This is a genomic window from Winogradskyella arenosi (assembly GCF_003337305.1).
Taxonomy (GTDB): domain Bacteria; phylum Bacteroidota; class Bacteroidia; order Flavobacteriales; family Flavobacteriaceae; genus Winogradskyella; species Winogradskyella arenosi.
Window position 1 is genome coordinate 57672 of the sequence record NZ_QPJO01000005.1, and the last position, 57671, is coordinate 115342.

58 protein-coding genes (1 of these 58 only partly in view) are annotated in these 57671 nt (G+C 35.9%); 37 read left to right on the forward strand and 21 right to left on the reverse strand.

Annotated features, from left to right (window positions below):
* The 6 genes in view from DFQ08_RS13495 to DFQ08_RS13520 are tightly spaced (at most 50 nt apart) and all read left to right on the forward strand, a layout consistent with a single transcriptional unit that may run on beyond the window.
* On the forward strand, positions 1-274 hold the 3' end of the coding sequence (locus DFQ08_RS13495) for a glycosyltransferase (protein WP_114310569.1). Its footprint begins 839 nt before the window's first position; the window shows 274 of its 1113 coding nt (coding positions 840-1113); its start codon lies beyond the left edge, outside the window; it ends in the stop codon at positions 272-274.
* Complete coding sequence (locus DFQ08_RS13500; RefSeq protein ID WP_114310570.1) at positions 265-810, forward strand: RNA polymerase sigma factor; 546 nt, start codon at positions 265-267, stop codon at positions 808-810. Before DFQ08_RS13495 ends, DFQ08_RS13500 begins: the two co-directional genes overlap by 10 nt.
* Entirely contained in the window at positions 810-2054 is a 1245-nt protein-coding gene (locus tag DFQ08_RS13505) for an NRAMP family divalent metal transporter (RefSeq protein ID WP_245935440.1), read from the forward strand. Before DFQ08_RS13500 ends, DFQ08_RS13505 begins: the two co-directional genes overlap by 1 nt.
* 50 nt (positions 2055-2104) lie before the next feature.
* Entirely contained in the window at positions 2105-2977 is an 873-nt protein-coding gene (gene lipA, locus DFQ08_RS13510; protein WP_114310571.1) for a lipoyl synthase, read from the forward strand.
* On the forward strand, positions 2977-3981 hold the full coding sequence (gene gap / locus DFQ08_RS13515) for a type I glyceraldehyde-3-phosphate dehydrogenase (protein ID WP_114310572.1): 1005 nt from the start codon (positions 2977-2979) through the stop codon (positions 3979-3981). Before lipA ends, gap begins: the two co-directional genes overlap by 1 nt.
* A gap of 41 nt (positions 3982-4022) precedes the next feature.
* Entirely contained in the window at positions 4023-6263 is a 2241-nt protein-coding gene (locus DFQ08_RS13520) for an ATP-binding protein (RefSeq protein ID WP_245935441.1), read from the forward strand.
* On the opposite strand, the gene lpxK is transcribed toward DFQ08_RS13520, so the two are convergent.
* Positions 6256-7254 carry a tetraacyldisaccharide 4'-kinase gene (lpxK, locus tag DFQ08_RS13525; protein ID WP_114310573.1) on the reverse strand — a complete coding sequence of 333 codons (999 nt, stop codon included), beginning with the start codon at positions 7252-7254 and terminating at the stop codon, positions 6256-6258. The genes DFQ08_RS13520 and lpxK overlap by 8 nt on opposite strands.
* 126 nt (positions 7255-7380) lie before the next feature.
* Between lpxK and DFQ08_RS13530 the strand changes: the two genes are divergently transcribed.
* The 3 genes from DFQ08_RS13530 to msrA all read left to right on the forward strand — a co-directional run bounded on the left by DFQ08_RS13530 (position 7381) and on the right by msrA (position 10073).
* On the forward strand, positions 7381-8475 hold the full coding sequence (locus tag DFQ08_RS13530; RefSeq protein WP_114310574.1) for a Nif3-like dinuclear metal center hexameric protein: 1095 nt from the start codon (positions 7381-7383) through the stop codon (positions 8473-8475).
* A gap of 2 nt (positions 8476-8477) precedes the next feature.
* Complete coding sequence (locus DFQ08_RS13535) at positions 8478-9263, forward strand: zinc ribbon domain-containing protein (protein ID WP_114310575.1); 786 nt, start codon at positions 8478-8480, stop codon at positions 9261-9263.
* A 147-nt stretch (positions 9264-9410) separates the two neighbouring features.
* A complete protein-coding gene (msrA, locus tag DFQ08_RS13540) occupies positions 9411-10073 on the forward strand; it encodes a peptide-methionine (S)-S-oxide reductase MsrA (protein WP_114310576.1) in 663 nt (220 codons plus the stop codon).
* Positions 10074-10133: 60 nt separating this feature from the next.
* On the opposite strand, the gene DFQ08_RS13545 is transcribed toward msrA, so the two are convergent.
* Positions 10134-10931 carry a class I SAM-dependent methyltransferase gene (locus DFQ08_RS13545; protein ID WP_114310577.1) on the reverse strand — a complete coding sequence of 266 codons (798 nt, stop codon included), beginning with the start codon at positions 10929-10931 and terminating at the stop codon, positions 10134-10136.
* A gap of 42 nt (positions 10932-10973) precedes the next feature.
* Here DFQ08_RS13545 and DFQ08_RS13550 point away from each other — a divergent pair, with 42 nt between their 5' ends.
* A complete protein-coding gene (locus DFQ08_RS13550) occupies positions 10974-11666 on the forward strand; it encodes a hypothetical protein (RefSeq protein ID WP_114310794.1) in 693 nt (230 codons plus the stop codon).
* 109 nt (positions 11667-11775) lie between these two features.
* Here the strand turns inward: DFQ08_RS13550 and DFQ08_RS13555 are convergent, their stop codons facing one another.
* The gene (locus DFQ08_RS13555) at positions 11776-13179 is read right to left on the reverse strand and encodes a sensor histidine kinase (protein WP_114310578.1); all 1404 of its coding nucleotides are present in this window, start codon (positions 13177-13179) and stop codon (positions 11776-11778) included.
* A gap of 152 nt (positions 13180-13331) precedes the next feature.
* Between DFQ08_RS13555 and kynU the strand changes: the two genes are divergently transcribed.
* The 12 genes from kynU (at position 13332) to DFQ08_RS13615 (ending at position 23851) form a co-directional block, all read left to right on the forward strand.
* On the forward strand, positions 13332-14597 hold the full coding sequence (gene kynU, locus DFQ08_RS13560) for a kynureninase (protein ID WP_114310579.1): 1266 nt from the start codon (positions 13332-13334) through the stop codon (positions 14595-14597).
* Positions 14594-14968, forward strand: coding sequence for a hypothetical protein (locus tag DFQ08_RS13565; RefSeq protein ID WP_114310580.1), 375 nt, complete (start codon positions 14594-14596; stop codon positions 14966-14968). Before kynU ends, DFQ08_RS13565 begins: the two co-directional genes overlap by 4 nt.
* 32 nt (positions 14969-15000) lie before the next feature.
* Positions 15001-16416 carry an FAD-dependent oxidoreductase gene (locus DFQ08_RS13570; protein WP_114310581.1) on the forward strand — a complete coding sequence of 472 codons (1416 nt, stop codon included), beginning with the start codon at positions 15001-15003 and terminating at the stop codon, positions 16414-16416.
* A gap of 356 nt (positions 16417-16772) precedes the next feature.
* Positions 16773-17207 carry a RidA family protein gene (locus tag DFQ08_RS13575; protein ID WP_114310582.1) on the forward strand — a complete coding sequence of 145 codons (435 nt, stop codon included), beginning with the start codon at positions 16773-16775 and terminating at the stop codon, positions 17205-17207.
* The gene (locus DFQ08_RS13580; protein ID WP_114310583.1) at positions 17208-17846 is read left to right on the forward strand and encodes a hypothetical protein; all 639 of its coding nucleotides are present in this window, start codon (positions 17208-17210) and stop codon (positions 17844-17846) included. It abuts the gene before it with no gap.
* Position 17847: 1 nt separating this feature from the next.
* On the forward strand, positions 17848-19290 hold the full coding sequence (locus tag DFQ08_RS13585; RefSeq protein WP_114310584.1) for an aldehyde dehydrogenase: 1443 nt from the start codon (positions 17848-17850) through the stop codon (positions 19288-19290).
* An 82-nt stretch (positions 19291-19372) separates the two neighbouring features.
* Positions 19373-20155, forward strand: coding sequence for an SDR family oxidoreductase (locus tag DFQ08_RS13590; protein WP_114310585.1), 783 nt, complete (start codon positions 19373-19375; stop codon positions 20153-20155).
* A 94-nt stretch (positions 20156-20249) separates the two neighbouring features.
* Entirely contained in the window at positions 20250-20783 is a 534-nt protein-coding gene (locus tag DFQ08_RS13595; RefSeq protein ID WP_114310586.1) for a 3-hydroxyanthranilate 3,4-dioxygenase, read from the forward strand.
* Between the two features lie 93 nt (positions 20784-20876).
* Positions 20877-21965, forward strand: a complete 1089-nt coding sequence (locus DFQ08_RS13600) for an amidohydrolase family protein (RefSeq protein ID WP_114310587.1) — start codon at positions 20877-20879, stop codon at positions 21963-21965.
* A gap of 79 nt (positions 21966-22044) precedes the next feature.
* Complete coding sequence (locus DFQ08_RS13605) at positions 22045-22686, forward strand: O-methyltransferase (RefSeq protein WP_114310588.1); 642 nt, start codon at positions 22045-22047, stop codon at positions 22684-22686.
* Positions 22687-22692: 6 nt separating this feature from the next.
* Positions 22693-23472: a HipA family kinase gene (locus tag DFQ08_RS13610; protein ID WP_114310589.1), complete on the forward strand. Its 780-nt coding sequence runs from the start codon at positions 22693-22695 to the stop codon at positions 23470-23472.
* Complete coding sequence (locus DFQ08_RS13615) at positions 23462-23851, forward strand: DUF3037 domain-containing protein (RefSeq protein ID WP_114310795.1); 390 nt, start codon at positions 23462-23464, stop codon at positions 23849-23851. The genes DFQ08_RS13610 and DFQ08_RS13615 overlap by 11 nt, the downstream gene beginning before the upstream one ends.
* A 73-nt stretch (positions 23852-23924) precedes the next feature.
* Here DFQ08_RS13615 and DFQ08_RS13620 read toward each other — a convergent pair whose 3' ends face one another.
* The 6 genes from DFQ08_RS13620 to DFQ08_RS13645 all read right to left on the reverse strand — a co-directional run bounded on the left by DFQ08_RS13620 (position 23925) and on the right by DFQ08_RS13645 (position 30465).
* Entirely contained in the window at positions 23925-25427 is a 1503-nt protein-coding gene (locus DFQ08_RS13620; protein ID WP_114310590.1) for a S8 family peptidase, read from the reverse strand.
* Between the two features lie 115 nt (positions 25428-25542).
* Complete coding sequence (locus tag DFQ08_RS13625; protein WP_114310591.1) at positions 25543-25833, reverse strand: Sec-independent protein translocase subunit TatA/TatB; 291 nt, start codon at positions 25831-25833, stop codon at positions 25543-25545.
* A 98-nt stretch (positions 25834-25931) separates the two neighbouring features.
* Positions 25932-28232, reverse strand: a complete 2301-nt coding sequence (locus DFQ08_RS13630; protein WP_114310592.1) for a M1 family metallopeptidase — start codon at positions 28230-28232, stop codon at positions 25932-25934.
* A 66-nt stretch (positions 28233-28298) separates the two neighbouring features.
* Positions 28299-28805 (reverse strand): DUF6702 family protein, encoded by a 507-nt coding sequence (locus DFQ08_RS13635; protein WP_114310593.1) that lies wholly within the window; start codon positions 28803-28805, stop codon positions 28299-28301.
* A 42-nt stretch (positions 28806-28847) separates the two neighbouring features.
* Positions 28848-29660 (reverse strand): hypothetical protein, encoded by an 813-nt coding sequence (locus DFQ08_RS13640; protein WP_114310594.1) that lies wholly within the window; start codon positions 29658-29660, stop codon positions 28848-28850.
* Positions 29647-30465, reverse strand: coding sequence for a peptidase associated/transthyretin-like domain-containing protein (locus tag DFQ08_RS13645; protein WP_114310595.1), 819 nt, complete (start codon positions 30463-30465; stop codon positions 29647-29649). The genes DFQ08_RS13640 and DFQ08_RS13645 overlap by 14 nt, the downstream gene beginning before the upstream one ends.
* A 141-nt stretch (positions 30466-30606) precedes the next feature.
* Here DFQ08_RS13645 and pepE point away from each other — a divergent pair, with 141 nt between their 5' ends.
* Positions 30607-31314 (forward strand): dipeptidase PepE, encoded by a 708-nt coding sequence (gene pepE / locus DFQ08_RS13650; protein WP_114310596.1) that lies wholly within the window; start codon positions 30607-30609, stop codon positions 31312-31314.
* 1 nt (position 31315) lies between these two features.
* On the opposite strand, the gene DFQ08_RS13655 is transcribed toward pepE, so the two are convergent.
* On the reverse strand, positions 31316-31741 hold the full coding sequence (locus tag DFQ08_RS13655) for a GNAT family N-acetyltransferase (RefSeq protein ID WP_114310597.1): 426 nt from the start codon (positions 31739-31741) through the stop codon (positions 31316-31318).
* A gap of 158 nt (positions 31742-31899) precedes the next feature.
* The gene (locus DFQ08_RS13660) at positions 31900-32286 is read right to left on the reverse strand and encodes an ankyrin repeat domain-containing protein (RefSeq protein ID WP_114310598.1); all 387 of its coding nucleotides are present in this window, start codon (positions 32284-32286) and stop codon (positions 31900-31902) included.
* 265 nt (positions 32287-32551) lie between these two features.
* On the opposite strand from DFQ08_RS13660, the gene gpmI reads away from it, so the two are divergent.
* Positions 32552-34069, forward strand: coding sequence for a 2,3-bisphosphoglycerate-independent phosphoglycerate mutase (gpmI, locus tag DFQ08_RS13665; RefSeq protein ID WP_114310599.1), 1518 nt, complete (start codon positions 32552-32554; stop codon positions 34067-34069).
* A gap of 43 nt (positions 34070-34112) precedes the next feature.
* On the forward strand, positions 34113-34511 hold the full coding sequence (locus DFQ08_RS13670; protein ID WP_114310600.1) for a BT0820 family HAD-type phosphatase: 399 nt from the start codon (positions 34113-34115) through the stop codon (positions 34509-34511).
* 10 nt (positions 34512-34521) lie between these two features.
* On the opposite strand, the gene DFQ08_RS13675 is transcribed toward DFQ08_RS13670, so the two are convergent.
* On the reverse strand, positions 34522-35790 hold the full coding sequence (locus DFQ08_RS13675; RefSeq protein WP_114310601.1) for an acetyl-CoA hydrolase/transferase family protein: 1269 nt from the start codon (positions 35788-35790) through the stop codon (positions 34522-34524).
* 350 nt (positions 35791-36140) lie between these two features.
* Here DFQ08_RS13675 and map point away from each other — a divergent pair, with 350 nt between their 5' ends.
* The 4 genes from map to DFQ08_RS13695 all read left to right on the forward strand — a co-directional run bounded on the left by map (position 36141) and on the right by DFQ08_RS13695 (position 39114).
* Complete coding sequence (gene map, locus DFQ08_RS13680) at positions 36141-36959, forward strand: type I methionyl aminopeptidase (RefSeq protein WP_114310602.1); 819 nt, start codon at positions 36141-36143, stop codon at positions 36957-36959.
* A 12-nt stretch (positions 36960-36971) separates the two neighbouring features.
* Positions 36972-37745 carry a DUF3050 domain-containing protein gene (locus tag DFQ08_RS13685; RefSeq protein ID WP_114310603.1) on the forward strand — a complete coding sequence of 258 codons (774 nt, stop codon included), beginning with the start codon at positions 36972-36974 and terminating at the stop codon, positions 37743-37745.
* A 203-nt stretch (positions 37746-37948) separates the two neighbouring features.
* Positions 37949-38731 (forward strand): class I SAM-dependent methyltransferase, encoded by a 783-nt coding sequence (locus DFQ08_RS13690; protein WP_114310604.1) that lies wholly within the window; start codon positions 37949-37951, stop codon positions 38729-38731.
* Positions 38732-38745: 14 nt separating this feature from the next.
* Entirely contained in the window at positions 38746-39114 is a 369-nt protein-coding gene (locus tag DFQ08_RS13695) for a DUF423 domain-containing protein (RefSeq protein ID WP_114310605.1), read from the forward strand.
* A 63-nt stretch (positions 39115-39177) separates the two neighbouring features.
* Here DFQ08_RS13695 and DFQ08_RS13700 read toward each other — a convergent pair whose 3' ends face one another.
* Both DFQ08_RS13700 and DFQ08_RS13705 read right to left on the reverse strand, forming a co-directional pair.
* Positions 39178-40158 carry an FAD:protein FMN transferase gene (locus DFQ08_RS13700; RefSeq protein ID WP_114310606.1) on the reverse strand — a complete coding sequence of 327 codons (981 nt, stop codon included), beginning with the start codon at positions 40156-40158 and terminating at the stop codon, positions 39178-39180.
* Between the two features lie 60 nt (positions 40159-40218).
* On the reverse strand, positions 40219-40596 hold the full coding sequence (locus tag DFQ08_RS13705; protein ID WP_114310607.1) for a Na(+)-translocating NADH-quinone reductase subunit F: 378 nt from the start codon (positions 40594-40596) through the stop codon (positions 40219-40221).
* A gap of 309 nt (positions 40597-40905) precedes the next feature.
* Here DFQ08_RS13705 and DFQ08_RS13710 point away from each other — a divergent pair, with 309 nt between their 5' ends.
* From DFQ08_RS13710 to DFQ08_RS13720, 3 genes are all read left to right on the forward strand, one after another.
* Positions 40906-42351 (forward strand): sensor histidine kinase, encoded by a 1446-nt coding sequence (locus DFQ08_RS13710; protein WP_147269479.1) that lies wholly within the window; start codon positions 40906-40908, stop codon positions 42349-42351.
* On the forward strand, positions 42344-42739 hold the full coding sequence (locus DFQ08_RS13715; protein WP_114310609.1) for a response regulator: 396 nt from the start codon (positions 42344-42346) through the stop codon (positions 42737-42739). The genes DFQ08_RS13710 and DFQ08_RS13715 overlap by 8 nt, the downstream gene beginning before the upstream one ends.
* Positions 42740-42824: 85 nt before the next feature.
* The gene (locus DFQ08_RS13720) at positions 42825-43283 is read left to right on the forward strand and encodes a Na(+)-translocating NADH-quinone reductase subunit F (protein ID WP_114310610.1); all 459 of its coding nucleotides are present in this window, start codon (positions 42825-42827) and stop codon (positions 43281-43283) included.
* Between the two features lie 237 nt (positions 43284-43520).
* Here DFQ08_RS13720 and nqrF read toward each other — a convergent pair whose 3' ends face one another.
* The 6 genes from nqrF to DFQ08_RS13750 all read right to left on the reverse strand — a co-directional run bounded on the left by nqrF (position 43521) and on the right by DFQ08_RS13750 (position 49604).
* On the reverse strand, positions 43521-44828 hold the full coding sequence (gene nqrF / locus DFQ08_RS13725) for an NADH:ubiquinone reductase (Na(+)-transporting) subunit F (protein WP_114310796.1): 1308 nt from the start codon (positions 44826-44828) through the stop codon (positions 43521-43523).
* Between the two features lie 4 nt (positions 44829-44832).
* Positions 44833-45555, reverse strand: a complete 723-nt coding sequence (gene nqrE / locus DFQ08_RS13730) for an NADH:ubiquinone reductase (Na(+)-transporting) subunit E (protein WP_114310611.1) — start codon at positions 45553-45555, stop codon at positions 44833-44835.
* Positions 45556-45628: 73 nt separating this feature from the next.
* Complete coding sequence (locus tag DFQ08_RS13735; protein WP_114310612.1) at positions 45629-46273, reverse strand: NADH:ubiquinone reductase (Na(+)-transporting) subunit D; 645 nt, start codon at positions 46271-46273, stop codon at positions 45629-45631.
* 3 nt (positions 46274-46276) lie between these two features.
* Complete coding sequence (locus DFQ08_RS13740) at positions 46277-47026, reverse strand: Na(+)-translocating NADH-quinone reductase subunit C (RefSeq protein ID WP_114310613.1); 750 nt, start codon at positions 47024-47026, stop codon at positions 46277-46279.
* 2 nt (positions 47027-47028) lie between these two features.
* Entirely contained in the window at positions 47029-48252 is a 1224-nt protein-coding gene (locus tag DFQ08_RS13745; RefSeq protein WP_114310614.1) for an NADH:ubiquinone reductase (Na(+)-transporting) subunit B, read from the reverse strand.
* Positions 48252-49604, reverse strand: coding sequence for a Na(+)-translocating NADH-quinone reductase subunit A (locus DFQ08_RS13750; RefSeq protein WP_114310615.1), 1353 nt, complete (start codon positions 49602-49604; stop codon positions 48252-48254). Before DFQ08_RS13750 ends, DFQ08_RS13745 begins: the two co-directional genes overlap by 1 nt.
* A 160-nt stretch (positions 49605-49764) precedes the next feature.
* Between DFQ08_RS13750 and DFQ08_RS13755 the strand changes: the two genes are divergently transcribed.
* The 3 genes from DFQ08_RS13755 to pruA all read left to right on the forward strand — a co-directional run bounded on the left by DFQ08_RS13755 (position 49765) and on the right by pruA (position 53461).
* Complete coding sequence (locus DFQ08_RS13755) at positions 49765-51018, forward strand: type IX secretion system plug protein (RefSeq protein ID WP_114310616.1); 1254 nt, start codon at positions 49765-49767, stop codon at positions 51016-51018.
* A 171-nt stretch (positions 51019-51189) separates the two neighbouring features.
* A complete protein-coding gene (gene apaG, locus DFQ08_RS13760; RefSeq protein WP_114310617.1) occupies positions 51190-51576 on the forward strand; it encodes a Co2+/Mg2+ efflux protein ApaG in 387 nt (128 codons plus the stop codon).
* A gap of 259 nt (positions 51577-51835) precedes the next feature.
* Complete coding sequence (gene pruA, locus DFQ08_RS13765) at positions 51836-53461, forward strand: L-glutamate gamma-semialdehyde dehydrogenase (RefSeq protein WP_114310618.1); 1626 nt, start codon at positions 51836-51838, stop codon at positions 53459-53461.
* A 175-nt stretch (positions 53462-53636) separates the two neighbouring features.
* On the opposite strand, the gene rsmG is transcribed toward pruA, so the two are convergent.
* Positions 53637-54269, reverse strand: a complete 633-nt coding sequence (gene rsmG / locus DFQ08_RS13770; protein ID WP_114310619.1) for a 16S rRNA (guanine(527)-N(7))-methyltransferase RsmG — start codon at positions 54267-54269, stop codon at positions 53637-53639.
* 314 nt (positions 54270-54583) lie between these two features.
* Here rsmG and DFQ08_RS13775 point away from each other — a divergent pair, with 314 nt between their 5' ends.
* Both DFQ08_RS13775 and DFQ08_RS13780 read left to right on the forward strand, forming a co-directional pair.
* Positions 54584-55684 (forward strand): fatty acid desaturase family protein, encoded by a 1101-nt coding sequence (locus DFQ08_RS13775; protein WP_114310620.1) that lies wholly within the window; start codon positions 54584-54586, stop codon positions 55682-55684.
* 17 nt (positions 55685-55701) lie between these two features.
* Positions 55702-56886, forward strand: a complete 1185-nt coding sequence (locus tag DFQ08_RS13780; RefSeq protein WP_114310621.1) for a pyridoxal phosphate-dependent aminotransferase — start codon at positions 55702-55704, stop codon at positions 56884-56886.
* Positions 56887-57671 lie beyond the last annotated feature (785 nt).

The window sequence follows — 57671 nt, forward strand, 5'->3', positions numbered from 1 at the left end:
ACACAAACTATTACTAGGCTTATTCTATCTCACACAATTAAGCTTTTGGATTTTAGGAGGGATATTTATTTATCTAGGTGTCTTGGTCCTATGGATCGCAGCACTTATAGCACTCCGCTTTCTTATACAGTGGGTTTGCTTTGGCTTTACCGCTAAAAAATTGGAAGAAACAGACCTCATCCTACTTTTACCTTTACTAGAAATTTCACTTATTACCTCACAATTAAGTATCTTTATAGCTAATTTGATATCTAAGCCAACACATTGGAAATAAAAGACGCCATAAACAAAGCTAAAAATAACAATCAAATTGCATTCAATTTTCTTTTAGATACCTATTGGAGTGATGTATATGCCTTTCAACTCAAACGTACCCTAAATGAAAATGATGCTGAAGATATTACCATACAAACATTTTCTAGAGCCTTTGACAAAATAAGTAGCTATAACGAAAACTATAAGTTTAAAACTTGGTTGATTACGATTTCCAAAAATATTCATATTGATCTTATTAGAAAACAAAAGCACGCTATAGGCGACACTTCTAAAGATAATGATGAACGTTATTTTGATATTGTTGATAACTCCCCTACTCCTGAAGATAAAATTATTACAGAACAAAATCTCGCTAAACTCTTAAGGGATATAAAAAAGCTAAAACCCCATTATCAAGAAATTATTAATCTCAGGTATTTCCAAGAGTTGAGTTATAAGGAAATCTCAGAGCATCTGAACGAGCCTATTAATAACGTTAAAGTGAAACTACTGCGCGCAAAAAAATTATTAGCGGCTATTATTACCAAAAGTTAGTGTTTGCTTTATTAAAAAAATTAGGTCCGGGCATTTTATTTGCAGGTGCAGCGATTGGAGTCTCTCACATTGTTATGTCTACAAGAGCTGGTGCCGATTTCGGTTTAGGATTACTATGGGCCTTACTGCTGGTACATCTTTGTAAATACCCTTTCTTTTTATTTGGCGCAAAGTATGCTGCGGCTACCGGCGAAAGTCTTATTTATGGGTATTACCGCTTAGGTAAAGGTGTATTACTGACGTATTTCATACTAAATATTGCCACAATTTTCACCATACAAACCGCAGTAACTATCGTTACCGCTGGGATTGCAGACACGCTTTTTGGCGATATTAGTTTTCTGAACTTTGGGTATACTCAGATTTCTAGTATTGAAATTTGGACCGTGATCATCTTAGCGATCTCCTTACTTATTTTATTTTTGGGCAACTATAAGGCCTTAGACAAAATCATAAAGCTGATCATCTTTTTACTGACCTTAAGTACTCTTATCGCCTTGTTTTTCGCTTACCACGATTTCTCCGAGCCCTTGAACTTTACTCAAATAACACCTAAGACTTCAGTAGAAATGGCATTTTTAGTCGCTTTTATGGGCTGGATGCCCGCACCATTAGATGTTTCCATTTGGCATTCCATTTGGGCCATTGAAAAACAAAAAGAAAACCATGACGTATCACCAAAATCCATTCTATTAGATTTTAATATGGGGTACTTTGGGGCCATGCTCTTAGGTATTGGCTTCCTTAGTTTAGGTTATTTTGTCATGTATGGTTCTGATACTCCCTTTAGTCCAAAGGCCACACTATTTGCAAGTCAACTGATAGAGATGTACACTTCCAATTTAGGGCAATGGGCCTATATTGTTATTGGTATAGCCGTGCTCACCACCATGTTTAGCACCACTTTAACCACCTTAGATGCCTCACCAAGAGCCATGAACAAAAGTATGGAAGTACTCACCCACAAAACTTTTAAAAACGGTTATCTCTTCTGGATTGTTTTACTGACTCTTGGAACTTTAATTATCTTTTTTGCCTTTGCTTCAGAAATGGGGATTCTAATAAAAACGGCTACCGTACTCTCTTTTCTTACCGCGCCATTTTATGCCTTTGTAAATTATAGATTAATCTGTAGCAAGCATACACCTGAAACTTGGCGACCTAAACGCCTATTACATCTTTTAGCGTGGTTAGGTATTATTTTTCTAATTGCATTTAGTCTGTGGTACGTGGCCATACTATAGATTATTTAATTATTTACTTTGTATCTTTGCAGCAAGAAATTGATAATTGCATGGAAACCACAGTTGCTTCAAATATTTTACCAGAAAGAAAACCGAAATGGTTAAGAGTAAAATTACCTACGGGCAAAAAATACACGGAACTCAGATCTTTAGTGGACAAGTATAAATTAAATACTATTTGTACCTCTGGAAGCTGTCCTAATATGGGAGAATGTTGGGGAGAAGGTACTGCAACCTTTATGATTTTAGGAAATGTTTGTACCCGATCATGTGGATTCTGTGGTGTTAAAACCGGACGTCCAGAAACGGTAGATTGGGATGAGCCAGAAAAAGTAGCACGTTCCATAAAATTAATGCAAATTAAACATGCCGTTTTAACGAGTGTTGACCGTGACGATTTAAAAGACATGGGAAGCATTATGTGGGCAGAGACTGTTAAGGCGGTTAGACGCATGAATCCTGAGACCACCTTAGAAACTCTTATTCCAGATTTTCAAGGTATTGAAAAACACATTGACCGTATTATTGATGTAGCTCCGGAAGTTGTTTCGCATAATATTGAAACTGTAAGACGTTTAACGCGTGATGTAAGAATACAAGCGAAATACGATCGTAGTCTTGGTGTATTAAAATATTTAAAATCGCAAGGTCAACGTCGTACAAAATCAGGAATTATGCTTGGTTTAGGTGAAGAACGCGAAGAGGTGATTCAAACCCTTCACGATTTAAGAGCTAATGATGTAGATGTAGTGACTATTGGGCAATACTTACAACCTAGTAAAAAACACTTACCTGTAAAATCGTTTATCAACCCAGATCAATTTAAAGAATACGAAGACATTGGTTTAGAGTTAGGCTTTAGACATGTAGAAAGTAGTGCCTTAGTACGATCGTCTTACAAAGCACAAAAACACATCAATTAATGATCAGAGTAGCCATCAATGGTTTTGGTAGAATAGGTCGACGCGTTTTTAGATTAGCTTTAGCGCATCCGGATATAGAAATTGTTGCTATTAATGATTTAGCGGATAGTAAAACACTAAGCCATTTACTAAAATACGACAGTATTCACGGCGTTTTAAAAGATAAGGTTTCCTTTGATGACCAACATATTATCATCAATGAAGTGGCTATTCCTTTATACAACTATACGCATCCACATGATATTAAATGGTCTGCTGTAGCACCTGATTTTGTTGTAGAATCTACTGGGAAGTTTAAAACTAAAACAGAACTACAACACCATATAACCAATGGTGCAAAACGCGTTATATTATCAGTTCCGGCTGTAGATGATGAAATTAAAACCATCGTTTTAGGTATTAATGACCAAAGTATTGATGGTAGCGAAACAATTTTATCTAACGCCTCGTGTACCACCAATAATGCCGCCCCTATGATTGCGCTAATAAAAGCGCATTTAGGGATTAAACAAGCCTATATTACAACGATTCATTCGTACACTACCGACCAAAGCTTACACGACCAGCCTCATAAAGACTTAAGACGGGCTCGTGCTGCCGGACAATCTATAGTTCCAACAACCACTGGTGCCGCCAAAGCCTTAACCAAAATTTTTCCAGACCTTTCCGAGGTCATTGGAGGCTGTGGTATTAGAGTTCCGGTTGCCAATGGTTCTTTGACCGACATTACGATTAATGTTGAAAAACCGACATCAATTGCTGCAGTTAATTCTATTTTTAAAAATGCTTCAGAAAATGAACTTAAAGGCATTTTAGAATACACTGAAGACCCAATAGTATCAATCGATATTGTTGGAAATCCGCACTCTTGCATCTTTGATGCCCAGATGACCTCTGTGATTGGAAATATGGTTAAAATAGTTGGATGGTACGACAATGAAACGGGTTACAGTTCTAGAATTTTAAATTTAATTTGCAATATATCGGACAAAAAAGCACTTTAATCGAATAAATAATTATATTTGTTCAAATTTAAATGCGCTGAATGTCACCGATTAAACACATCATATTTGTAATTTTAGCCTGCTTTTGCAGTCTTTTGTTTGCACAACAAATAGGAGCTGATGATGACGGTATGCTCTCCATAAGACTTCTAGAACACCTCAATCAGGCCAAATTAGACAGTAATCGTGGTAAATATTATAACGCTTTAGATAATCTAGATAAAGCTTTAAATGCCTCAATTAAAATAGGCGATCAATCCCAACAAGGAAAAATTTATTTGAAAATTGCCAAAGTGCAATTCTTAGTCGGTGAGAAGGACAAAGCTAATCTTTCCATTAGCAAAGCCATGAAAATCCAACGTGAAATTGGTGATTATGGTAATTTAGCCGCCGCATATAATATTAAAGGGGTAATGTATAGTACCCAAGAAGAATATGAGGAAGCTTTAGATTATTTTAATTCAGCAAAAACCTTATTTGAACAAGAAGGCATCGAAGAATACACGTCTGATGTTACCCTTAATGAAGCCAAGGTTTATATTGCCTTAAAACGCTACGCAGAGGCTAAAGCCGATTTAGAAAAGACCATTATCATTGCTAAAAAATACAACCAACAACGCCGTCTTAGTGGCGCGCTTATCTACAGCGGAAAAGTATTTTGTGCCATGGGCAACCTTAGAATGGCTGAGATGCAAACCGAGGAAGGTCTTGCCATTGCTCAGGAACTCAATAATTTTAGTGATGAAAATGAAGCCTACTTAACCCTTAGTGATATTCATGAAAAAAATGGGGACTATAAAAATTCGCATTTCTATATCAAGAAACACATCCACTTATCAGATTCGCTTTTAAATGTAAAGCGTCAGAATATTGCGACTGGCATTTCTAACGAATCAATTACCGATTATAAAGACGCCCAAAACGAACAACTTAAGGCCCAAATAGACGAGGTAAATGCAGAAAGTGCGTTTAGTAGAATTACAACTATATTGAGTATCGCCTTAATTACCATTTTATCATTATTAACCTTATCCTTATATAAGAATAATAATATTAGGCTCAATACGAATACCATGCTTCATAAGAAGAATGACGAATTAATATTAGCAAAAGAAAAAGCAGAATTAGCGTCTAAAACAAAGGCCAACTTCCTATCTACCGTAACCCACGAGTTAAGAACACCACTATACGCTGTAACAGGTTTAACCAATATGCTTTTAGATGAAGACCCTAAACCGCATCAAATTCAGCATTTAAAATCTTTAAAATTTTCAGGAGATTACCTCTTAACCTTTATCAATGATATTCTTCAAATTAATAAAATTGAGGCGAATAAAGTAGAAGTAGATCCGGAACACTTTAATTTAAAACTGAAATTAGAAAATGTCATCTCTGCCTTAAGCAATTCAGCAAAAGATCAAGATACAACCATACATTTCGACTACGCTAAAGACCTCCCAGAAAATTTTATTGGAGATCAACTCAAGATTTCGCAAATCTTAATTAACCTTCTTGGTAATGCAATTAAGTTTACACAAGACGGTGATATTTGGGTAAGAACCTCTAAAATAGATCAAAACGACGATACATATAGACTTCGTTTTGAAATTGAAGATAACGGAATTGGGATTACCAAAGAGAAGCAAGAGCACATGTTTGAAAGCTTTTCACAAGGGTCGGTACAAATTAATAGAAAATATGGTGGTACAGGTTTAGGTTTATCTATTGTAAAAGGATTAATTCAAATTCTGAAAGGAAAAATTTACCTTAAGAGTGAATTAGGTAAAGGAACCACCTTCTTTTTTGAAATCCCATTAGAGCATGATAAAACGGCCGATAAGCCAGAAGTTATAGAAGTTAAAAAAGGGAATAAGATGGAGGATTTGGATTTAAGCAATGTTAAAATTCTTATCGTAGAAGACAACAAGATCAACCAAATGATCACGAAAAAGATTCTGAATAAGATGAACTTAAGTTGTGACGTTGTTGATAATGGTGAAGCTGCCGTAGAACAAGTTAAAATCGTTAAGTACGATGTAGTTCTTATGGACATTCATATGCCAGGGATTAGCGGACTAGAAGCCACTAAGATTATTAGATCTTTTGATAAGGAATTAACCATCTTTGCGCTAACCGCTGTTACTTTAGAGGATAAAATGCACGAGTTTGGAGAAGCTGGTTTTGATGATATTATTTCTAAACCATTTAAACAAGAAGACTTTGAAGATAAACTTCATGCAGCACTTACCGGACAAAAAATAGTATCTAGTTTCTTTAATTAACACTAGTCTTAACCACTGCATTAAACTCAGCGGCTTTGTCTAACTTAATTTCTATAGGCAGGTAAAAAAGCTTATTTTCTAGAGCAGTATAATCTTTTAATCGCACATAGTCTTTTTCAGTGGTTATAATTAACGACTTCCCTGCTAAATTAGAGATATCAGAAGCTTTAAAATTATAATGATCTGTAAATTCTAAGTGCTCAAATTCCAAACCTTTTTCCGTTAAAAATTGTACTAATGGATCGGCATTTGCAATCCCTGTGACTAGGGTAAATTTTAGCAGCGTCGCCAAGTCTAAAGTTCGCTTTTCTGAATAGACTTCTGTGGCATAATCTACATGACTAAAAAAGAGCGATTGCTCATCTTTTAATTTCAACTTTAAACGAATCTTTTCTTTTTCAGACGCCGAAATAGAAGGGTCACATTTGGTAACCACAACGACATCGGCACGTTTAGCCCCCGATTTAGGCTCTCTTAAATTTCCGGTAGGCAAAACAATATCCTTATAGTATAAATTGGAATAAGCCGTTAATAAAATTGTAAAAGAAGCTTGTACTTTTCGGTGTTGGTACGCATCATCCAATAAGATGACTTCCGGAGCCTCATCAAGACCTCTTAATTGGGCAATTCCATGTTGCCTATTGGCATCTACCGCCACTTTAATAGCTTTAAATTTTCTATAAAACTGAAAGGGCTCATCTCCAATAGTATCTGCATTAGCATGGCTATCGGCCAAAACAAAACCTTCTGTTTTTCGCTTATAGCCACGACTTAGGGTGGCTATAGATTTTTCATCTTTAAGCAACCGTATAAGATATTCTATCATTGGGGTTTTCCCCGTTCCTCCAGTACTTAAGTTTCCCACACATAGCAACGGAAAATCATAAGTCTTAGACGTTTTAATCCCCACATCATACAACCAATTTCGCATCCATGTTATGGCATAATAAATCGGAACAATAGGAAATAATATATAACGAATAATTTTCATAGCGCTGTAATCACGGGTTTTATGCTGAAAGAAGAACCATAACCAATAGCCTTGGCTAAACTGATATTTGAATATTGATATTTCACAACAGCTAAATTATAGTATTTTTGAAACAAATATACACTTATGATTATACAAGACGTCATTAATCACTTGCACAACTTAGCCCCATTAGCTTATGCTGAGGATTTTGATAACGTAGGACTCTTAGTGGGGAATAAAAATGAGAAGGTCACGGGAGTTTTAGTGACTTTAGACACCTTAGAAGCCGTCGTTGATGAAGCCATTGAAAATCAATGCAATCTTATCGTAAGCTTCCACCCTATTATTTTTAAAGGTTTAAAAAAACTTACGGGAAAAACCTACGTAGAACGCGTTGTCATAAAAGCTATACAGCATAACATTGCCATTTTCTCTATACATACCGCATTAGACAATGCTTTTCAGGGCGTTAACGACATTATCTGTAACCAATTAGGGTTGATAAATAAAAAGGTTTTAATCCCCCAAAGCGGCACTATTAAAAAATTACAGACCTACGTACCCAAAGCAGATGCAGAAGCCCTAAGAACGGCTTTATTTAAAACGGGTGCAGGAAGTCTAGGGCATTATGAATCGTGTAGTTTTAATATGGAAGGCCAAGGCACGTTTTTAGCCAATGATGATGCGAATCCTGTAATTGGCAAAAAAGGCAAATTACATACCGAATCTGAAACCGCAATTTCCATAACTTTCAAAAAACATCTTGAAAGTACCGTTTTACGCACACTTTTTGATGCACATCCTTATGAGGAAGTAGCTTACGAAATTACAACCTTAGAAAATTCAAATCAACATATTGGTATTGGAATGGTTGGAGAGCTTGAACATGAAATGCCTGCTGAAGCCTGTTTAAAGTTTATTAAAGCACAAATGCAAACCGACTGCATAAGACATACAAACCCTTTAGATCGTCCCATAAAACGCATAGCGGTACTTGGGGGCTCTGGTAGTTTTGCTATCTCTGCGGCAATGGCTGCTAAGGCCGATCTATTTATTACTGCAGATTTAAAATATCATGATTTTTTTAGGGCCGAAAACAAGATTATTTTAGCCGATATTGGTCATTATGAAAGTGAACAGTTCACAAAATCATTTTTAGTAGACTATCTATCAAAAAAAATCACTAATTTTGCAATCATTTTATCAAAGACAAATACAAATCCGATAAAGTATTTATAATTATGGCAAAAAAAGCTGAAGTTTCTGTTGAAGAGCGATTGAGAGCACTATATGATTTACAATTAATTGACTCTAGAGTAGATGAAATAAGAAATGTCAGAGGTGAGCTTCCTTTAGAAGTTAGAGATTTAGAAGACGAAGTTGAAGGACTTAACTTAAGATTGGAAAAGCTAAATGATAGCTTAACGATTATCGACGAAGACATCAAAGGAAAGAAAAACTTAATTGAAGAAGCTAAAACTTTAATTAAGAAATACAGTGAGCAACAAAAGAATGTTAGAAATAACAGAGAATATAACTCATTGACTAAAGAAGTTGAATTTCAAGAATTAGAGATTCAATTGGCTGAAAAGCACATTAAAGAATTTAAAGTTCAGATAGAACAGAAAAAAGAAGTTATTTCTGCCACTAAAGACCGTTTAAAAGATCGTATGGCTCACCTAAAGCACAAAAAAGGCGAGCTTAATGAAATTTTAAAAGAAACGGAAAAAGAAGAAGAGGCTTTAAAATTAAAGTCTGAAGATTATCAAAAGAAAATTGACGATCGTTTAGTAAAAGCTTACCAGAGAATTAGAAATAATGTTAAGAATGGTTTAGCGGTTGTAGCGATAGAACGTGGTGCTTCTGGTGGATCTTTCTTTACCATCCCTCCACAAGTGCAAGTAGAAATTGCATCTCGTAAAAAAGTTATTACTGATGAGCACAGTGGTCGTATCTTAGTCGATGCTGAATTAGCAGAAGAAGAAAAAGTAAAAATGAACAAATTATTCGCTAAACTTAGCAAGTAATTTTTCAATTTCATATTATAAAAAAGCCTTTGCCAACGCAAAGGCTTTTTTTATGCCTTGTGGTTACCTAAAGGTCTTAACGTAATTTTATAAATATCTATATTAAGGTTTTGTAATTTCACACGACTAAGCCTTAAAATTTAAAAGATGATCAAATTTCTCTCTATTCTAACCATCAGCTTACTTTTTAGCTGTCATAACCAAGCCCAAGTGAACCCAAAACAACAAGCCGTGATTAATGCAAATCCTGTTGAAGTTCCCCTCCAAGATGGAAAGGCAAGAGCCTATTTTGCGAGTGGTTGTTTTTGGTGTGTTGAAGCGGTCTATGAAAGTGTAAAAGGTGTTGATGAATCTATTTCTGGCTATGCTGGAGGTTTTACAGAAAACCCAACTTACGCCGCTAGTAACACTGGAAAAACAGGACACGCTGAGACTGTAGAGATTATCTACGATCCAGAACTTGTTAGTTTTTCAGAGCTTGTTGATGTGTATTTTGGCTCTCAAAATCCAACGCAAGTTAATGGCCAAGGACCAGATCATGGATCGCAATACCGCTCTATAATATTTTATCAAAATGAAGCCCAAAAACAAATTATTGAGCAAAAGAAAGCAAGCTTAGCAAAGAAGCTTGATGCTCCTATTGCTGCCGAAGTTTATCCTTTCCAGAAATTCTGGCTGGCCGAAGATTATCATCAAAACTATGAGCGTCTTCATCCAGAGAATCCTTACATACAAAAGGTATCGATTCCGAGGCTACAGAAATTTAAATCTAAATTTCCAGCATTGCTAAAAGATAAGACGCAACATTAACCTAAAAGCCTACAACGTTTCAAACTCTTGTAGGCTTTTTTTCTTCAACTTAGGGTCGCTTTATTTACGAGCCTTAATTTCAAAAATAAACGGAAATAAAGGTGATTTCGCTTTATACATCCCCGAAGCACTCGGTACTAAATCTGGAAAAATATCATAAGGCGTTTCATCATATTCCTTAAAACTTTCAATTTTTAATCCTGCTTCAATTAAGGCGTTCACTACAGAACTTAAACTGTGGTTCCAACCGTATTCTTTACTTATCATTTCCGAAGTTTTATCAGCGTACGTCCCTTTATATTCTTCGTAAATAACCTGCTCTTGACTATAAGGATAGTTCATTTCCATACGGCCATTGACCTCCTCAAACATCCAAACTATAGGGTGGAATTCTACCATGTAAAAGATACCACCTGGTTTTAAACGTTCTGAAATCATCTTAGCCCAAGGTTTTAAATCGGGCAGCCAACCAATAACGCCATAACTTGTAAATACCACATCAAAGGTCTCGGAAATATGTGCTGAGGTGTCTAAAACATTACAACATACAAATTGAGCATCTTGCTGAAGTCCGGCATTCAAGCTTTTAGCCAATTCAATACCGGTTTCACTGAGATCCACTCCAACACATTTTGCGCCCATCCGACTCCAACTTAAAGTATCTTGACCAAAATGGCATTGTAAATGCAATAAGGACTTTCCTTTTACATCGCCTAAAGCCTTGAGTTCATAAGGTTTTAAAGAAGTTTCCCCGTCTTTAAAGGCTTCAACATTATAAAAATCACTTTTCGCATGGATGTTCACCTTTTTATTCCAAGTGGCTTTATTAACTTCAAAATAATTAGTCCAATCACTCATGGTTATTTAATTTTATATCACAATCAAAAAAACAACGTTTTAATGAAGTCATTTTATATCAGTATGGTTTGTTTATGCTTTTTGTGGAGCTGCAAGTCTGATAAAAAACAAACCGCAGAACCTGTACAAGTTAAGCAAGAATTAACAACGGCACAAAAAATTGCTCATGCTCATGGTTTTGAACATTGGCCAAAGGTCTCTAAAGTTCAATTTACCTTTCAGGTTGACAAGGATACCGTAAAAGGTAAAGGCCGCGCTTGGACATGGTACCCTAAGGAAAACCGTGTTATTTTAAAAACAGCGCAAGACACTGTTGATTATGTCCGTAAGGAGGTCGATAGTACCTATAGAGCAGCGGACCAAGCTTTTATTAACGACAAGTTTTGGTTATTAATACCATTTCAATTGGTGTGGGATACAACCGCTGAGCTCTCAGAAGTAAAAACAGCCACTGCACCGATAAGTAAAACGCAATTAAACAAGATAACACTAACCTATCCTGAAGTGGGCGGATATACCCCTGGAGATGCCTATGACATCTATTATAACGATGACTACATCATTAAAGAATGGACTTTTAGAAAAGGAAATAGCAAGGAACCGACCTTATCAACCACCTTTGAAACATTACAAGATTATGAGGGCATTAAAATTGCTAAAAATCACAAGCAAGAAGGCGGCTTATGGAATCTTAATTTTACAGATGTCAGTATAACTTTGGACAACAAGAATTAACCGCTTACTTTTGCGGCCTATAATGTAAGTTTCACGCTATAGTAATAACTAAAAGCGTATAGCTTACATTTTCCGCCAAATGGCGTCTATATATAAAAAGCACTTCATTCTATTCAGATTGAGGTGCTTTCTCTTTTAAATTCATATCAATTTCAAACAAAAAAGAGGTACCTTCTCCGTAATGACTTTCTAATTCTAATTGCCCACCTAACATTTCAATAAAAGCTTTAGAAATGGATAAGCCTATACCAGAACCATGGAGCGCATCTTTGTTTAAAACATCAACCTGATAAAAGGTATTAAAAATGGATTCTAATTTATCTTTAGGAACACCAATTCCGGTATCATTAAGTATAAAATTTAATTGAGAGGTTTCGATGTTCACATTGCAATTAAGAATAATATGGCCGCCTTCTTCGGTATATTTTATCGCATTTTCCATTAAATGTTTTAAAACGTCCGTAAACTTACCTTGGTCAGAATTAATCATCTGATCCTTATTAGCGATAAAATTATTTAAGGTTAACTTAATCTGTTTGGCTTTAGCTTCTGCCAAAAACGAGGTAAAAATAGAATCGATAACCGCATTAACATTAAAATTTGTAATGCTCAAGGTCATTAGGCCAGTTTCTATTTTAGAGATATTCAAAATATCCGTCATTACATCTAGGAGCTCTTGTCCATTACCTTCAATGATACTTACGTATTCTTTAAACTCTTCATCATCGGTATTGTAAGATTTTAAAAGGTCCGCACAGCCAAGAATACCATACATGGGTGTTCTAATTTCATGACTCATATTAGCCAAAAAGGCCGTTTTTAATTGATCGGACTGCTCTGCCTTTTCTTTAGCTTTAATAACATTTTCATGTTTTATAACTAAAGCCTCCTGTAAAGAATTCTCTTTTAAAAGGGCATTATGCAAATGCTGTACTAAAAATGAAACTGAAAAAACCGCCATAAGGATGAACAGAATATTATTGATAAATACAATACTAATGACCTGTATTTGTTCATCTTGAAACACTTTAAAGTTAAAGATTTTAAAATAGACGCTCAGCGCGATAAGGAAATAAACAAATGCTGCGGCTAAGGCCGTATTTACTCCAGATTTTCGACCACTAAAAAGTGTTACCAATACACACAACATAAAGAGTATCAAACCGCTACTACTTTTAAGCCCAATATAAAGCACCAGAGCAAAGGACAATACAAACAAATTAGCCGCAAAGACTACTTTTTTTGTATTCAAACTCATTTTATTATTAAAAAATAAAAACGCAATTAATGAAATCGCAATGGTATCGACATAAAAGACAAAAGGCTTGTCTAAAATTAAGGCCGTAATAGCGCTAGGTATATAAGAAATAACCCCTAGCGGAAGAATTAATATTAATATTGATACAAATAATTTATTTCTAAAATAAGCCAACTCATCCTGCCCATCTTCTTTTGAGAAACGACTATATTTAATATACCATTGGTGATATGCAGACCAAAGCCTCTTTAGCATAAGAAATTAATTGTAGTTACTAAACTAAACAGAAAAACTGTTTTAAACTATTTATTTTTGAGATATTCTTAAGAATTTTTAGCAAATTGTCAATTTCATAAAATATCATTTAATTATCTTATTTTTGTTAACAACCGAAAAACCCACAAACTTTGTCCGATTATAAATTAGGTCTTGACTATGCAAAAGCACAAGACAACTTAGATGAATTATCTGCATATAAACAACAATTCCACATTCCTAAAGACGCCAATGGCAAGGCGCTTATTTACCTCTGCGGAAATTCTTTAGGCTTACAACCAAAATCAACGAAAGCCTACATCAATCAAGAATTAGAAGATTGGGCAAATCTTGGTGTTGAAGGCCATACGGATGCTAAAAACCCATGGTTACCTTATCATGAATTTTTAACCGAAGCTACCGCTAAATTAGTCGGAGCTAAACCTATTGAGGTCGTTACCATGAACTCCTTAACGGCCAACTTGCATTTTATGATGGCGTCGTTTTATAAACCAACTAAAGAACGCTATAAAATCCTTATTGAAAGTGATGCCTTTCCGTCAGATAAGTATGCGGTTGAATCGCAATTAAGACATCATGGTTTCAATGATAAAGACGGTTTAATTTTATGGTCACCTAGAGAAGGTGAAGAATTATTACGTAATGAAGATTTAGAAGCCATTCTCAAAGAACATGGTTCTGAAATTGCCCTCATTATGGTGGGTGGCGTTAATTATTATACCGGTCAATTTTTAGACTTTAAACGCATTACAATGCTAGGACATCAACATGGATGTAAAGTAGGCTTTGATTGTGCTCATGGCGCAGGAAATGTCGATTTAGATCTGCATAACTCAGGAGCCGATTTCGCCGTATGGTGTACCTATAAATACATGAATTCAGGACCTGGAAGTTTATCGGGTTGCTTTGTTCATGAGCGCCATGCCTATAACAAAGACCTCAACCGATTTACAGGTTGGTGGAGCCATAATAAAGACACGCGTTTTAACATGCGACACGAATTTGATGTCTTACCGGGAGCCGAAGGTTGGCAGTTAAGCAATCCGCCAATTTTGTCCATGGCAGCCATTAGAGCGTCTTTAGATATTTTTAATGAAGTTGGCCTTGAAAAACTGATTAAAAAGTCGAAAAAACTTACGGGTTATTTTGAGTTTCTACTGAAAGACTTAGGTGAAGATACCATCAGAATTATCACCCCAGAAAACCCTGAGGAACGTGGATGTCAACTCTCTATTCAGGTTTTAAACGCCGATAAAGCTTTACACGATAAATTAACCGAAGCCGGTGTTATTAGCGATTGGCGAGAACCCGACGTGATCCGTTGCGCACCAACACCGTTGTATAATTCTTATGAAGATGTGTATAATATGGTTGAGCAATTAAAAGCCTTATTATGAAAACAGTTTGGTCTATTATTAAAAATGAAAACAGGCTGCTATCCCTTAAAAAGAAATCAGAAATCAGTTTTTTTGAATATCATATCTTAGGCCTGTTATCTTTTTTTACGAGTAAAGGGCATGACTATTTTATAATAACAGACCGACGGATTGTCTATCTAATAAAAGATAAACTCATAAAACATGGAGAATATCAAAGTTTTGAAAGTATTCAATTTAATTCTAATAACAACAACTTAAGTTTTAAGAATCTTAAAGGACAAACAGAAATCATTAATCTAAATAAGTTTAGACCGTCTTATGAGGAGATTCAGATCATAAAGCAAAAATTACATCCGTCAACTACGGCATCAAAAACACTTAAATCCTAATCGATAAGATCTAACCCCATTTTAATTTTACCATGGCAAACAATAACAAACTTAATAACCAACAGAACATCCTTATTATTGGTGCCGGGCTTTGCGGAAGCTTATTGGCTCTTAGATTAGGACAAAGAGGATTCCATGTTACCGTTTATGAGATGCGTCCGGATCTAAGAAAAACCGATATTTCTGCGGGGCGCTCTATTAATTTAGCCTTTTCCAATCGCGGCAATAAAGCCATGAAACTTGTAGGGTTAGAAGACAAAGTAAAGGAATTATGCATCCCTATGAATGGACGCATGATTCACGATAAAGAAGGCAACACCTTTATGTCTAATTACAGCGGAAGAGATTACGAATACATCAATTCCATTTCTAGAGGAGAGCTGAATAGTTTACTCTTAACCGAAGCCGAAAAACATGAAAACGTTACGATACATTTCAATAAAAAATGTAAGTCTGTAGATTTTGAAAACACCACCGCTTTATTTCAAGATTACAACACTAAAGACGAATTTGTAGAAGATGCCGATTGTATTATCGCCACAGATGGTGCTGGTTCAGCCCTCAGAAAAAGTTATTATTTAGGAAAGAAGTTCTTGTTCAGTTTCTCTCAAGAGTATTTAAATCATGGCTATAAAGAACTAAGCATTTTACCTACAGAAACTGGCAATTACAAAACCTATAAAAATGCCTTACACATCTGGCCAAGAAGCAGTTTTATGCTTATTGCTTTACCAAATTTAGATGGCAGTTTTACCGTCACCCTATTTTTAAGTTATGCGGAAGGCGAGTACAATTTTAATAATCTAACCACACCAGAATTGGTAATAGAATTCTTCCAGAAAGAATTTCCTGATGCCTTAGCCATTATGCCGAATTTGGTTGATGATTTTTTCGAAAATCCTACAGCTGCTTTAGGCACCGTAAAATGTTCCCCTTGGCATTACAAAGGCAATACCTTACTAATGGGTGATTCTGCCCATGCTATTGTCCCTTTTTACGGACAAGGGATGAACGCCTCTTTTGAAGATGTTGTTGAATTTGATAAGGTGCTCGACCAAAATCTTGACAGTTGGGAAGCCATTTTTGAAACCTACGAGAAAAACAGAAAGAAAGATACCGATGCTATTGCCGATTTAGCCATCGATAATTTCCACGAAATGAAAGGTCATGTAGCCAATCCTATTTTTCAAGAAAAACGAAAAATTGAAATGGCCTTAGAAAAAGAATTTCAAAATAAGTATTCCTCAAAATATAGTTTGGTTACCTTTAATGAAAACATCGGGTATAGACAAGCTATGTTACAAGGAAGAGCACAAGACAAGGCGATTTTAAATATGTTAACCGATAAAGTGATTTCATCAGAAGACAATTTAAAAGATATTTTAGACAAAGTAAATGCCGAAACTGAAGCTATTTTAGAAGACGATAGGATTGCGGGATTGTATTGAGCAATGAGCAATGAGCAATGAGCAATGAGCAATGAGCAATGAGCAATGAGCAATGAGCAATGAGCAATGAGCAAAAATTAAAATCTGAACCAGAAAGAAAACAAAAATCAGCAAAAATTAATATCCCAAATCAATTCAGAGAATTGAACATCAAAATTCTGAAATAATGAGGGAAGGAATGAAGATGCAAAGCGAAGCTTCAAGCACGAAATTCCGAGAGCGAGTGTTCCGAAGGAATTTCCTATATTTTGATTGTGATTTTTGGTTCGTTTATTCGCAGATGCTTATTTTATGGAGCTTATGATGTGCTTCGCAATTTGCATCAAGGCAAATGAACAGAATAAAAAAAATAAAACATGAGTAAAACAAATGATAAGATTCCTGTTTCTAAAGGAACAGGAGTAACACCAAGAGGCGCCTACCCACACGTCAAACAAGTAGGCGATTTTATATTCGTTTCAGGCACGAGCTCTAGACGTGCAGACAACACGATAGCAGGTGTAGACATCATTGACGAGATGGGAACAAAACGCCTAAACGCCTACACACAAACCCAAGAAGTTTTAAAAAACATAGAAAAAAACTTAGCAAAAGTTGGCGCTAGTTTAAAAGATGTGGTGGATGTCACCTCATTTTTGGTCAACATGAATGACTTTGCAGATTACAACAGAGCCTACGCAGAATTCTTCGAAAAAGAAACCGGACCAACCCGAACAACCGTTGCGGTACATCAGTTACCACATCCAGATTTGGTGGTTGAGATAAAGGTTATGGCTTTTAAGAAACCTTAAATGCAGCCATTTATAACTATCATATCGTTATTAACTACGCTTTTTTCTTATGCGGATGCAGGAAACATTTATCGTTTTAATCTAGAATTAGAATTGAAAAATGGAGTGATACTAAATAGTTATTACTATCACTATTCTTATGACAAATACGATGAAAATACTGATTATGGTGAAAGATTAGAAAACCTACTCAACAAAGATAATATCACAATTTACACTCTTATTCAAACAGAGAATCTCGGTGAATTACAACTAGATTTCACTTCAAGCAATTATAAAATAGAAATAGATTTAAATAGTTTAAAAAAAATAAGAATTATTAATTATTCAGAGCTTGAAGTTTTCTATCCACTTGTTGAACTTTCTCAGAAGGAATTCTTATTAATTGGAAGTAATAATCCGAAAATTGAATTTATATATAACCAAAAAATATCTGAAAATTGCAACTATGTTTTGTTATGTTGGAACTCAAAAACTGATTTATCTAAACACAAAAAAGAGATTTCAGATGAATTAATTTTATTTAGTAAAAACCTTTCTTCAACCCAAAATCAATTGCATAAATATTTATCGCTCAAAAAAGAAGAACTTCTTACCAAATATTCAATATTAATAATAAATCATTGTAGCGCATTATAAAATGGAAAACATCAAAAACTACATAAATGGTAATTTCCAAAATCCAATTCAAGACCACTGGATAGACAACTACAATCCTTCTGATGGAGACGTTTACGGACAAATTCCTAATTCAACAAAAGACGATGTTGAAGCGGCTTACAAAAGTGCCAAATCTGCATTTGTAAGCTGGTCACAAAGTACTTTAGAAGAGCGTAGTAGAATCCTCATTAGAATTTCAGAATTATTAGAAGCGAATTTAGACCGTTTTGCCGAAGCGGAAAGTAAGGATAATGGCAAACCTATTTCATTAGCAAAAGCCGTAGATATTCCAAGAGCAGCAAGTAACTTTAGATTTTTTGGGAATGCCATAACGCAATTCGCCAGTGAAAGCCATGAGTCTGTGGGTCAAAACGCGATTAATTATACCTTGCGACAACCTATTGGTATAGTCGGCTGTATTTCACCTTGGAACCTTCCCCTCTATTTATTCACTTGGAAAATCGCACCAGCATTGGCAGCCGGAAATTGTGTGGTTGCCAAACCGAGTGAAGTCACGCCAATGACGGCGTATCTATTAGGGGAAATTTGTAACGAAGCGGGTTTACCAAAAGGCGTCTTAAATATCGTTCACGGATTAGGCACCAGCACAGGACAAGCCATCATTGAACACCCAGACATAAAAGCGATTTCCTTTACAGGAGGCACAGCAACAGGAGCCCACATTGCTAAAGTCGCCGCACCAATGTTCAAAAAGCTATCTTTAGAATTAGGCGGAAAAAATCCGAATATCATTTTTGCAGACTGTGATTACGAGGATATGTTGAACACTACAGTACGTTCGTCTTTTGCTAATCAAGGGCAAATTTGTTTGTGTGGTAGTCGCATTTTTGTAGAAGCTTCTATATATGAAAAATTCAAGACTGATTTTGTTGAAAAAGTAAAGCAACTTAAAGTCGGACATCCATCAAACCAAGATACCAATATAGGAGCTTTAGTGTCCAAACCTCATCTTGAAAAAGTAAAAGAATACATCAACATTGCAAAAACAGAAAATGGAACTATACTATGTGGAGGCAATGAGGTCACCGTTAAAGGTTTTGAAAACGGTTATTATTTAGAACCAACCGTTATCGAAGTACCCAATGACGACTGCCGTGTAAACCAAGAAGAGATTTTTGGACCTGTAGTAACCCTAATGCCTTTCAACTCAGAAGACGAGGTTTTAGAAATGGCCAACAAAGTTAAATACGGACTTTCAGCAACCTTATGGACCAATAATCTAAACCGTACCATGACATTAAGTAACCAACTTCAAGCAGGTATTGTTTGGATAAATACGTGGATGATGCGCGACTTAAGAACACCTTTTGGAGGTATAAAAGCATCAGGTGTAGGAAGAGAAGGTGGTTTTGAAGCCTTGCGCTTTTTTACGGAAGCTAAGAACGTTTGTATAAAGTATTAAAAAAAGAACCAAGATGATAGAGCCAAGAACCAAGATGTTAACCGTCTTGAATCTTGACTCTTGATTCTTACATCAAAATATTATGAATCTACAACTAAACAACAAATACGCACTAGTATGCGGAAGCACCGCAGGAATAGGAAAAGCAACAGCCATGGCCTTAGCCGCCGAAGGTGTTCAAGTCACCCTTGTTGCTAGAAACGAAGACAAATTAAAAGCGGTACTTTCAGAATTACCTCAATCTCAATCACACGATTATATTGTGGCTGATTTTTCAAACCCTGAAGACTTAAAAACGAAAGTTTCAGAATATGTATCCAATCATCACGGCTTTCATATTTTGGTGAATAACACAGGTGGACCTGCCGGTGGACCTATTTTTTCGGCTGAAGTCGAGGAATTTGAATCGGCTTTTACGCAACATTTAAAATGTAACCATGTGTTAGCGCAAACCCTTGTTCCTTTTATGAAACAAGAAAATTATGGCAGAATTATCAATGTCATTTCCACCTCCGTTAAACAACCTTTAGACGGTTTAGGTGTAAGCAATACCATTAGAGGAGCGGTAGCCAGTTGGAGTAAAACATTAGCCAATGAATTAGGGCAATTTGGTATTACGGTTAACAATGTGTTACCGGGTGCTACAGGCACGGACCGATTAGCGGAAATCATTAAAAACAAAGCTCACAAAACGGGGAAAACAGAAGAAGAATCGGCCCAAGCTATGAAAAGCACCGTCCCTGCAAAACGATTTGCGAAACCTGAAGAACTTGCCGATGCTATTACCTTTTTAGCCAGCGAACGTGCCGCGTATATCAATGGAATTAACCTTCCGGTTGATGGTGGAAGAACAAAATCTTTGTAACTTTATACCGCTTGGACATTTAAATAAACTGTAAACTAAACAAGCTTAAACCCTTTAATACATTTCCTTTCAACAGGAATAAAACCATAAAACCATGAGTAAAATATATCCTCCTATTAATTTCAAAGCATGGATTGAAGAAAACCGTCATTTGTTAAAACCACCTGTGGGGAATAAAGTGGTTTGGAAGGATGGTGATTTTATAGTTATGGTAGTTGGTGGCCCTAATAATAGAAAAGACTACCATTATAATGAGACGCCTGAATTTTTTCATCAAATTGAAGGCGATATTGTCTTAAAAATTATTGAAGACGGCCTCCCTAAAGATATTCATATTAAAGAAGGAGAAATTTTTCTCTTACCACCCAAAGTTCCACATTCGCCACAACGTGGGGCTAATACGGTAGGACTTGTTATTGAATACCCTAGAGAAGAAGGTGTAAAAGATGCCTTATTATGGTTTTGCGAAAACTGTACCACCAAGCTTTATGAAGAAGATTTTACGGTTAAAAATATAGAAACCGACATGCCTATCATTTTTGATCATTATTACAATGACAAATCAAAACGAAGCTGCCCTAATTGCGGCGAAGTCATGGAGCCACCAAAAAAGGTAACTCTAGAATAACACTTAGATTTTATTCCTTAACACCTAAGGCTTACCTTTAAAGAGCAATCAACCCTATTAAACGAGACACGCAATTTCAGCCTAGTATAACTTATGAAAGAAAGACGAAAACTTAGAATAAACGGTCACTCCCACCTTCTTCCCTATCCTGAGGAAATCCCTCAGTTTATGAAAGAGAAAGAAATCTTTTGGGTCGATAAAGATCGTAAGTTTATGCTTCAGAAAGATTGGAACCGCCCAATTACCGATTCTAGTTTCTTTTTAAATGAGAAATTAGCTTGGATGGAACGTTTTAACATAGATCATGCCGTGGTTTTAAACCTCTCACAGCTTTACGGCAACGGTCTTCGTGTAGAAGAAATGAAGCAGGCCCTACGTTTTCAAAATGATTTTAATGCGAAAATTCAACGTGAGAACCCGAGTAAATTCACCTGTGGATTTGTGGTACATCCCGGCTTTGTACGAGGTGCTTGTTGGGAAATTGAACGTTGCGTAGAAGAACACGGTATGCAATTGCTTTGTTTGCCTACCCATTATATGGATACCATAGGTACTTGGCGCTGTATTTTCGATGAGGAAAATGAACCTATTTTTGAATTGGCCAATAAGTATAATCTCGCTGTTGAAATTCATCCTTATGACGGAGAAAAATTTATTAAGCTTGAAAATACCTCATGGCGATTCCACCTTATATGGATGTTAGCCCAATGTGCTGATGCTTATCATTTCTTAACCTTAAACGGCTATCAAGACAAATACCCTAATATGAGAACTTGTTTTGCGCATGGTGGACAATTAGCGCAAATTAACTTAGGGAGGCGTATTCAAGGATTTGACGGACGCCCAGATTTATTTGAAGGTAAAAGTCATCCTAGAAAAGCCGTAGGACACAAAAACATATTCTTTGACACTTTGGTTCACGATACCGGAGGCTTGGAGTTACTTTTGAAAAACCAAGGCTCTAAACAAGTTATTATGGGCTTAGATGACCCTTACCCACTAGGTGAAATGGAAAGTGAACAACAATCATCTTACCCTGGTAAAATTATCGATTTGGCTATGGAGCGCAATATTGTAACCGAAACTGAGCGTGATGCGATTTGGGAAGATAACGTGATTCAATGGCTTTGCGGTGATGATGAAGCTGCAAAAGAAAAGCTACTTTCTCGTATTATGTCCTAAAGTTATCTCAACCGTTTATTAACTTTGCGTTTTGGATTAATTAATCCACATATCTCATCTGTTTATTTAAATCCATGCCATGTATTTTTTACCTGAAGCCTTAGATCAGTACGTCGTTGCACACTCGGAGCAAGAGCCTGCATTATTACAGCAACTTACACGAGAAACGTATCAAAAAATATTACAACCCATTATGCTTAGCGGCCCTTATCAAGGACGTGTCTTAAGCATGGTGGCTAAACTAATAAGGCCAGAACGTATTTTAGAATTGGGCACCTTTACAGGCTATGCTACCTTATGTTTAGCAGAAGGCTTACCATCTTCAGGAATCTTACACACTATTGACGTTAATGAAGAATTGGTCGACTTTCAACGTAAATACTTCGATCGCTCCGCATACGGTTCACAAATTATTCAGCATACCGGAAGTGCTATAGATATTATTCCGACCCTAAAAGAAACTTTCGACTTGGTATTTATTGATGCTGACAAACCGAATTACAGTAATTATTTTCACTTAATTATTGATAAATTAAATCCTGGTGGAATCATTTTATCCGACAATGTATTATGGCACGGAAAAGTGGTAGAACCTGTAGGTAAAAAAGACATCTCTACCCAGGCTATTTTGGACTATAACACGCTCTTAAAATCAGATCCCCGAGTTGAAACCGTAGTCCTACCCATTAGGGATGGCTTAACTATTAGTAGAAAATTATAAGCGCTTATGTCTCATATTGAAATAAGAACTGTAGAGGTTGTAAAGTACATTACCCCTTTAAGAGAAGGTGGCTCATTACCTGCCATTGTAGAAGCTAGTGATGGGTTTCTCTATGTGTTGAAGTTTAGAGGCGCCGGACAAGGTAAAAAGGCCCTAATCTCTGAATTTATGGGCGGGGAATTAGCACGTGCTATTGGTTTAAAAGTTCCTGAATTGGTATTTATGCATTTAGACGATTCGTTTAGTAAAACTGAACCGGATGAAGAAATTCAAGATCTACTAAAATTTAGCGTTGGCCTTAATCTTGGCTTACACTATCTAAGCAGCGCCATTACCTATGACCCTTTAGTATCAGAAGCCGATGCTTTAACCTCTTCTAAAATTGTACTTTTAGACAGTATTATAAGTAATATAGACCGAACAGTAAAAAACACCAACCTCTTAAATTGGCATAAAGAATTGTGGGTTATAGACCACGGGGCTAGTTTTTATTTTCATCATAATTGGCCTATTTGGGAGCAACATCTTAACCGCAGCTTTCCGCTTATAAAAGACCATGTGTTATTAGAGCGTGCCACTAAATTAACCGAAGCTTCAGAAGGAATTATCGGGGCATTGACACCAGAAGTTATTGAAGATATTGTTTCAAAAATCCCGGAAGATTGGCTGCATAACGAATCGGACACCATGCGTCCAGAGTCCATAAAAGCAGCCTATATAACCTACCTGAATTCTCGACTTTCTAAAATAGATGTATTAGTTAAAGAAGCCAATGATGCCAGATAAAGTGACTTTTGAATACGCAATTATTAGATTTGTACCTCGTGTAGAACGCGAAGAATTTTTTAATGTTGGTGTGATCTTATTCTCCAAACGCAAGAAATTTTTAGCTGTTAAATTTCATGTAGACCATCATAAACTAAAAGCCTTTCCTGATGCTTTAGATTTAGAAACGGTCAATGCTTATTTACAAGCATGGGATAGCATCGCAAAAGGCGATTCAACCTCAGGAAAAATTGGTGAATTTGAAATGTCGGACCGGTTTAGATGGTTAGCGGCTTCTAGAAGTACAGTGATTCAAAGTTCTAAAACGCATTCCGGATTAACAGACAATCCTGAAGAAACTCTACAATGCATCTTTGAACAACAGGTGTTACATCCGTAGTATTAAGCCATAAAAAAAGCAAGGTTCAACATAATGAACCTTGCTTTTTTTTTAGCTTGAAATTTTACTGTATTTACTGCACTGCTTGTAAAGCATCAATATTTCCATACCCAAAACTGCTGTTCTTATTAGGGTAAAATTCTGAAGACTGCTTTAAACGATTTATAATTTGGCTTCTAGTCCAAGTTGGATATTTAGACCAGATTAATGCCGAAATCCCTGCTGTGGTTGCCGTTGCCACAGACGATCCGCCTGTATAACGACGTTCGCCATTATAAAAACTTAAAACAGGAGGCGCTTTACTGGTATTATTATCACCTTCCATAATAATGGTAAAGTCAATTTTACTTCCGCTATGGCAGGTTTCACAACGCTCATAACTGCTTCCGTCATTAACTCCTGTAACAGCTATGGTTTCGCTCATGGTAGCCGGAAAAATAACGCCATACCCATTGGTAAAGCTTGTAGAGGTTCCGCCTGCAGCAAAGATTAGCTTTCCTTTACTGTAAGCGTATTTTACAGCATCTTCTATATTGCTTATCGACCAAACATACCCAATAGACATCGAAATAATTTTAACGTCGTTACGATTCCCTAATTGCGTTAAAGCATCAGACACGCCCTTGCGCTCATGATAATCATTTAACAACACATCTTCTGTGGCTCTATACGCCACTAAATTGGCATTATAAGCCACACCCACTGGCATGCCGTTATCGTTTCTTGGTGCTGCCATGGTAGATCCCATTGCAGTTCCATGTCCGCATTTATCATGAACGCCATCATAATTGCTAGACCACCACCAATTAGAGTCTATAAAAGTCCCATACTTCTCTACAGATCGTCCAGAAGAATAGCCGTCGTTAAACCCTACAGTATTTAATAAGTTTTGAGATTTTGAAACGCCTGTATCAATTAAACCAATGGTAATACCAGCTCCTGTAGATTCGGTCCAAGCTTGTTGTATATTATGCTCATTAAAATGCCAAGACACTTGAGCATTGTTGGGTGAAACCGTGTCATAATGCGCCGGATTAATAGAAGCTCCAGCCGTATCGCATCCCGAACTGGATTTTTGAACGACCTCAGCCGTATATTGGTTATAGCCATTAGGTTCTAAGTACCTCACATCCGTACTTTCTCTTAAGGCCATAATGGTTTCTATTTTGGTAACCTCCGCATCAAAAACGGTTAAGACTTGATCTTCTCGAATCTTAAAATCCGCTTTACTTACGGCTTCTTCATTTCTAATCGTGTTGATGAGTTCGTTCTTTTTTCTGATGAGTTCGGCATCTGGCTTTTCAGAAAAACTTTGTCCTTCGTTACCATAGCCAACGGTTAAAACATATTGTCCGTGGGTTAAGGCACTCCAAAGGAAATGGGCGTCCACATCATTCCAATTAAAGTCTCCTGTACTTTCAATGTGCTCACTAATGTGTGCATTAATCGCTTCAACAGTAAGGGGTTCTTCAGGAAATTGTAATGTAGCGTCTGACGACTCTGTTAGGGTCTCTTTAGAACAAGACCACACTGAAATGGCAAGGATAAATGTCAGGATAACGTAAATTCTTTTCATATTACATATATTTAGATAATGAATTGATTCTAAATATATTAAATATAAACCTGAAATTTAAAGGCGAATTTAATTTTTCGACAAAAAACAGAAAGGTTTACTGAGAAATCAGCAATTATTGATTGCGCTTAAGCGATCCTGTAAAATCTTCAAGATCATCTTTTACCTTATTTAATTCGTCTTTAACGCTTTTAGTAACGTCATTATCAATAAGGCTATTGTCTTGAGCACTTTTTGTGACTTCGTGCTTAATGTCATTGGTAGCATCTTTAATTTGACGCATTGCCTGACCGAGTCCACGTGCGATTTCGGGAAGTTTGTCTGCACCAAATACCAATATAACTATAAATAGTATAAAGACGATTTCAGTACCTCCAATAAATAAAAATGTTTGTAGTTGTATCACGTTGCAAATATAAAGTGAGTTTGTGAATAATGCACCTCAAATAAAGAAATAAAAAAGCCGACTTCAAAAAAAGTCGGCTTAAACTTATGTTATAATATTTAGTTTCTCACTTTTTGCTTAAACTTATCGAAGTCGCTTGATTTAACTTCTTTAGGCCAAGAATTATTAGAAGTGTCAACATCTGCAGTTTCTAAATCAGGATCTACTACGATACTTACAATTTCTTTTTCACTGGCAATAGCTTTACTCACTTCTTGATCATTAAGTCTCCAAACTTGTGCTGGGTACGTTTCTCTAGACGTTGTTCCGTCTGCATAAGTATACTCAACAATTAAAGGCATTACTAACCCGCCTGGCTTTTCAAAAGTAACTTCGTAAAAGAATTTAGGCGTCGTTTTCATTTCCTTCTGTTGTGCCGGCGTAAAGTTATCCATAATGTATTCTTTTACAGTTGGCAAATCATCTATGCTTTCATTACGCTTCATTGATGCTTCGTAACCTTCTTCACCTTCAGCAATAAAATACACTAAACTTTTAGGGTCTATATTATTACGTTCAGCTATTTTCTTTCCATTTTCATTAGGAGTAGATGTTACGGCAAATTTCTTCACTTCTTTAACACCAATATCAGTGTAATCTGTAGTATAGAACCATCCTCTCCAGAACCAATCTAAATCAACAGCAGAGGCATCTTCCATAGTACGGAAAAAGTCTTCTGGTGTTGGGTGTTTAAACATCCATCGGTTAGCATACTCACTAAATGAATAATCAAAAAGCTCACGCCCCATGATGGTTTCTCTTAAAATATTTAAAGCTGTAGCTGGTTTACCATAAGCATTATTACCAAATTGGTAAGTATTTAAACCTTTAGTCATAATAGGAGCAATATAATCTTGCTTTCCTCCCATATATCTTACTATATTTTTAGCAGGTCCTCTTCTTGAAGGATATACTTTATCATTTTTAGATAATGCTGTAGGATACCATTCGCCAAAATCTTGTTCTGCAACATATTGCGTAAAAGTGTTTAAACCTTCATCCATCCATGTCCACTGACGTTCATCACTATTTACAATCATTGGAAACCAATTGTGCCCCACTTCATGAATAATAACACTAATCATTCCGTATTTTACTCTATCTGAGTAACTACCATCTTTATCCGGACGACCATAATTCCAACAAATCATTGGATATTCCATACCTTGCTGTCTAGCATGAACAGAAATTGCTTTATGGTAAGGATAATCAAAAGTCATTCTAGAATACGTTTTTAATGTACTCGCAACTGCTTTAGTAGACCATTGCTCCCATAAAGGGTTTCCTTCTTTTGAATATAAGGATACCGCCATTACATCTTTATCGCCTAATTTTACAGCCATCATATCCCATAAAAACTTACGAGAGGTTGAAAAACCAAAATCACGCACCATTTTAGCAGATAATTTCCAAGTCTTTTTCTTTTTACTTTTAGACTTCTCTGCTTTCTCAGCTTCATCTTGTGTTACTATCATTACAGGTTCATCATATGATTTCTTCGCTTTTTTATAACGTTTCATCATATCTTTAGTGAACACCTCTTCTCTATTGGTTAAAACCCCTGTACCATCTAAAATATGATCTGCAGGCACAGTGATATTTACGTCAAAATTACCAAATGGTAACGCAAATTCATCACGCCCCCAAAATTGAGAATTTTGCCATCCTTCTACATCATTATAAACAGCCATACGTGGATAAAACTGAGCTATAACGTATAAACGATTATCGTTTTCTTCAAAATACTCGTATCCCGAACGTCCACCATCCTTTATATAATCATTAATGGTATACCACCATTTGATTTTGAATGAGAATTTATCTCCAGATTTCATTGGTTTTGGTAACTCTACACGCATCATTGTACGGTTAATTGTATGCTCTAAATCGTTACCGTTAACGTCTTTTACGTGCTCTATATGAAAACCACCATCAAAAGATTCTTTTAAGTAAGATTTTACCACACTAGAAGAGATTGCAACAGGTCTTATCACAGAGTTATTAATCAATGGCGTTTTAGAATCTCCCGCACGCATATTCTGGTCTAACTGTACCCAAAGGTAATTTAGCTCGTCTGGTGAATTATTGGTATAAGTAATGGTTTCATCACCGTATAACTTTGCGTTATCATCATCGATTTCGATGTCCATTTGGTAATCGGCTTGTTGCTGATAGTACCCTGGTCCTGGTGCTCCAGATCCTGTTCTAAATACATTTGGAGTCGAAAACTCGTCGTATAATTGCTTGAATTTGTTTTGGTTAGTATGCCCTTGCTGGCGTTCTGGTTTTACCTCATCTTGAGCATATGTGCTAAACGAGGTAAAAAGCATAGCGCATAAAACGTACTTAAGTAATTTCATAGTTATTGTTAGTGTTATTAAAAAGTGATGCCTAAAGTAATAATTTATGGCGGTTTTGGTAGTGTTTTACTTAAAGTTTAACATGCAGGTATCCTTCTCTGGAACGAGTAGGAAGCTTTTATTTTGGTTTAAAAGTTTTAACCGAACAATATTTTCTTGGTCTTCAAAGACATCAAAAAGAACTTGATTAGTAACTTCTATAGATTGTATAGCGGGTAAATTTTCAATTTCTAAATAACAATAGGTAATGCCTTCTTTATATTCTTTTCCTAAGAAATTAAATTTGATTTCAGCTCCATTAACCTTCAGCCTTAATTTATCGGTTAAATAACGCTCCATATATACCGCTACCAATTCAGATTCATCTTCTGAGGTTAAAGTAAGACTGTCATCATAACGTTTCCGAATTAAGGTTTCGAAATCGTCGGTATAAATTTGAGTGATTATTTGAAGTGATTGCTCCTTCTGAACATACTCTACTTCGGTAACACTCACATAATATTCATGCTCTGCCTCATTAGACATCAAAAATGGCAAAATGAGAAATGCGATTAAAACGGGGATGGATTTCATTTTTATTTAAGGGAATTCAAAAGTTTACAAGTGTGCTCAAAATTACTCTTTATTAAATGATTTTCTATGCCCTTGGTAGACTTTAAGCTTTTCTTGTAAAAACTCGATTAAGACAATGTCATTATTTTCTTGACAAAGCTCTAGAAAGCGTTCATCTTCTTGGCAAAAAAGAAAATACTCTGTACGCAGGTTCTCAGCGAGGTCTACATTTTCAAAAAGGAAAGTTTCATAATCGCGCTTTAAGCGATTGATACAGCCCTCTCGTTTATCTAATTCTACAATAGCTTTTAATTTTTTGGTACGCCCACTAATGCTATTTAGTAATTTATGGAGGTTTACACTTGGTCCTAAACCATTGGTACCTCCTAATAGACTTACCATTGCGCCGGCATCAGCATCATAAAGTTTACGCTCATTTTGGGTTAACGGTTTTCCTGTATACCCTGGAATTCCTAAATCGTAAAAATTCACTTCAGGCTTTAGGTTTAAGTTTTCAATATCAGAGGTCAAACTTCCTGTAAAAATTTTGCCCACAACAACCTCATCAAGTTCACTTACATTTTTTTCCATGAATACCTCAAATTGTCCAAGCGCTACCATAGAAGCGGTAATTATCACTTCTTGTTTTTTATATTGAACCCCAGAAATAATTAAGGTATCTGACGCTTTCGCAGGGATTATAAAATGCCCATCGTCTTGAGAAATGGTGTATTCTGCTGCGGTTTTATTTTGAATATGTAAACCTTCAAGCTCTGCTTCTGCCACAAGTTGCCCCTTGAGATCAACCCGCTGTGCATGGCCCCAAACAAAACTGAGAAAAGCAATACCAAAAAGAAATCGTTTAATCTTTTGCACTATTCTCCTTTAAGAAAGCTTTACTTAATTGTGAAATACGCTCTAGAAGCTGCATTTCTTTACCTTCTTCAAATAAAGTAGGATCCACACCTTGTGCTTCAACATAATCCGTAAAGGCCTCCACTTGTTCTAAAGGTATATCAAAATTATTGTGAATATAATTGACGCTAAACGTATCTAAAGCTTGTTTAAAAGGAGTGAGTTCTTTTAACTTTTCATCTTTAGTCTTAGACCCTTTAAAATCTAAATCAACCACCTGTTTTAATAAAAATCCGGCCACATTGACCAAGTCTAACATATGCTCCATATGCGGATGGTACTCGTTAAAAGCAAGGTTATCTGCCTTAGTTTTATAATCGGCAGAAAACTCAAAATCTTCAATATGGTCTAAGCCAAAATACACATCGTCTAAACTTACATTATAGGTCCGCACGTTTTCTAAATCGGTATATAAATTCCCCGTTAAATCGAAAGGTAACAAGACCACCTCATCTAACTTATTAACTTCTTCCACTAAAATAACGGTAAGACGCTTAGAGGCAATAACTTTTTCTGTAATCACCACGGTAAAATCTTTAAACTGAAGTGCTCCAAATTCTATAACATCATTTAAACCAACGGCTAGCTCAAAGTTTCCATCAGCATCAGTATAGGTCCCTTTATTAGCTGAAGAATTAAAAACAGCTACACCTTCTTTTTCATCTATGGAGACCACAATTCTACCTTTTACAGTAACGCGATCTATATTTTGAGCGTAAGTTACAAGGGTAAAAATCCCGAATAATAAGAGTAATGTTTTCTTCATAATTTGATTCTTTTATTAAAAATCGGGTTTATTCTTGAATTGACACAGAAATTGAATAGTAAAAATTTGTTAAATGATTGAAGCTTCCTTTTAAAAAAGTTTAATTTTCTTTGCCGTAATAAAGCGTTAAAACCTAAAAATTTGAAATCAATTATAATTGCAAGCACTTCTACCATACATGGAAGTGGTTATTTAGAATACTTACTAGAACCTCTAAAAATTCATTTTAAAAATGCCGACACCATTTTGTTTGTGCCTTACGCTAGACCCGGTGGTATATCTCATGATGATTACACCAGTACGGCGGCTAAAGCCTTTGCCAAAATTGGTAAATCGGTACGAGGACTTCATGAATTTGATGATGCTGAAGCGGCGGTTAAAAATGCTGAAGGTATTTTTGTGGGTGGTGGTAACACCTTTGTTTTAGTAGACCAGTTGTATAAGAACAACGCCTTATTAGCCCTAAAAGAAGCTGTTATTAAGGGGACTCCTTATTTGGGAACAAGTGCAGGAAGCAACATTTGTGGTTTAACCATGAACACCACTAATGACATGCCTATTGTGTACCCTCCAAGTTTTAAAACTTTGGGCTTAGTACCCTTTAACATCAATCCGCATTATTTAGATCCTATTGAAGGCAGTACCCATATGGGAGAAACTAGAGAAACTCGAATAAAAGAATTCCATATTTACAATAGCCCACCTGTTATTGGACTAAGGGAAGGAAGTTGGATTGCCGTCGAAGGCAACACCCTTCGTTTACAGGGCACTTTAGAGGCGCGTATATTTGAGTACAATAAAACGCCGTATGAGGTGGCTCCTAATTCCGATTTAACCTTCTTAAAATAGTTTATATTTTTTTAAGAAAGTGATAGCCTAGTATTTGAAACCCTTCATTATAATAAAACTTATGTGAAGGGTAATTTTGCACGTAAGTATTCAGTTCTATAGACTGGTAGCCTTTCGCTTTTATATAATTGGCAATCCAAGCCATAAATTGTTTTCCTAGGCCACTTCCACGGTGTTCCGATTGAATATACACATGATCGAGTTCTGCTGATTTACCGATATAGTGTCGGGTACAAAACCACATCCCTGTTACGCCAATTAGTGCCTCGTTATGCTTAATTACCGCACATTCATAATTCTGTTGCTGCATCTCTTTAAAACGCGATTGCAACACGTCTAAACTTATTTTTCCATTATTAAGCTCATAAACAAGGGGCACAATATTTTGCAATTCTGCATTGGGTAATATTTGAAACTGATAATCCATAGGGGGAAACTTAAAACAGCAAAAGTAAATCTTTTTTCAGCTTCTAATGTTCACACTACGCCCCCGCTCTTGTTAAAAAATATATAAAACTAAAAAAGCGTCCTGACGGACGCTTTTCAAACTAACTAACTCAAATATTTGTCTACTCTTAGACCTAACTATTTTTTAAAACGCTTAAGAAATGACGCCGCTTCTTTGGCGTTTGATTTCTCAGCATAGCGCACAGGTGTAAATCCGGCATCACATGAGCGGTGAATTTCAGAACCTGCAGTGATAAGCGCTTTTATAATTTCTACACGGTTATATTTTGCGGCATAATGAATGGGCATTAAACCATTAGATTTTGCATTGACGTCTGCCCCTGCTTCAATAAGTTTATTAACCTCTTGTAGGTCGCCTTTTGCTACAGCTTTACACAACGGACTCACCTTTACAGGATTGGTGACCACCGGATAAGATTCTAAAGCTATTGCAGCATGAACAGCATTGACATTTGACATTGAAAACCCAAAGGCTAAAGCGAATACGATTACTGATTTTTTCATGATGAAAGATTTTAATGAATTGATTGTTTATATTTTGATTATACCAAATAGACGACTTATCAGAACAAGTGTTACAGCAATTAGGAAGTGATAACGATTTTTTAACACCCTAACGTTTAATTTGTTAAGGTTTTCACAATATTTAACCCCTAGGTTATCAATGTTTTAAAAAATCTTAAAACAGCGTTAACACGCTAAATTTTTTCACGTTACGAATTTGTGTTAGCGTTGTAAGTGTTATCTTTGAAGAACAAATTATAGACACATGAATAAGAAGGTTATTTTAATGATTTTAGATGGTTGGGGAAAATCTCCTGACCCTAAAGTTTCGGCAATTGACAATGCACAAACCCCATTTATAGATTCGTTATATACGACGTATCCTAACGCAAGTTTAAGGACCGACGGCCTGCACGTAGGATTACCTGAAGGCCAAATGGGAAATAGTGAAGTAGGACATATGAATTTGGGTGCTGGACGCATCGTATACCAAGATTTGGTAAAAATAAATCTTGCTGTTGAGAACAATACCTTACGTGAAGAACCTGTTTTAAAAACAGCTTTTGAATACGCTAAAACCAATAACAAAAACGTACACCTTTTAGGATTAGTAAGTGATGGTGGAGTGCATTCTCATATTAAGCATCTTTTTGGATTATTAGAGGCGACAAACGATTACGGCTTAGACAACGTTTTTGTTCATGCTTTTACCGATGGTAGAGATGTAGACCCTAAATCTGGTGCCGGTTTTATTGCCGATTTAGAACAACACCTTGAAAATAACTCAGCCAAATTAGCAACTGTAACTGGACGTTATTACGCTATGGATAGAGATAAGCGTTGGGAACGTGTTAAATTGGCTTACGATGCTCTTGTACAGGGAGAAGGTGAAAAAACTAACGATGTGGCAGCTGCTATTAAAGCTAATTACGCTAACGATGTTACCGATGAATTTATAAAGCCAATTATTGCTACAGACGCTAATAACACTCCTGTTACCACCATTAAAGAGGATGATGTTGTAATCTTCTTTAACTTTAGAACAGACCGTGGACGCCAATTAACTGAGGCCTTATCACAGAATGATTTCCATGAGTATAATATGCATAAGTTAAACTTACATTATGTGACTTTAACCAACTATGACGATAAGTACGAAGGTATAAATGTAGTTTTCAACAAAGACAATTTACAAGAAACACTTGGAGAGGTCTTAGAAAAGCACCAGAAAAAGCAGATTCGTATTGCTGAAACTGAAAAATACCCACATGTTACATTTTTCTTTTCTGGAGGACAAGAAAACCCGTTTGAAGGTGAAACAAGAATTCTTAGAAATTCGCCAAAAGTTGCCACTTACGATTTAAAACCAGAAATGAGTGCTTACGAATTGCGTGATGCTTTAGTACCGGAATTAGAAAAAGGCGAGGTCGATTTTGTCTGTCTTAACTTTGCTAATGGAGATATGGTCGGTCATACAGGTGTTATGGAAGCAGCAATACAAGCCTGTGAACATGTTGACACTTGCGTAAAAGATGTAGTAACAACTGCTTTAAACAACGATTATACCACCATCTTAATTGCAGATCATGGAAACTGTGAGACTATGATTAACCCTGATGGTAGCCCTAATACGGCACATACCACAAATCCAGTCCCAATTATTTTAATTGATAAAGATTTAGAATCAATAGAAGATGGTATTTTGGGTGATGTGGCTCCAACAATTTTAAAACTAATTGGACTTCCTCAACCCAAGGCAATGACACAAAAGAGTCTTGTATAACAGCTTGATAATTGTATTTTTGTCCTTGACTTGAATAAGAAGCATGAATTTTCAGAACAGATTAATTATAGCCGTTGATTTTGATGGCACCATAGTAGATGACGCCTATCCGAAGATTGGTAAAACGCGTATTTTCGCTTTTGAAACCTTAAAACGTCTTCAGCAAGATGGCCATCGATTAATACTATGGACCTACAGATGTGGTTCTAAATTAGATGAAGCGGTAGAATTTTGTAAAGCAAACGGCATAGAGTTCTATGCCGTTAACGCTAGTTTTCCTGAAGAAAAATTTGATCCCAACAGAAGTCGGAAAATTCATGCTGACTTATTTATTGATGACAGAAATATAGGGGGAATTCTAGGTTGGGGAGAAGTTTATCAACTCATCACCAACGAAGAACCCAAAATCAATACTCCCCCTAAAAAATGGTGGCAATTTTAATTCCTGCCACTTATTTTATCATATCAAAATAGGCTTTATCAATAGCCTCTCTATGATCTGGATGTGCGATATCTACTAAGGCTTTTGTTCTGTCCTTAATCGTTTTACCATATAAATTGGCAATTCCGTATTCCGTTACGACATAATGCACGTGAGCTCTAGAAGTTACAACCCCTGCACCTGGTTTTAATACAGGAACAATTCTACTAATACCACTTTTAGTTACTGATGGTAGTGCAATTATGGCCTTACCGCCGTCACTTAAAGACGCCCCTCTAATAAAGTCCATTTGTCCTCCCACGCCTGAATACATATTAGAACCAATAGAATCGGCACAAACTTGCCCTGTTAAATCAATTTCTATAGCCGAATTAATAGCGACCATTTTAGGGTTTTGCTTAATATAAGAGGTATTATTGGTGTAGTTAGACGCACGCATTTCTACAAAAGGATTATCATCTACATAATCGTACAAGCGTTTAGAACCAATTAAAAAGGTAGACAACGCACGACCACGATTAATCTTTTTATAATTTCCTGTAATGACGTTACTTAGAATTAAATCGATAACACCATCAGAAAACATCTCGGTATGCAAACCAAGGTCTTTATGGTTTGTTAAACGCGTTAAAACAGCATTGGGTATAGAACCAATTCCCATTTGTAGTGTACTTCGGTCTTCAATTAGACTTGCCACATAGTTCCCAATCTTACTTTCAATAGCACTCGGTTCAGCCATATGATGTTCTGGAATAGCTTCGTCAGCTTCTACAAAATAATCGATTTCAGAAACATGTAATATACCAGCACCATGAGTTCTTGGCATTTGCGGGTTTACTTGGGCAATGACGATCTTAGCATTATCTACAGCTGCTAAAGTAGCCTCTACAGAAACCCCTAAAGAGCAATAACCATGACGGTCTGGAACCGACACATGAATTAATACTACATCTATATCTAATATATTTTGATGAAACAATCTGGGCAATTCACTTAAAAAAACAGGCGTATAAGAGCCATTGCCGGCCTTTAAGGTGTGTCTTACATTTTTTCCTATGAAAAAGGAATTCACATGAAAACTGTCTTTATATATGGGATCAGCATAAGGCGCAACACCCTCGGTATGCAAGTGACATACTTCTACATTTCTGAGTTCCTCATGTCTTGCTGACAAGGCTTTTACAAGCGATTGAGGGGCTGCTGCTGCAGCTTGAATATAAACACGATCATTAGACTTAACAACTTTTAAGGCTTCTTCTGCGGTAACGGTTTTGTACATAATAATTATATTTTATGCGACAAATTTAGAGTACAAAAAGGACCTATAAACTGTTATTTATCATGTTTTGGAAATAATTTAAAATTCTTAAACACAGTAAATCATCACATTACTCGCTTCATTGACCAAACCTTAAATTTCAAATTAAGTTGTCAAGATATTCATTAAAAGGCCGTTCCGTTTTCTTTCAGAAAAAAGCAAAACCACTTTGTTTAAGACATCAGAAAATGGTCTCATAAATAAAGACACCCCATTTTTTTTCACAGTTTCATAAAAAAAGGTTATTTCTTATCTGTAATTTATACCAAGAAAATGGGAATACCTATCTTTGCCGCTCAATAATAGGAATCATGATTATAGTAAAAACAGCAGAGGAAATTGAATTAATGCGTCAAAGCGCCCTTATCGTATCTAAAACCTTAGGGATGCTCGCTAAAGAAACTAAAGAAGGGGTAACCACCAATCATTTAGATGCTATAGCGGAAGAGTTTATTAGAGATATGGGAGCTATCCCAGGATTTAAAGGACTTTACGATTGTCCTTCTACGTTATTATGTAGTGTTAATGATGCCGTTGTACATGGTTTACCTACAGATGTCCCTTTAAAAGATGGTGATATCGTATCTATAGATTGTGGTTCAATAATGAATGGTTTTTATGGCGACCATGCCTACACGTTTGAAATTGGTAACGTTGCTGAAGAAACTAAAAAGTTAATTCAGGTGACTAAAGAATCCCTTTATAAAGGTATTGAACAATTAAAATTAGGAAACAGAGTTGGTGATGTTGGTTACGCTATTCAGCAGCATACTGAAGCTCAAGGCTACGGTGTTGTCAGAGAGTTAGTGGGGCATGGTTTAGGACGCAAAATGCACGAAGATCCTGAAATGCCTAACTACGGAAAACGTGGTCGTGGTAAGAAGTTTATTGAAGGTATGGTTGTGGCTATAGAACCTATGATTAATTTAGGAACCCACAAAGTAAAGCAATTGAGCGACGGTTGGACGATTGTTACCCAAGATGGAAAACCAAGTGTGCACTTTGAACATGATGTGGCCATTGTAGATGGAAAACCAGAAATACTTTCAACTTTTGCTTATGTACATGAAGCTTTAGGGATTACTTCTGATGAAGAAACTCCATTTAGACAAAATGCTTTAGTACTCTAAACCTTATTTTTTATGACGATTGAACACTTAGAAAGCCAGTTAGCCGATTTAAGAGAAGCCTTAAACCATCATAAATTATATAGTGCCTTAGCCTCTATTGAGGATATTAAGGTTTTTATGGAACAGCACGTGTATGCTGTTTGGGATTTTATGTCGCTTTTAAAAGCTCTTCAGAATCAATTAACCTGCACCACACTTCCATGGACACCGGTAACGAATCCGGCGACCTCACGTTTTATTAATGAGATTGTTTTAGGGGAAGAAAGCGATGTTAATGAACTTGGAGAACCTAAAAGTCATTATGAAATGTACTTGGACGCCATGCAGCAAGTTGGAGCTAGTACACAACCTATTGAAAGCTTTGTACAGTTAATTGAACAAGGACATTCTGTGGCACAAGCTTCTCAGATTACAGCCTTACCAGAAGCTACAGCAACTTTTGTAAACTATACGTTTAAGGTTATCGCTACGCAAGCCTCGCACAAAATTGCCGCTGCATTTACATTTGGACGTGAAGATGTGATTCCTGATATGTTTTTTCAGATCATAAATCAGTCTAAAACCAGCGACAATACCTATAGCAAACTCACCTACTATTTAAAACGTCATATTGAATTAGACGGTGATGAGCATGGCCCACTTTCCTTAAAAATGATTGAGGAATTATGTGGTGACGATGAACAAAAATGGAACGAAGCTTTAGAAGTAGCGAAAGCCTCTTTACAGCAACGTATTGCACTTTGGGATGGTATTTATAATTTAATTTCTAGTCCAATAGAAGCCTAGGTATTGAGCGCAGAGGGGTAGAAAAATTCACCGATGTACATACCGTTCAAATATTGGCGTATAAGGTATTTGGTGATTATCCCATTGGACGGTTACTCAATGGCAACATTAAATTAAAAAAATGGTATAAAACGATTCATAAATAACACACAGTCAGTACTCCGAAAAACGCTGTGCATTTTCATGAATCTCTGAGTAACAGTATGAAAAAACTCTTTAAACTCATCCTTAATACAGTCCCAAGACCTTTACTCATAAGGCTTAGCTATTTGGCAAGCCCAATTTTAACCGTCTTATTAAAAGGAGATAAATTCACTGATCCTATAGATGGTAAACAGTTTAAAACCTTTTTACCTTATGGTTATGGCAATCAACGGAACAATGTGTTATCGCCTTCAACTTTAAGTTTAGAGCGTCACCGATTGTTATGGTTGTATTTACAAAATGAAACTAATTTATTTTCACGAGATACGGCATCAAGTGCAGCATTAAGTGTTCTTCATTTTGCTCCAGAACAATGTTTTTTAAAACGGTTTAGAGCTTTAAAAAATTTAAACTATACCACTACAGATTTGCTATCACCTATTGCCGATGTCAAAGCAGATATATGTGATTTACCCTTCGAAGCTAATAGTTACGATATTATTCTCTGTAATCATGTTTTAGAACACATCCCTGATGATACTAAAGCCATGCAAGAACTATATCGCGTTATGAAACCTGGTGGTTATGGAGTGTTTCAAATTCCGCAAGACCTATCCAGAACAGAAACATTTGAAGATGATTCAATAACGGATAAAGCGGAACGTGCTAAGATTTTTGGACAATACGACCACGTTAGGGTTTATGGGCGTGATTATTTTGATAAGCTGCGTTCTATAGGCTTTAAAGTTGAAGAGGTCAATTATACAGCGTCACTTTCTGATGAAGACATTGAAAAATACTGTTTAGCTAAAGGTGAAATTATTCCTGTAGTTTATAAATAATACAACTTATTAAAATGACACAACACATTATAATTGCTACAGGTGCTTTATTTGGAATGTTAGCCGTAATCTTTGGAGCTTTTGGTGCCCATGCTTTAAAGAAAGTTTTATCTACAGACCAATTACACAGTTTTGAAGTGGGTATAAGGTATCAAATGTATCACGCCATCGTATTACTCGCTTTAGGTCTAAGCGCAACCAACGTCACCACAGCAACGTATTGGTGTTTTACAATCGGTATTATACTCTTCTCGTTTAGTATATACGGATTGGTATTATCTGATGCTAAAGGTAAAAAACTTCGATTTTTAGGCCCTGTGACGCCATTAGGAGGTCTACTTTTAGTTATCGGTTGGTTATTGGTATTGATTAATGCGTTTTAAGAAACGCATCTTAACGCTTCAATAAAACACCAACTTACTCTATAAAAGCTTAAGAGCTTAAGCTTATTCCGGGAAATTATTCAAGGCTAAAGTCTCAAATTCTTTGGCTTCATTCTCAAAAATAATAAATACTTTGACCTCCGGGTGCTTTTCGGCAAAGGCTCGTACTTTTTCTATTCCCATAGCCTGAAAAGCAGTTGCATAACCATCAGCAGTCATGCAATCTTCGGCAAGTACCGAAACACTTAATATATGAGTTTTTGATGGGTAGCCTGTTTTAGTATCAATGATATGCGCATAGCGGTTTCCATTCTCATCAACTTTAAACTTACGGTAAGTTCCTGAGGTCGCCATAGCCTGATCTGTAAGTTCTATAACCTTAGAATAGGATTGTTCTCCCTCAAAATTAGGATCGTCAATACCAACTTTCCAAGCCGTTTGTTTTTCTAGGTTAATACCTTTTGCTCTAAGCTCTCCTCCTATTTCCACTAAATAATTAGTCACATTCTGCTGCTCTAAAAACTCAGCAATAACATCTACAGAATACCCTTTTGCTATGGCATTAAAATCAATAAAAGAACCTTCATTTTTTATGACTTTATCGGCCTTTAGCCCCATTCTATTAAAACCAACATATTTCATTAAACCTTTAATCGCAGCACTATCAATATGAGCAATTTTTCCTTCGGGCCCGAAATCCCAAGCGTTAACTACGGCACCTATTGTAGGATCTAGTGCCCCTTCAGTTTGTCTATAAATTTTCTTGGCCTGCGTAAATACTCTTTTAAAATGGGCATCAACCTCTAGGACTTCACCCTTATTAATTCTAGAGATTTTAGACTCTGGAATATAAGTAGACATCGACATGTTAATGACGTTAAAAAGGCTATCAAATTGCTTTTTATAATTAACATCCTTTGGCGAATGGTATTGCACACTGAATGAGGTTCCGAATACAGGACCTGATAACTTTATATTCTTAGGTTCTTTTTCGCAAGCCATAAAAAGCAAAGCGAGACTAAATAATAGAAGTAATTTTTTCATTTTAAAAACGGAATTAGGGCGTATGTTAATAGCTTATTAGCCTAAGGTGAATTATTGATTTTAATTGAGATTCATGTCTAAAACTTGAATACCATTATACTCTATAAGATAGTCTTCATTGAGGTAAATAGGGAGGTCTTCCCCTTTAGGATTTCCGAGACCAACCCCTGCGTACAACACTTTAGCATCCTTGTCAAAAGCATGCTTTTTAAAGGTTTCCATCCAAACCACATCATAATTATTAGGGTTTTCTGGCAATAGAACAGCGCGTACAATTACAAAATAATATTGATTGTTCTTATCGATACACACAAATTGTGGATGCCGTTTAAGTTTACTATTGATGGCTATAAATTCGAATCCACGTGCTTCTAAATCTTTACCTACATGATTCATGGCAAGATTATGTAGTTCTTGAGGTGTCAGTGCTTTACTCATGCCACAAAAATACAAACTTGACGATTAAAATGGTATAATAAGCGTATTGATTATAAGACAAAATTTTGCGGTCTACGTTAATGAAAACACAGCCCTTATGGTTTGATATTTTTTAGCCATTTAGAACAATAATCTAATAATTCCGCATCAAAAGCAGAAAACACTTACAGATAAATTAATGTTTATCGTCTTATCGTGTATTTTATATTTTATAAACAGAATTTAAAAGTTATATTTGCTCTTTAAAACCCCTCAAAATTCTTCATTTTGTATACCCCTAATACGCCATCTCATAATAACATTAACTTATTGAATTTCATACAAGAACGGGCCTCAATTGGTACTTGGGAATACAATCCTAAATCGTCGGAACTGAATTGGAGTAACCAAACAAAAAAGATCCACGAAGTGGCCTTAGATTTTGAACCTAATGTGGAAATAGGATTAACATTTTATAAGGAAGGGCATAGTTTAGAAACTATAAATGAATTATTTACGAACTGTTTAGAAGAACATAAAGACTTTGATGCCGAGGTTCAGATTGTTACCGCTACTGGAAAAGACAAATGGGTAAGAGCCATCGGTATACCCATTGTTGAAAATAATGAATGTGTATTTGTACAAGGTTTATTTCAAGATATTGATAACCGAACCAAGAATGCGAAAGCTTTAGCATTAAAAGAAGAGCAATTACGACTCACCTTTGATACCGCCTTAGTAGGAATGGCCATTATAGATTTGGAAGGTCAGTGGATTAACGTCAACAAAAGTCTTTGTAAAACTTTTGGGTACAATAAGGAAGAGATAAAATCCCTTTCGTTTATGGATCTTACTCATCCTGATGATCTTAAAAAAGATTATAAGGCCATGTTGAGTATGATGAGTGGGAATTTAGATTATTTTGAAACAGAGAAACGTTACATCAACAAGAAAGGCGAAACCATATGGGCACAATTATTTATTTCAATTGTAAGAAATGATAACGGTGTGCCTCAGCATTTTGTAGCCCAAATTAATGACCATACAGAGATCAAGAAAAGCAGTGAAAAAGTGAATCAATTACTCAGAACTACTGAAGACCAAAATAAGCGCCTACTTAATTTTGCGCATATTGTATCGCATAATTTAAGGTCGCACTACGGAAATTTAGATATGCTATTGGATATTATTGAAATGGATTTGCCTGAAACCACCGACAATGAAATCTTTCCCTTGGTAAAACAAGCCGTGAGTCATTTAGGTGAAACTGTAGCCAACTTAAATGAAGTGGCGGCTATAAATATTCAAAAGGATTTAAAAACCGAAAAATTAAATTTACTAAAGTGTTTTAACGGGGCATTCTCCAGTATCTCTGCACTCATTATAGAGTCTAAAACCTCAGTTTCTGTAGATATAGATCCGGATATTGCTATTAAAGGCGTACCGGCCTATTTAGATAGTATTATCCTGAACTTTTTAACGAATGCTATTAAATATAAAAAACCTCAAGAGCCAGCCAAAATAGAAATAAATGCCCGTGTAGATCAAGACGATGTAATCTTAGAAATAAGAGATTATGGCCAAGGAATCGATTTAAAAAAGTATGGCGAAAAGTTATTTGGAATGTATAAAACATTTCATAAGCATGAAGATTCAAGAGGTCTTGGTCTGTTTATAACCAAAAACCAAATAGAAGCACTTGGCGGTAAAATTGACGTAAAGAGTCAAGTTAACGAAGGGACAACCTTCTACATATATCTAAAAAAATATGAATAAAATTGACGTTGCTTGCATCATTGATGACGATCCTATTTTCATTTTTGGGGCCAAAAGAATGATGGAATTATCAGATTTCTGTAATTCATTTATGGTCTTTAAAAATGGCCAAGAAGCTATAAATAATCTAAAACCGATAATGAATGCGGGTCAAAATGTTCCTGATGTTATCTTATTAGATATTAACATGCCTATTATGGATGGCTGGCAGTTTCTAGATGAATTTGTTAAAATTGAATCGCATAAGAAAATGACCATCTATATTGTGAGTTCCTCTATAGATCCGGTAGATATTAAACGCGCTGAACGCTACGATAATATTACCAATTACATTATAAAGCCTATTTCATTACAAACCTTAAAAAATATCCTAGAAGAAACGCTTTAAGGGGTTTACAACAGCACTTTTATAAAGTTACAAAAATTGAATATCAACAATTTTTTGTAACTTTTTTGCTTTAAACCCTTTAGCTATGAAAAATTCTATCCGATTTGAAGCTGCCCTTCATAAATTATACATCGCATTTCACAACCAAGCACTGAACCCTGAAGATTACAAACAATGCGCGGTTGGCAACCTATTAGACGGTAAAACGAGTTGGCAATATATTACGGATGTTCATGGATCTACTTCCTTAAACTATATCGGTTTGGTGAACCAACATCTAGGAAAACGCTTCAACGGCTATAACCCTAAAGAACTACTCTATATTGAACGTGCATTTTTAAAAGGTTGTGGATATCACTTTAGTGCTAATCAACGCTTAAAACGGCCTAAAATCATTGATGATAACAGTCTATTTAATGGACTCACTGCGGTAGTCGCAGAACTTTGCAAGTTAGACGGTGTACCCAACGTCATGGATTGCGAAAAACGCTTTGATTTTAGCTATACAGCTTCAACAAAAGCAGAACAAGTAACCACAGTCTAGCGCTTCACTATGAAGCATCAATTGTAAAACCCGAAATATTATATAAACGGATGAATTGGCAACGGACAACCCTGTTTAAAAGTTACATCAACAATAGGACTATAACTTCCTAAAGCAGGTTTTAAAACGAAGTCTATGAATTTCAACACTAGACTTACTGAAGCGTTTAACCATCACTTTAGCCCATAAAAAAAGCCAACTCCGTAGAGTTGGCTTTTTTCTATATGAAGCTTTAGATTATCCTCCAAAGTCATCAAATCTAATATGTTCATCCGGAATCCCGAAATCTTCACCCATTTTCTGAACAGCTTGGTTCATCAATGGAGGTCCACAGAAGTATAATTCAATATCTTCTGGTGCTTCGTGTTTACTTAAATAATTATCAATTACACAATTATGAATAAAGCCTACGAAACCATCTCCTGGAGCATCAATATCTTCTTTTACTTTCCAGTTATCTTCTTCCATTGGTTCAGATAAGGCTAAGTAAAATTTAAAGTTAGGGAAATCTCTTTCTAATTCACGGAAGTGCTCTAAATAGAATAACTCACGCTTAGATCTACCACCATACCAATAGGTTACTTTTCTACCTGTTTTTAAGGTTTTGAATAAGTGATATAAGTGCGAACGCATCGGCGCCATACCTGCACCACCACCAACGTAAAGCATTTCGCTTTCAGACTCGTTGATAAAGAATTCACCGTAAGGTCCTGAAATAACAACTTTATCTCCTGGCTTTTGGTTAAAGATATATGATGACGCTACACCTGGATTTACATCCATCCAACCGTTTTTAGCACGATCCCAAGGCGGCGTTGCAATACGTACGTTTAACATAATCTCACGTCCTTCTGCAGGGTAGGAGGCCATTGAATAGGCACGCTCTACAGTTTCCGTGTTCTTCATCACTAATGGCCATAAGTTAAACTTATCCCATTCTGCTTGAAACTTATCTGGTGTTTCATGCTCTTCAGGGTGTGCCGTAATGTCAATATCTTTATAATTAACGGTACATTCTGGAATTTCAATTTGAATATATCCTCCAGCTTTATATCCCATATCTTCAGGGATTTCTACTACAAATTCCTTAATAAATGAGGCAACGTTATAATTTCTTACAACAGTAGCTTCCCATTTCTTAATTCCGAAAACTTCTTCAGGAATGGTAATTTCCATATCCTGCTTCACTTTTACCTGACAAGATAAACGTGCGCCTTCTTTTAATTCTTTTCTACTGAAGTGTGGCGTTTCTGTAGGAAGCGCTTCTCCTCCTCCAGATAAAACATGACATTCACACTGAATACAAGTTCCACCTCCACCACATGCCGATGGTAAGAATATTTTTTGATTCCCTAAGGTACTTAATAAAGACCCTCCTGAACCCACTTCAATTTCACGTTCACCATTAATTGTAATTTTTACAGGTCCTGATGGTGATAATTTTTGTTTTACAAATAGTAAAAGCCCTACTAATAACATTGTAATTATTAGAAAAGCAACTACGGTTGCTATAATTGTTCCTGTTGTACTTGCTGCTAATAAAATCATATTACTCAATTACTTTAATTGTGTTATCAGCTAATGCTTTTGTTTCCTCTAAGTTCTTTTCTGCTTTCACCGTCTCTGTAGTCACTTCTTCTTTAGCTTCGTCATCACCACCGGTTAACATACCACCAAAGCTCATAAAGCCAATAGCCATTAAACCTGTAATAATAAAGGTAATTCCTAGTCCACGTAATGCTGGTGGTACGTTAGAATATCTAATTTTCTCACGAATTGCAGCAATAGCTAAAATCGCTAAAAACCATCCAATTCCTGAACCTACCCCGTAAGTTGTTGCTAAACCTAAGGTTGCAATTTCACGAGACTGCATAAATAAAGATCCTCCTAAGATGGCACAGTTTACCGCAATTAACGGTAAGAATATACCAAGTGAGTTATATAATGATGGTGAAAATTTCTCCACAACAATCTCTACTAATTGTACCATTGTTGCAATGGTAGCAATAAACATGATGAAGGATAAGAAACTTAAATCGTAACTTGCATACTCTTCACCTAACCATGATAAGGCTCCAGGCTGTAGTAAATACTGATCTAACAACCAGTTTAAAGGTACTGTAATCGCAAGTACAAAGATTACTGCGGCACCTAAACCTACTGCAGTACTTACTTTTTTAGATACGGCTAGATAAGAACACATTCCTAAGAACGTCGCAAATACCATGTTATCTATAAAAATCGACTTGAAAAATAATTCTATATGTTCCATATATTTTGTTTTTAGTTGTTGCTAAGCGTTATTGAAAATTAATAATCTTCAATACACTTACCGTTAAACTAATTTAATCTTCTATTAACGCTTTGTTTCTACTACGTTGTATCCAGATGATGATACCCACAACGATTAAGGCCATTGGTGATAATAACATAAATCCGTTATTTTCATATCCTATAGCGTATAATCCTGTTTTTTCAATAGGGTCTCCTAAGACTTTAAAACCTAATAAAGTTCCAGATCCTAAAAGCTCTCTAAAGAAACCTACAATGATTAAGATAAGACCATAACCTGCGGCGTTACCAATACCATCTAAAAAGGATTGCCATGGTTTGTTAGCTAAAGCAAAGGCTTCAAAACGTCCCATGATAATACAGTTTGTAATAATTAATCCAACGAAAACGGAAAGCGTTTTACTTAGTTCATAGGCGAAGGCTTTTAAGACCTGATCTACAATAATTACTAAAGCTGCAACGACAACCAATTGAACAATAATTCTAATTTTTGAAGGAATGATATTTCTCATTAAAGAAATGACAACGTTTCCTATCCCTAAAACAGCCATTACAGACACTGCCATTACAATTGAGGCTTTTAACTCTGCCGTAATTGCTAAAGCTGAACATATCCCTAATACCTGAATGGTAATTGGGTTATTATCCGCTAATGGATCTGTGATTAACTTGGCATCTTTTTTTGATAAAAGTCCCATAAATTAATTGTTTTTTAAATTTTTAAAATAAGATTCGTAAAGCTTTAAATCACTTTTGATCATGGCTGCAACACCATTACCTGTAATTGTAGCTCCTGCAATTGCATCAACCTCATTATCTGTTTTATCTAAATTCTTTGGATCAGCATTTCCTTTAGCAACATCAATACCTGCAAAGTTTCCAGCGTCATTTAAAAGGTGCTCCCCAATAAAATCATCCATAAAGAAACGTTGCTTAATATTAGCTCCTAAACCAGGAGTTTCACCAGCATGATCAAAAAACGCTCCTTGAACTACCATATTCTCATCCATTGAGATATATGCCCAAATTGCATCCCATAACCCTTTACCTCTAATAGGGGCAATATAGAAGGTCTGACCATCTTTTTCTCCAATAAATAATGGCAATTTACGAGGTTGACCGGCCTTTTCGTTGGCTTGTTGCTTTTTAACATCAATTAAATAAGCTTCGTCATTCTCACTAATTTTTCCATTTTCTATTACCAATTGCTTCTGAATATACTTTTCAAAAAGCTCTGGAGCTACATCTGTAGAAACGAAGTTAGCACTGCTCTCGTCGTTTTCATTTACACCCATAGCATATAGAATATTCTGTTGCTTTTCTATACGTTGGTTTTCTGTAATCGTCGGTTTTAACGAAGATGCTGTAAACGCTAATAATGACCCTACAATTAATACCATGGCTACGGCAAAAATAATAGTGTACGAATTTTTATCTGTTCTGTTTTCCATCGTTATGCAGTTTTTGCTTTTAGACGTTTCATTCTTTTCTTAACATTCCCTTGTACCACATAGTGATCAATAGTTGGTGCAAACACATTCATTAATAGAATGGCTAACATTACTCCTTCTGGGTACGCTGGGTTGAATACACGAATCATAATAGAAAGGAATCCTACTAAGAATCCATAGATCCATTTTCCTTTATTCGTTTGAGAAGCTGTTACAGGATCTGTAGCCATAAATACTGTACCGAAAGCAAAACCTCCAATAAGTAAATGATGCCAAAATTCTGTACTCATTAAACCGTAAAACTTACTTCCTTCAGTAATGACACCAGCATCTACAAAACCATTAAAGATAAGTCCCATAACTAATGCACCTACTACAGATGAAAGCATAATTCTCCAACTTCCAATTTTTGCAAAAATTAAGAAGAGGGCTCCTAATAAGATTAAAAGTGTTGATGTTTCTCCTACTGAACCAGGAATAATTCCGTAGAACATATCCCAAATAGAATACGCCACTTCTTTTCCTTGTGCTAGGGATCCTAAAATAGTTTCTCCTGAAATAGCATCGATATTCTGACCTGCAGCAATCATTTGATCACGTTCTACAGCACCATGTATCCATACTTTATCACCAGACATCCATGTTGGGTAAGCAAAGAATAAAAAGGCTCTAATGGTTAAAGCTGGATTTAAAATATTCATTCCAGTTCCACCAAATACTTCTTTCCCAATAACAACACCAAAGATAACAGCAACTGCCAACATCCATAATGGAATATCTACAGGTACAATTAAAGGCACTAACATTCCTGTTACTAAGTACCCTTCTTCCACTTCGTGTCCTTTGATAATTGCGAAAATAAATTCAACCGCTAAACCAACACCGTAAGACACAATGACTAGTGGTAACACTTTCCAAAGTCCAACAGTAAGGTTATCTAAAGTCCAAAAAGATGCTCCTAAAAATCCATCAGCAGAATCAATAAGACCTTGTGCTAAATAATGTTGATATCCGGCGTTAAACATTCCAAAAATTAAACATGGCACTAAAGCCATGATTACGGTATTCATGGTACGTTTTAAATCGTCGGCAGCCTTAATATGAGTTCCATTGTGAGTGGTCTCATTTGGCATATATAAAAACGTAAAAAGGGCGTTAAATCCAGGAAGCCACTTCTTGTCTTTATTCTTCTCCTTAAAATTATGTAAATTATTTTTTAAACCCATTATCCTATTTCTTTAAGCATTAAGTCTAAACCTTCTCTAATTATTTTTTGATGTGGTTGCTTAGACACACAAACAAATTCTGTTAAAGCAAAATCCTCAGGGGCAACTTCGTACATTCCTAAAGCTTCCATTTCATCTAAATCTTTATACATACAAGCTTTTAGAATCTGCATTGGGTAGATATCTAAAGGAAATACCTCTTCGTAAGTACCTGTAGTTACAAATGCACGATGCTCACCGTTTGTGTTTGTATTTAAGTCGAATTTCTTCTTAGGATTTAACCAAGAAAACGTTAAGGCTCTAGAAGTTGATACTTTATTGAAGATAGGTTTATTCCAACCGAAAAATTCGTAATCATCACCTTCTGGAATTACCGTAAGAACATTACTATAATAGTCTAAATGCTCATCAGCCTGCACTTGCTTCCCTGATAATACATTTCCAGAAATGAAACGGGCATTACTGTCTCTTTCAACGCCTTTATCGTAAACCATAGTTGCTATTTCTGCTCCTAATAAGGTTTTAAAATAACGTGGTTTTTGCACTGAAGATCCTGCTAAAGCAATGATACGCTCTGCATTGAATTTTCCAGTAAGAAGTAACTCACCAATAATCACTAAATCTTGAGCATTAACAGTCCATACTGTTTCCCCTTTATTAATAGGATCAACCTTATTAATAAGTGTTCCCACATTCCCTGAAGGGTGCGGTCCAGAAACCTTATGAGTTGTTGCATGTTCCAAATTAGCTAGTGGCGAGTTGGACTTATCTCCTACTGAAATATGCACACTTCCTGTTGTCAATTTAGACAAGGCCGTAACCGCGGCTTGCAACTCAGCTTCTTTACCCGCTAAGGTAAAGTCTAAATCAGCTGCCAACGGCGCACTTGCATAACCGGATATAAAGATTGCTTTTGGCGTAACATCCGCCGCGGCAATTACATCGTAAGGACGTTGCTTTATAAAAGCCCAACATCCTGAAGCAAGTAAATGTGCTTTGATTTTTTCAGCATCGGAATTTAAGTCAAACACCCCATGATCTAGGTAGGTTTGTTCCTTATCTGCAGTTATTTTAATAGCGTCGATTCGACGTCTTGGTCCACGCAGCACTTCCGTAATTTCACCAGAAACTGGAGAAACAAACTTCATGTTCTCGTTATCCTTGTTGTAAAATAAAGTCTCACCTGCTTTAACACGTGTGCCCTCTTTAGCAACAAGTTTTGGAATAATACTGTGGAAATCTTCGGGTCTAATAGCGTAAGAATTACTAATAATAGCATTTTCTATAGTCTTCTCGGCTTCACCGATTAACTTTATATCTAAACCCTTTTTAATTTTGATGTCTTTTGACATATACTTAAAGATTAGTTATCTAAAAATCCGTGCAAATCTACAAATTAATGCGTAAAAACTCTCTAAAAACAGCGATCTTTTTTATTTGTAATGATTATAAATAACCGAATTGTTCTAGGGCATAGATTTTGATTATCTTTATGCGCTAAGACGTCATAACATGAAAAAACACTCTTCTTTTCTGCTCTTTTTTCTAATCACTCCACTCCTTGCCATAGCGCAGGTTGCTACAGAGCTAAATCCGCCAGATTTTATAAAAACCATCACCTTTAAAAGCAACACCACCCAAGGCCAACTCCCTATTTTAAAACTCGGAGAACCCTTAGTGCTTGAATTTGATGCCTTAACTGCAAATGAAGAAGATTTCTATTACGTTATTGAACATTTTAACTTTGATTGGACGCCCTCTAATCTTGTAAAATCGGAATACCTCAGCGGCTTAGACCAGCAACGTATTTTGGATTATGAAAATTCTTTTAATACCTATCAGATTTATTCGCACTACAATTTAGAAATTCCAAACACCCAAACCCGTGGTTTTCTTAAAAGTGGCAATTACATGATTTCGATTTATGATGATTATGACGAGTTAATGTTCAGCAGAAAATTTATGATTTATGAAGATCTTACCAATGTTGGCGTACAAGTAAAACGTTCTAGAGATGTCACCACTATTGCAGAAAAGCAATCTATAGACATGGTGATTACCACTAATGGAATGAATTTAAACAATCCTTTAGAAACCATTAGGACCTTAGTAATTCAGAATAACAACCTGAACACCGCCATTTCAGATTTAAAACCACAATACACCTTAGGAAACGAATTAATCTACCGCTACAAAACCGAATCTGCTTTTTGGGCCGGAAACGAGTATAACTTCTTTGAAAATAAAGACGTCAGGGCTGCAAACATTGGTGTGCAACGCATAGAACTAAAAGACCTTTATCACAATTACCTCTACCCCAACATTACTCGGAAAAATGTCCCTTATACCTACAACCCAGATATCAATGGTAATTTTTTAATTACCGCTTTAGATGCTACTGATGTTAGTATAGAGGCCGATTATGTCATGGTTCATTTTACGCTATTACACCCTAAATTAGAAGGTAAATCCATTTATATCTATGGTAATTTTAATGGGTTTACTCTAGAGCCTTTAACCCAAATGATTTACAATAAAGAAAGCCAACGCTATGAAAACATCATGTTACTGAAGCAAGGGTTTTACAACTATAAATATGTTAGTGTAGACCGCAAAACAGGTGTTTTAGAAGAAGGTGCTATCAGCGGTAATTTTTGGCAGACTGAAAACAACTACAAAGTCTTGGTTTATTACAAAGATCTCGGAGCGCGTTACGACCGCCTTATTGGCTTTGGCGAAGCCTCTTCAGTAGACATTAGCAACTAAAGCCTGATCATATCCATTATTAAAATGCTATTTATTGGAATGGTATTTGCTACCTTTCTAATAATAACCCTATGTAAATTAGGTATTTGTTAAAAAACAAGCTGCTATATTATAATTATACAGACGCAAAGAAAATTTATCTTATTTTAGCATAGAGCAATACGAGAACTCATGGTACAGCAAGTAACAAGCGGGATAAAGATCTCAGTAGAAACTAATTTTGAAGGTACGTTTTATAAAAACTATAAAGTACACTTCGCCTTTGGCTATAGAATTACGATTGAAAACCAAAGTAAAGACGAGGTGCAATTAAATTCTAGATACTGGAGAATCCTTGACGCTCTAAATCATGAAGAAACTATTGAAGGTGAAGGGGTCATTGGAAGAAAACCTATGTTAAAGCCAGGCGAATCGCACACCTACAATTCAGGTTGTCTTCTAAGCTCTCCTTTCGGCGCCATGCAAGGCTACTACTCCATGGCCAACCACAGCAAAAACTCGCATTTTAAAGTCTACATTCCACCTTTTAAACTGAGTGCACCTTTTGCGCTCAATTAAATTTATGGCTCTTTTTTTTTAATGTATTATCTCAAGACACTAACTACACCTAAAAGACTTTACATAAAAGCTTTACATCTTATGAACTTGCTTTCACGGAGTCCGTTTCTATCGTGTTAAATTCTTAGATCTAATCTTCACAGAACTATAACATTTCAAAAAAATATTCTCTTATAAAAATTGTACATTTGTTGTTGATATTTTCAAAATAAAACACAAATAGATTTTCACTTTTGTGGAAACATAAAACAAATTTAATATGGGAAAAGGATTCTTTAATGTACCTGTAGCAGTTAATGAGCCTGTTATGTCTTATGCACCGGGTTCTCCAGAACGCGAAGCAGTTTTAGAAGCTTATAAATCAATGTTTAACTCTAAGGTAGAAGTCCCTTTATACATCAATGGTAAGGATATTAAGACGGGCAACACCAGAACAATGTCTCCACCACATGACCACCAACATAGCGTTGGGGAATACCATGTTGCTGAAAAATCACATGTAGAAGAAGCTATTGCTACGGCTTTAGAAGCAAGAAAATCTTGGGCTTTAATGCCATGGGAACAACGTGCTGGTATTTTCTTAAAAGCTGCAGAATTAATTGCTGGTCCTTACAGGGCCAAAATTAATGCAGCCACCATGATTGCGCAGTCTAAAAATATTTATCAAGCTGAAATTGATGCGGCTTGTGAGCTTATTGATTTTTTACGTTTCAACGTTCAGTTTATGTCTGATATTTACATGGAGCAACCAGAAAGCACAAGTGCCGCATGGAACCGTGTAGAATACAGACCTCTTGAAGGGTTTACCTATGCCGTAACGCCATTTAACTTTACAGCTATTGCCGGAAACTTACCAGCATGTATGGCTTTAATGGGTAATGTTGTTGTATGGAAACCAAGTGATAGCCAAGTATATTCAGCTAAAGTTATTATGGACATCTTTAAAGAAGCTGGTGTACCAGATGGTGTCATTAATGTTGTTTTCGGTGATCCGGAAATGATTACAGATACCGTATTAGCAAGTCCTGATTTCTCTGGATTACATTTTACCGGTTCTACGCATGTTTTTAAAGCCCTTTGGAAACAAATTGGAAACAATATTGACACTTACAAAACCTACCCTAGAATTGTAGGTGAAACTGGAGGTAAAGATTTTATTGTAGCACATAAAACAGCAGACGCTAAACAAGTGGCTACAGCTATTTCTCGTGGTGCTTTTGAATTCCAAGGACAAAAATGTAGTGCAGCCTCTAGAGCTTATATCCCTGCAGGATTATGGCCAGAAGTTAAAGACTACTTATTAGCAGACATGGCTTCATTTAAAATGGGATCTCCTGAAGATATGAGCAACTTTATTACTGCTGTTATTCATGAAGGTTCTTTTGATAAATTAGCGAAGTATATTGACGCGGCTAAAGCGGATAGTGATGCTGAAATTATAGCTGGTGGTAACTATGATAAATCTAAAGGTTACTTTATAGAGCCTACTGTAATCCTTACAACCAATCCAAAATACACCACAATGTCTACAGAGTTGTTTGGACCTGTCATTACAATTTATGTTTACGAAGACGAGACCTATTCTGAAACTCTAAAATTAGTTGACGAAACAAGTGAGTATGCCTTAACAGGTGCCATCTTATCTAGAGACCGTTACGCTATTGAAGAAGCAACAACAGCACTTCAGAATGCTGCGGGTAACTTCTATATCAATGACAAGCCAACTGGTGCCGTTGTAGGACAACAACCTTTTGGTGGTGCAAGAGCCTCTGGTACTAACGATAAAGCCGGAAGTCCACAAAACTTATTACGTTGGGTTTCTCCACGATTAATTAAAGAAACCTTTGTAACTCCTGTAGATTACAGATATCCTTTTTTAGGATAATAACAGCAACGTGTTAAAACTAAAAAACCTTAAAAGTCTGAGACTTTTAAGGTTTTTTTTATGCGTTTAGTTGGGTTAAACCAATAAGCACATCGCTTATAAATATTTAAATCTCTATGCTACTTATCTAATCTGCGACAAAAGAGAAACCAAAATAAATAAGCGCTTTATAGGTTTAAGCGCCTTTATATTTTAAAGGTAAATGAATGACTTTTTTAGTTTCAAAAAATGGCTCTTCAAAATAATCAGAAAGCAAAAAGGCCTTTACCGTTTTATATTGTTGTAACTCCTCAGTTAGATCGCCCCCTTTTAAATAAAGAATACCGTTCTTAAGATCATTTTTCTGATCCTTAGCCACTTTTCCTTTGACCCAGGTTGTAAATTCTGGCATCGTTGTCACTGCCCTACTCACTATAAAATCGAAAGTTTCATCTATCGCTTCTACTCGACTATGCGTCGTTCTTATATTAGTAAGTTCTAAAGCCTCTACTACTGCATTAATAACTTTTAGTTTCTTATTAATACTATCTACTAAATGAAATTCACATTCAGGAAATAGAATTGCTAAAGGCACGCCTGGAAATCCACCACCGGTCCCCACATCTAAAATTGAAGTACCAGGGACAAAGTTAATAACCTTTGCAATCCCTAATGAATGTAAGACATGTCTTAAGTACAATTCATCAATATCCTTTCGGGATATCACATTAATTTTACTGTTCCAATCCTTATATAAAGCCTCTAAAGCTTTAAATTTCTCAATTTGAGTTTCGGTTAAATCGGGGAAGTATTTAAGAATAAGTTCCATAGCTGATGTTTCTGCAAAAATAGTTTTTTAAAGTTTTCTAGAGAGAACTAATCTTAATTATTCCTAATGCTTCTTACCAAATGTAATAAGCTTTCAGTTGCCAATAGTCCTTAAATAAGCGCTTTAAACCAAAGCTTAAAAACTACAAATAGCCCTAAAAACGAAGTCTTTAAGCCCTTAATATTCGCAAGGTTATATTAGTTTTATTGATAATTTTACGTTAATCCATTACAATTGCTTTTTATTTAATGCCTATCTTTGCTTTTGTATAATGTATTTAAACCCCTTACGTTATTACATAAAATAAAGCATACATGAAACAACAAACCTTATCCTTCTCAAGAACGGACTCTGCTAAGTTCTTTAGAACCCTCAACAAACGCGTTAACAATTATTTTAAAGAAAACGATATAAAACGAACTGGTAACTGGCAACTTTGGGTCAAAACCATTGTTATGTTCACCTTGTTCTTAACACCTTATTTTCTATTATTAACCTTAAACATTCCAACTTGGGCACAATTCCTATTAACCATTGTGATGGGAGTTGGTATGGCTGGTGTTGGTATGAACGTGATGCATGATGGTAATCACGGTGCCTTCTCTAATAAAGAATGGATTAACAGAATCATGGGCAGTAGCATTTACATTTTAGCTGGAAATGTTTATAATTGGAAAGTACAACACAACGTCTTACACCATACGTACACAAATATCCACGGACATGATGAAGACTTAGAAGCGGGACGTATATTACGTTTTTCAGAACATACAGAATGGAGAAAACACCATAAATTTCAGCATTACTATTCTATTTTACTTTACGGACTTTTAACCATAAACTGGGCGATTACCACAGATTTCCAACAAATGAAACGATATATGAAGCGTAAATTAGCGTACGGAAAATTCCCTAATCCTGTAGTGAATTGGAGTAAATTAGTCATTTCAAAAATCATTTACATCTCTATGTGGATCATCTTACCAATGGCATTGACGGATATTGCATGGTATAAAGTTTTAATTGGATTTTTACTTATGCATTATGTTGCAGGCTTAATTTTAAGTGTGGTATTTCAATTGGCTCACGTTATGGATGAAGCCGAAATGCCTTTACCAGAAAAAGACGGGACCATGAAAAACACTTGGGCCATTCACCAACTGAACACCACGGTGAATTTTGGAGCCAGAAGTAAAATTATCAATTGGTACACCGGCGGTTTAAACCACCAAGTAGAGCATCACATATTTCCACATATTAGCCATATCCATTATGGTAAAATAGCTGAAATTGTAAAATCTACAGCTAAAGAATTTAACTTACCTTATAAAGAGTACGACACAACACGAAAAGCAATCGCTGCGCATTTTAGATTTCTAAAAGAAATGGGAATGCAGCCAGCAATGCAAGCATAATTCTATATTTATAACTTATGAACCAACTATCGGATAGAATTAATAATCTATCAACCTCAGCAACATTAGCCATGGCTGCCAAAGCCAGAGAACTTCGCGCAGAAGGAAAAGACATTATCGGATTAAGTTTGGGAGAACCCGATTTTAACACTCCAGATTTTATTAAAGATGCGGCCATTGAAGCCATCAACCAAAACTACAACAGCTACACACCAGTAGATGGTTATGTAGATTTGAAAGAAGCCATTATTAATAAATTTAAACGCGATAATAATCTTAGCTATACCTTACCACAAATTGTGGTTTCAACAGGTGCAAAACAGTCTTTAGCAAATATTGCTTCTGTTATGCTTAATGCTGGAGACGAAGTTATTTTACCTTGTCCTTACTGGGTAAGTTATAGTGACATCGTTAAGTTAAGTGATGGGGTTCCGGTAGAAGTACAGACGTCTATAGATAACGACTTTAAAATGACAGCCGAACAATTAGAAGCTGCCATTACACCAAAAACCAAAATGATTTGGTACAGTTCTCCTTGTAACCCAAGTGGATCGGTATACAGTAAAGAAGAACTAAGAGCCTTAGCTGATGTCTTAAAAAAGCATCCTAATATCTATGTGGTTTCTGATGAAATATATGAACACATTAACTTTAAAGGTGGTCATTTTAGTATGGCTGAATTTGATGATATGTACGACAGAACCATTACAGTAAATGGGGTTTCTAAAGCCTTTGCGATGACGGGATGGAGAATTGGATATGTTGGTGCTCCAGACTGGATTGCTAGAGCTTGTAACAAAATTCAAGGTCAAGTAACAAGTGGTGCTAACTGTATTGCACAACGTGCCGTTATTAAAGCTTTAGAAGCAGATCCTTCTAGCATTAAATATATGGTTGATGAGTTTAAAGAAAGACGTCAACTGATCTTAAAACTCTTAGGAGAGATTGAAGGGTTTAAAACCAACGAACCTGAAGGTGCTTTTTACGTTTTCCCTAATATCTCATCTTATTTTGGAAAAACGATTAAAGGCAAGACCATTAACAACGCTACGGATTTCTCATTATTTATTTTAGAAGAAGCTTTAGTTGCCACTGTAACAGGAGAAGCTTTTGGAAACAAAGATTGTATAAGAATCTCTTACGCGGCCTCTCAAGACGAAATTATTGAAGCCATTAAGCGTATTAAAACGGCTTTAAGCTAAATAAACCCGTTTTTATAAACTCCATAATAAAAAAAGCTGTAACAACATTTGTTACAGCTTTTTCTTTGTGATTCGTTTTAGGTCTAATTCTCTAAAAGACCTCAGCCCTAAAAACAATTTTAAAACAAAATTAATATAGCAACGCTCACAAAGACGGCTACTTTTAATACTAGTGATGCCATGAGGCTTTCTTTACTAATTTGGATGGATTTAGCACGTTGTCTTATCATAAACAAAGACTTTCTTCGTGCTTTTTTAAAACTGTATTTTACAACACGTTTGTAATTGGAATTTAATAATCCTCGTTTTGTAAAATGAGACAGCTTTCTACGCTTCGAGCGCTTTCTTAAATCCTTTGATAGAGCTATTTTCATTGTTGAGGGGTTTTATTATTTTGTAGAATGTACAAAAAAACCACCAACATTCCTAATTTAACAGATTAATTATTAGGTATTTAAAATTATTTCGGATTATTTTAAAGAATATCACAATCCTCTATCCCTATATTTTTAAGTCCTATTCAAGCTTTTAGATGTGCTGAACTCTTTTGAATTAAGTTTGAATAGCGTTTAATCAACAAGCTTTTATTCGCTTATAACTGTGCGTACATATAAAGCAGACCTACTAACATTAGAACACAAAGTAATAGGGTTAGTGTTACCACCTTCAACATTCTTATTTGCCTTTCTTCCTTCAACCGCCGTCTGATACTATGTAATTGTTTTGTGCTCGCTTTAGGCCACGTATATTCCACCTTTAATGGCCGTTTATAACCGCTTAAGGTA

Coding starts and splice junctions, on each gene's coding strand:
- lipA (WP_114310571.1), top strand. CDS start 2,105: ATGGAAACCACAGTTGCTTCAAATATTTTACCAGAAAGAAAACCGAAA.
- gap (WP_114310572.1), top strand. CDS start 2,977: ATGATCAGAGTAGCCATCAATGGTTTTGGTAGAATAGGTCGACGCGTT.
- DFQ08_RS13520 (WP_245935441.1), top strand. CDS start 4,023: ATGTCACCGATTAAACACATCATATTTGTAATTTTAGCCTGCTTTTGC.
- lpxK (WP_114310573.1), bottom strand. CDS start 7,254: ATGAAAATTATTCGTTATATATTATTTCCTATTGTTCCGATTTATTAT.
- DFQ08_RS13530 (WP_114310574.1), top strand. CDS start 7,381: ATGATTATACAAGACGTCATTAATCACTTGCACAACTTAGCCCCATTA.
- DFQ08_RS13535 (WP_114310575.1), top strand. CDS start 8,478: ATGGCAAAAAAAGCTGAAGTTTCTGTTGAAGAGCGATTGAGAGCACTA.
- msrA (WP_114310576.1), top strand. CDS start 9,411: ATGATCAAATTTCTCTCTATTCTAACCATCAGCTTACTTTTTAGCTGT.
- DFQ08_RS13545 (WP_114310577.1), bottom strand. CDS start 10,931: ATGAGTGATTGGACTAATTATTTTGAAGTTAATAAAGCCACTTGGAAT.
- DFQ08_RS13550 (WP_114310794.1), top strand. CDS start 10,974: ATGAAGTCATTTTATATCAGTATGGTTTGTTTATGCTTTTTGTGGAGC.
- DFQ08_RS13555 (WP_114310578.1), bottom strand. CDS start 13,179: ATGCTAAAGAGGCTTTGGTCTGCATATCACCAATGGTATATTAAATAT.
- DFQ08_RS13565 (WP_114310580.1), top strand. CDS start 14,594: ATGAAAACAGTTTGGTCTATTATTAAAAATGAAAACAGGCTGCTATCC.
- DFQ08_RS13570 (WP_114310581.1), top strand. CDS start 15,001: ATGGCAAACAATAACAAACTTAATAACCAACAGAACATCCTTATTATT.
- DFQ08_RS13575 (WP_114310582.1), top strand. CDS start 16,773: ATGAGTAAAACAAATGATAAGATTCCTGTTTCTAAAGGAACAGGAGTA.
- DFQ08_RS13580 (WP_114310583.1), top strand. CDS start 17,208: ATGCAGCCATTTATAACTATCATATCGTTATTAACTACGCTTTTTTCT.
- DFQ08_RS13585 (WP_114310584.1), top strand. CDS start 17,848: ATGGAAAACATCAAAAACTACATAAATGGTAATTTCCAAAATCCAATT.
- DFQ08_RS13590 (WP_114310585.1), top strand. CDS start 19,373: ATGAATCTACAACTAAACAACAAATACGCACTAGTATGCGGAAGCACC.
- DFQ08_RS13595 (WP_114310586.1), top strand. CDS start 20,250: ATGAGTAAAATATATCCTCCTATTAATTTCAAAGCATGGATTGAAGAA.
- DFQ08_RS13600 (WP_114310587.1), top strand. CDS start 20,877: ATGAAAGAAAGACGAAAACTTAGAATAAACGGTCACTCCCACCTTCTT.
- DFQ08_RS13605 (WP_114310588.1), top strand. CDS start 22,045: ATGTATTTTTTACCTGAAGCCTTAGATCAGTACGTCGTTGCACACTCG.
- DFQ08_RS13610 (WP_114310589.1), top strand. CDS start 22,693: ATGTCTCATATTGAAATAAGAACTGTAGAGGTTGTAAAGTACATTACC.
- DFQ08_RS13615 (WP_114310795.1), top strand. CDS start 23,462: ATGCCAGATAAAGTGACTTTTGAATACGCAATTATTAGATTTGTACCT.
- DFQ08_RS13620 (WP_114310590.1), bottom strand. CDS start 25,427: ATGAAAAGAATTTACGTTATCCTGACATTTATCCTTGCCATTTCAGTG.
- DFQ08_RS13630 (WP_114310592.1), bottom strand. CDS start 28,232: ATGAAATTACTTAAGTACGTTTTATGCGCTATGCTTTTTACCTCGTTT.
- DFQ08_RS13635 (WP_114310593.1), bottom strand. CDS start 28,805: ATGAAATCCATCCCCGTTTTAATCGCATTTCTCATTTTGCCATTTTTG.
- DFQ08_RS13645 (WP_114310595.1), bottom strand. CDS start 30,465: ATGAAGAAAACATTACTCTTATTATTCGGGATTTTTACCCTTGTAACT.
- DFQ08_RS13655 (WP_114310597.1), bottom strand. CDS start 31,741: ATGGATTATCAGTTTCAAATATTACCCAATGCAGAATTGCAAAATATT.
- DFQ08_RS13660 (WP_114310598.1), bottom strand. CDS start 32,286: ATGAAAAAATCAGTAATCGTATTCGCTTTAGCCTTTGGGTTTTCAATG.
- gpmI (WP_114310599.1), top strand. CDS start 32,552: ATGAATAAGAAGGTTATTTTAATGATTTTAGATGGTTGGGGAAAATCT.
- DFQ08_RS13670 (WP_114310600.1), top strand. CDS start 34,113: ATGAATTTTCAGAACAGATTAATTATAGCCGTTGATTTTGATGGCACC.
- DFQ08_RS13675 (WP_114310601.1), bottom strand. CDS start 35,790: ATGTACAAAACCGTTACCGCAGAAGAAGCCTTAAAAGTTGTTAAGTCT.
- map (WP_114310602.1), top strand. CDS start 36,141: ATGATTATAGTAAAAACAGCAGAGGAAATTGAATTAATGCGTCAAAGC.
- DFQ08_RS13685 (WP_114310603.1), top strand. CDS start 36,972: ATGACGATTGAACACTTAGAAAGCCAGTTAGCCGATTTAAGAGAAGCC.
- DFQ08_RS13690 (WP_114310604.1), top strand. CDS start 37,949: ATGAAAAAACTCTTTAAACTCATCCTTAATACAGTCCCAAGACCTTTA.
- DFQ08_RS13695 (WP_114310605.1), top strand. CDS start 38,746: ATGACACAACACATTATAATTGCTACAGGTGCTTTATTTGGAATGTTA.
- DFQ08_RS13700 (WP_114310606.1), bottom strand. CDS start 40,158: ATGAAAAAATTACTTCTATTATTTAGTCTCGCTTTGCTTTTTATGGCT.
- DFQ08_RS13705 (WP_114310607.1), bottom strand. CDS start 40,596: ATGAGTAAAGCACTGACACCTCAAGAACTACATAATCTTGCCATGAAT.
- DFQ08_RS13715 (WP_114310609.1), top strand. CDS start 42,344: ATGAATAAAATTGACGTTGCTTGCATCATTGATGACGATCCTATTTTC.
- DFQ08_RS13720 (WP_114310610.1), top strand. CDS start 42,825: ATGAAAAATTCTATCCGATTTGAAGCTGCCCTTCATAAATTATACATC.
- nqrE (WP_114310611.1), bottom strand. CDS start 45,555: ATGGAACATATAGAATTATTTTTCAAGTCGATTTTTATAGATAACATG.
- DFQ08_RS13735 (WP_114310612.1), bottom strand. CDS start 46,273: ATGGGACTTTTATCAAAAAAAGATGCCAAGTTAATCACAGATCCATTA.
- DFQ08_RS13740 (WP_114310613.1), bottom strand. CDS start 47,026: ATGGAAAACAGAACAGATAAAAATTCGTACACTATTATTTTTGCCGTA.
- DFQ08_RS13745 (WP_114310614.1), bottom strand. CDS start 48,252: ATGGGTTTAAAAAATAATTTACATAATTTTAAGGAGAAGAATAAAGAC.
- DFQ08_RS13750 (WP_114310615.1), bottom strand. CDS start 49,604: ATGTCAAAAGACATCAAAATTAAAAAGGGTTTAGATATAAAGTTAATC.
- DFQ08_RS13755 (WP_114310616.1), top strand. CDS start 49,765: ATGAAAAAACACTCTTCTTTTCTGCTCTTTTTTCTAATCACTCCACTC.
- apaG (WP_114310617.1), top strand. CDS start 51,190: ATGGTACAGCAAGTAACAAGCGGGATAAAGATCTCAGTAGAAACTAAT.
- pruA (WP_114310618.1), top strand. CDS start 51,836: ATGGGAAAAGGATTCTTTAATGTACCTGTAGCAGTTAATGAGCCTGTT.
- rsmG (WP_114310619.1), bottom strand. CDS start 54,269: ATGGAACTTATTCTTAAATACTTCCCCGATTTAACCGAAACTCAAATT.
- DFQ08_RS13775 (WP_114310620.1), top strand. CDS start 54,584: ATGAAACAACAAACCTTATCCTTCTCAAGAACGGACTCTGCTAAGTTC.
- DFQ08_RS13780 (WP_114310621.1), top strand. CDS start 55,702: ATGAACCAACTATCGGATAGAATTAATAATCTATCAACCTCAGCAACA.